This window comes from Tabrizicola sp., from assembly GCF_034366665.1.
Classification (GTDB): domain Bacteria; phylum Pseudomonadota; class Alphaproteobacteria; order Rhodobacterales; family Rhodobacteraceae; genus Tabrizicola.
Window position 1 is genome coordinate 1 of the sequence record NZ_JAXMMF010000057.1, and the last position, 48181, is coordinate 48181.

The following is a 48181-nucleotide window of genomic DNA, read 5'->3' on the forward strand; positions in this document are numbered from 1 at the left end:
CCCCCCCCCCCCCCCCCCCCCCCCCCCCCACGACGAGGTTTAGCCGGGAACCAGCGCCAGCGCCCGGATTGGTGAGCCGGTCCCGGCCTTGATCTTCAGCGGCGTGGCAATCAGGATTGCCCCCCTGGGTGGCAACTGGTCCAGGTTGCACAGGCTGGCGAGGCCAAAGCAGTTGTCCCGGTGCAGGAAGTTGTGCGCCGGGAAAGGCGGGCTGAACTTGCCGGCCATCCCGGCATCGGTGCCGATGCACTGGGTGCCCCAGCCGACGATCCCCTTGCCCAGAAGGTAGTCGATGCAATCGGTCGAGGGCCCGGGCGAATGCGCGCCGTCTTCATAAGGATCGGGGTCTTCGTTCAGAAACAGCGCTTCGTCGTGGGATCGCTGGTCCCAGTCGGTGCGCATCAGGACCCATTCGCCTGGACCGATAGCCCCATGCTGTGCTTCCCAAGCCTTCACATGGGCGGCGGTCAGCAGGAAATCGGGGTCGGCAGCGGCCTCGGCGGAACAGTCGATGACGTTGGCGGGCGCGATCAGGCGCTGGACGGACAGGGTATCGGTAAAGCCGTCGGCATGGTCCTTGCCCGACAGCCAATGGTGCGGCGCGTCGAAATGCGTGCCGGAGTGTTCGCCAAGCTCCAGCCAGTTCCAGGCCCAGAACGGTCCGTCCTTGTCGTATTCGCTGATCCGGTGGATGGCGACCTTGGGGGTGTTGCGGGCCAGGTCCTCGGGCAGGCGCAGGATCGGCGTCTCGGGGCCAAGTTGCGCGGTCAGGTCGACGACCCTGACCCCGCCCCCGGCAAGACCCGAGGCCAGCGCACCCAGCACCTCGCCCGCGCCGGCGTCGGCCTCGCCCTGCCCTGCAAAGCGGCGGCGGCGGCGGGTCAGCACCTCTTCCACCATGTCAAAGACGGCGTCCACCGCGCGCTCTTCGGTCACGAAGCCGGGGGACATGCGCAGGATCGGGCCGCGGGCGTCGACCGAATAGCCCTCGACCCCCAGCGCACCGACGCAGGCCGCAGCCTCGGCCTTGTCGGGCATCCGGATCATCACGGCCCCGCCCCGCCTGTCGGGATCGCGGGGGGAATGCAGGGCCAGGTTCAGCCGGTCTGCGCGCTGGATCACCCGGTCGACAAGGCGGCGGTTGTGGGCGGCGACGTCGCGGAGGTCCTGCTTGGCAAACCACTCCATCGCCGGAAGGGACGCAATGGCCGCCACCGAGCCAGGCGTACCGGTGTCAAAGCGGCGGACATCGGGGGCGTATTCAAAACGGTCAAGATCCCAGGAGAAGGGGTTGTTCTGGCTGAACCAGCCCCGGCCTTCGGGCGTCAGGGTCGGGATCAGGTCCTTGTCGGCATAGAGGATGCCCGCGCCCGGCGTCCCGCACAGCCACTTCAGGCTGGTCGAGACGACGAAATCGACGCGCGGGTTCGTCGCGTCAAAGGGCATGAGGCCCGCACCTTGCGTGATGTCGGCAACCATCAGGCTGCCCATCGCACGGCCGTGGGCGACAAGGGCCGGGTAGTCCATCTTGGACGAGCCGATTGAGGTGACCCAGGTCAAAAGGGCAAGGCCCACATCCGGACCCCAGTGGGCCAGGTAATCCTGCGTTTCCACCCAGGCGCGGCCTTCGCTGAGGGGCACCGTGGTCAGGGTGAACCCCAGCTTCGGCGCCAGACCCGCAAGCAGGAAATGCAGCGATGGGAAGCAATCGGCGGCGACCAGCACGCGCTTGCCCTTCAGCATCCCCTCGGGCAACGCGCGAAGGATCTTCTGCAGCCCCTCGGTCACGTTGTCGACCGTGGTCAGGCTGCCCTTCGGCACGTTGATCAGGCGACGCCAGCGGTCGATGAAATCCTGCCGCTTGCGCAGGACATAGCCCCACTGCTTGTCGTTCGGGGCAGCCCAGACTTCCGAAAACTCGGCCATTGCGCGGGCCATGTCCTCTTCCTTGCCGGGATAGATGCCGATGGAATGATAGAGGAAATATCCCCCCGTCGTGCTGTTGCTGACCAAGTGATCCCGTCCCTTCCCGCCGCTGGGGCAGAGGCACGATAGGGGAATTCCCACCCTGCCTCAAGTTGTTTCAAGCTTGAACAATCGCAAGGGTACAAGGGTCAGCGCGACGGACGGCTGATCATCCTCGATGCCCAGTCGACCTTGGACATCAGCTCGAAAACCTCGCCCGCAAGGACATCGACCGTGCCGTCGGGATGGACCGTGAACGCCGTCCGCAGCCCGGCGGCCCGGCACAGCGCCACCCCCCCCGCACAGTCCCAAAGCCCGCCGACACGCGGCTCGACATAGCCCTTCAGCCTGCCCGTGGCGACCAGCATCAGCGACAGCGCGCAGGACCCGAAGAGGCGGGGGGCGAAATCTGCAGCCTCGATGGCAGCCTCGACGACGTGGCGGTCGGCGGCGGGCCAGCGCGGATTGCGGCCGATGCCGATGCAGGGCGGATCCGTCGCGCGTGAGCCGGGGGCAAGGCCGGTCTCCACCAGCGGGCCGGTCGCCGTGCCCACGGCCATCAGGCGCAGCGCCGGGGCAAGGATGCCGCCTGCGACCGGCTGGCCCTCGTCCATCAGCCCCAGCGATATCGTCCAGAACGGCAGTCCCGACAGAAAGTTCGCGGTCCCGTCGATGGGATCGACTGCCCAAAAGCGGCCCGTGGCGGTTCCGCCCAGCTCCTCTCCAAGGATGCCGTCGCCTGGGAAATGCTGCGCCAGAAGCTTGCGGAGCGTCGTCTCGACCGCACGGTCGGCGTCCGAGACAAGGTCGCCGGGGGCCTTCGCCTGCACGGCGCGCTGATCGAGGCTGTCGAAGAAACCCAGGGCTTGGGCTCCGGCCTCGGCAAGAATGGCAGAGAGAGTGTCGAGCATCGCCCAAGCCTATCCGTGGCTTGCGGCGGCTGCAAATCCCCGTCGGTGAGCTCGTCGATTGACTTCGTCACTCCTCGCGGGATGCACCGACGAGGAGACGAAGTCGAACGAGGAGGGTGGGTCGCGATCCGGACTGCCGAAAGCTTGTGCATCTGACCGACCCGATGGCCTTGCCGGGGCGGGTACTGCTTGTGCCGAATCGGGAATGAGTTTTACCTCTTGGTAAAAATCACCATCACCAACGGGATAGGACAAGGAATGACCACGGGAACCTTCACGGTATCGCGGCGCGGGCTGCTTCTGGGCGGGGCTGCGGCACTGGTTGCGGCGAACCTGCCGCGCGCGGCCTGGGCGCAAGAGCCGATCAAGATGGCGGGCATCTACACGGTGCCGGTCGAACAGCAGTGGGTCAGCCGCATCCACATCGCCGCCGAAGCGCTGAAGGCCGCCGGAACGGTGGACTACACCTACACCGAGAACGTCGCGAACACCGACTATCCCCGCGTGATGCGCGAATACTGCGAGGCGGGCGTCAAGCTGATCGTGGGCGAGATCTTCGGGGCCGAAGCCGAGGCGCGCGAGGTCTGCGCCGAATACCCGGACGTGGCCTTCCTGATGGGCTCCAGCTTCATGCCCGATGCGGCGGCGAACCCGAACCTTGCGGTCTTCGACAACTACATCCAGGACGCAGCCTATCTGTCCGGCATCGTCGCGGGCGGCATGACCCAGGGCAATATCGGCATGGTCGGCGGCTTCCCGATCCCCGAGGTCAACCGGCTGATGCATGCCTTCATGGCCGGCGTGCGCGAGGTGAAGCCGGAGGCCAAGTTCCAGGTCAGCTTCATCGGGTCCTGGTTTGACCCGCCCAAGGCCAAGGAAACCGCCTTTGCGATGATCGATGGCGGCGCGGATCTGCTTTACGCCGAACGCTTCGGGGTCAGCGATGCCGCGAAGGAACGGGGTGTGCTGGCCATCGGCAACGTGATCGACACGCAGGCGGACTATCCCGAAACCGTGGTCACTTCGGCGCTGTGGCACTTTGAACCCACGCTGAACGCAGCCGTCGCGGCGATCCAGGTCGGCACCTTCAAGGCCGACAACTACGGCATCTACTCCTACATGAACGTCGGCGGCTGCTCGCTGGCCCCGTTGGGCACCTTCGAGGGCAAGGTTCCAGCCGAGGTCATGGCGCTGGTGGCCGAAAAGCAGGCAGCGATCATGGACGGCAGCTTTACCGTAACCATCGACGACACCGAGCCCGCGTCGTCGTGACCCTCGGGAAGGCCGAGGCGGAGGTTGTTCTCCGCCTCGATGGCATCACCAAGCGCTTCGGGGCGCTGACGGCGAACGACGCGGTGTCGCTGACCCTGCGGCGCGGCGAAGTCGTGGCCCTGCTTGGGGAAAACGGCGCGGGCAAGACCACGCTGATGAACATCCTCTTCGGTCACTACGTGGCCGATGACGGGTCGGTCGAGGTCTTCGGAACGCCACTTCCCCCCGGCAATCCGCGCGCGGCCTTGGCCGCTGGTGTCGGCATGGTTCACCAGCATTTCACCCTTGCGGGCAACCTGACGGTGCTGGACAACATCCGCCTCGGGACTGAGGCGCTTTGGTCCCGCTCTCATACCGGAGCGCGGGAAAAGGTCGAACGGCTGTCGCGCGACTTCGGGCTTGCGGTGCATCCCGATGCCAAGGTGGGCCGCCTGTCCGTGGGCGAACGGCAGCGGGTCGAGATCCTGAAGGCGCTTTACCGTGACGCCCGCATCCTGATCCTGGACGAGCCGACGGCGGTGCTGACCCCACAGGAAGCCGAGGCGCTGTTCGCCACCTTGCGAAAGGCCACGGCGCTGGGGCTGTCGGTGATCTTCATCAGCCACAAGCTGCACGAGGTGATGGCCATCGCCGACCGTTGCGTCGTCCTGCGGCACGGCCGCGTGGTGGGCGAAGTCGACACGCATACGACCGACAAGGGCGCGCTTGCGGCGCTGATGGTCGGGGGGGAACTCTCGCTGCCCCGGGCCGAGGCACGGGCTCCGGGCGCGGTGCTGATGCGGCTGGATGCGGTCGGCACGCCGGACCGGGGCGCGATGCCGGGTCTGAAATCGGTCACGCTGGACTTGCGGGCGGGGCAGATCACTGGACTTGCGGGCGTATCCGGCAACGGACAAGCCGCGCTGGCCGAGATTGTCGGCGGGCTGGCTTTGCCGGTCGCGGGGCGGGTCATCCTGAAGGACACGGCCGTCGCCCGCTGGTCGCCGGGCGAGGCGCTGGCGCAAGGGGTGGCGCGCATCCCCGAGGACCGGCACCATCAGGGCAGTATCGCCGATTTCAGCCTGACCGAGAATGCCGTGCTGGAGGGCTATCGAACGCGGTTTTCCAGGCGCGGCTGGATGAACTGGCGCGCGGCGCGGACCTTTGCAGAAGGCATCATCAAGGGCTACGACGTGCGCTGCCCGGGGCCCGACACGCGCATCCGGCTTCTGTCCGGGGGCAACATGCAGAAGCTGATCCTGGGGCGGGCGATGGCTTCTGGCCCCCAGATCATACTTGCGAACCAACCCGTGCGGGGTTTGGACGTGGGCGCGATTGCCTATGTGCAAAGCCAGCTGATCGCGGCGCGCGATCGGGGGGCGGCGGTGCTGCTGATTTCCGAGGACCTTGACGAAATCATGGGCTTGTCGGACGTCATTCATGTGATGTCTCAAGGTCGCCTCTCGCCCGGCTTTGCACGGGGGACGATGACGGCAGCGGACCTTGGCCTCTGGATGGCCGGCCAGAAGTTCGAGGACGCGGATGCGGCTTGAACCCATTGCCAACCCCTCGCCCGCGCGCCGTCTGGGCCTGCCCGCGCTGGCGCTGGTCGCGACCTTGGGCGTGGCGATGTTGCTGGCACTGGTCGCCGGGGCGAACCCGTTCGCCGTGCTGGGCCAGATTGCCACGGGCGCGCTGGGATCAAAGCTTGCGATCCTCGAGACGCTGAACCGCGCCACGCCGCTGATCTTCACCGGGCTGGCCGTCGCCGTCGCCTTCCGGGCAAAGCTGTGGAACATCGGGGCCGAAGCGCAGCTTTATGCCGGGGCCATCATGGCCGTGGTGCTGGGGACGGGGGCCTTGGCAAGCCCGCTGGTCCTGCCCGTCTCGGCTTTGGCCGCAATGCTGGCAGGGGCGGCGCTGCTGCTGGGGCCGGTGCTTCTGAAAACGCGGCTCGGGGTAGACGAGGTGGTCACCACGCTCCTTCTGAACTTCATCATGCTGCTGTTCGTCAGCTACCTTCTGGAAGGCCCGATGAAAGACCCGATGGGCATGGGTTGGCCGAAATCCACCCCCCTGACCCCCGAGGCCCGCCTGCCCCGCATCGTCGAAGGCTTGCGGCTCCACTGGGGCTTTGCCCTGGCGATCATCGCCGCGGTCATCGTCTGGGTGATCCAGACCCGGACGACGCTGGGCTTCGAAATCCGGGCCGTCGGCCAGAACCGCGAGGCCGCGCGCTTTGCCGGGATGCCGGTGAATTCGGTGCTTGTGAAGACCGCGCTCTTGTCCGGGGGGCTGGCCGCGCTGGCGGGGTGGTCCGAGGTGGCGGGGCTGAAGGGCCACCTGTCGTCGGACCTGTCGCCCGGCTTCGGCTACACGGGCATCATCGTGGCGATGCTGGCGCTTTTGCATCCTTTGGGAGTCGTCGTCACGGCGATCTTCGTGGCGGGCATCTTCGTCGGGTCCGACGCGATGAGCCGGGCGGCGGGGGTGCCGACCTACATCGCCGACATGCTTCTGGCGACCGCCCTTCTGTTCATGGTGCTGGCGATCCTTCTGACCAAGGTGCGGGTGGTGCGGGGATGAACGAGATCGTCGATATCCTGCTGTCGGCCAGCTTCTGGGCCGCGGTGATCCGCATCGCCTCGCCCTTGATCCTGGCGACGATGGGGGAACTCATCTGCGAACGCGCCGGGGTGCTGAACCTGGGGATCGAGGGGATCATGGTCATCGGCGCCTTCACCGGCTGGATGGCGGTCTATCAGGGGATGCCCTTGTGGGGCGGGGTCGCGGTGGCGATGGCGGCGGGGATGCTGTTCGGGCTTCTCCATTCCACGCTGACGGTGCCCTTCGGGCTGTCGCAGCACGTCGTGGGGCTTGGGGTGACCCTCTTCGCCACCGCATCGGCCTCGTTCGCCTATCGACTGATGCTGCCCGAGGTCACCAGCCCGCCCAAGATCGACCCTTTCCAGCCGCTGGATATCCCGGTCCTGAGCGACCTGCCCTGGCTGGGCGAGGCGATCTTCCAGCAAACCGCGCTGACCTGGGCGGCCTTTGCCGTTGTGGGTCTGGTGGCCTGGACACTGTATCGCACGCCTCTGGGCCTGGCGGTCCGCGCGGTGGGCGAAAACCCGGCGGCGGTCGAGGCGCAGGGGATGTCGGTCACGGGCCTGCGGATGGGCGCGGTGATCGTGGGATCAGGGCTGATGGCCGTAGGGGGCGCGTTCCTGACGCTGTCGGCCTTCTCCAGCTTCTTCTTCGAGATGGTGAACGGGCGTGGCTGGATCTGTGTGGCGCTGGTCGTTTTCGGGGCCTGGAGGCCGGGCAAGGCCGTCCTGGGCGCGATCCTGTTTGCCGCCTTCGACGCGTTGCAGATCCGGTTGCAGCAGACGGAACTGGGGGCGGTCCTGCCCTATCAGCTGTTCCTTGCCCTGCCCTTCCTGTTGTCGATCCTGGCCCTTATCCTGATGTCGCGCCGGGCCGAGGTGCCAGCGGCGCTGATGGTGCCCTACAACAAGGGGGAACGCTGATGTTCGATCTTCTGGTCAAGGGCGGCACGCTGCCTGACGGAACGGTGGCCGATATCGGCATCACCGGCGACCGGATTGCCGCCCTCGGCAGGCTGGAGACCGGGGCTGCCCGCGTCATTGACGCGACCGGGGACCTTGTCTCGCCCCCCTTCGTCGACCCGCATTTCCACATGGACGCAACGCTCAGCTACGGCCTGCCACGCGTGAACGCGAGCGGCACGCTGCTGGAAGGGATCAGCCTTTGGGGCGAACTGCGTGATCTTGCGACGGTCGAGGAAATGGTCGACCGCGCGGTGACCTATTGCGACTGGGCGGTCAGCATGGGGCTTCTGGCAATCCGCACCCATGTCGACACCACGCCCGACCACCTGCGTACCGTCGAGGCGATGCTGGAGGTCAAGCGGCGGGTGGCACCCTACCTGGACCTGCAGCTGGTGGCCTTCCCGCAGGACGGGCTTTACCGGACCAAGACGGGCCGCCAGAATGTGCTGCGGGCGCTGGACATGGGCGTCGACGTCGTCGGCGGCATCCCGCATTTCGAACGCACGATGGAGGAAGGCGCCGAGTCCCTGCGTGATCTGGCCCGCATGGCCGCCGAGCGCGGGTTGATGTGGGACGTCCATTGCGACGAGACCGACGATCCGCTTAGTCGCCATGTGGAAACAATGGCGCGCGAGGTGACGCGGCACGGTCTCGGCGGGCGCGCGGCGGGCAGTCACCTGACCAGCATGCATTCGATGGACAACTACTATGTCTCGAAACTGCTGCCGCTGATCGCCGAAAGCGGCATGACCGCCATCCCCAACCCCCTGATAAACATCACGCTTCAGGGCCGCCACGACACCTACCCCAAGCGGCGCGGCCTGACGCGCGTCAAGGAGATGCAGGCCCTGGGCATCCCGGTGGGCTGGGGGCAGGACTGTGTCCTGGACCCTTGGTATTCGCTGGGGACGGCCGACATGCTGGATGTGGCCTTCATGGGTCTGCATGTCGCCCAGATGACGCATCCTGCGGAAATGACACGCTGTTTCACGATGGTCACGGAAACCAATGCCCAGATCCTGGGGCTGTCGGACTATGGTCTGCGCCCCGGTTGCCTTGCCAGCCTGGTCGTGCTGGACGCGGGCAACCCGATCGAGGCGCTGCGCCTGCGGCCGGACCGCCTTGCGGTTGTGTCGAAAGGCAAGGTCGTGGCCCGGCGCCAGCGCAATGATGCACGGCTTGCCCTGGCAGGCCGCCCCGACAGTGTCCGCCGCAGGCTGCCGCCAAAAGCCTGACCTCTGCCCGAATCGTCGCGCCACCAGCGCCAATCCCGCCATTTCGACCGGGATTTTCCAATGTGCCGCAGGATCGGGCGGAGGCGCTGTGGCGGCGGGCAGGAAGCCCCCTCCCGCAGGGGTTGTGGCAGGCCATCCTTCAAATCTCCTCTTGATCGCCCCATTTTCGCCCCGTTCCACAACCATCACGGAACCAGACGATTGGTGCGCTTGTGTGGACGATGCCCCCTGCCCCGCAGGACCGGCCGCCCGAGCGTGCTGACAGGCGTTGGCAAAAGCCGAATTGACGTCGCACCAGTTTGGGAAAGGTGAACGACATGGCGCAGCAGAAGGTGGCCGATCCCGTGGAAGAGGCGGACGACCTCATCGACGAACTGCAGCCCGGCGCAAAGCTTCTCAAGGGCCAGTACACGATCACGCGCTACCTGAACTCGGGCGGCTTTGGCATCACCTATCTGGCCAAGGACAGCCTGGACCGCGATGTCGTGATCAAGGAATGCTTCCCTTCTTCGGTCTGCCGGCGGTCGAAAGTCGTCGTCGCCGCCCGATCGCGGGCGCACAGTGCGGAACTGCGGTCCATCGTGCAGCTTTTCGTGCGTGAGGCGCGGAACCTGGCGAAGATCGTCCATCCGAACATCGTCGCCGTCCACCAGGTCTTCGAGGACAATGGCACCGCCTACATGGCGATCGACTTCATCGACGGGCTGGACCTGCAGCAGATCATCGACGGCGAAGGCGAGATGCTGCAGCCGGACCATATCGTGCGGATCACCGACAAGCTGCTGGCGGCGGTCGGGTTCATCCATGACAACGACATGCTGCACCGCGATATCTCGCCGGACAACGTGCTGATCAACAAGGCCGGTGAGCCGATCCTGATCGACTTTGGCGCGGCGCGGGAACATGCGTCCAAGACCACCCGCGCCATGTCGGCGCTGCGCGTGGTCAAGGACGGCTACTCGCCGCAGGAATTCTACATCGCGGGGTCCGAGCAGGGCCCGTGGAGCGACCTTTATGCGCTGGGTGCCACGATATATCACCTGATCTCGGGCGAGGCTCCGGTGAACGGACAGGCGCGGCTTGCGGCGCTGGCCGAGGAACGGCCCGACCCCTACATTCCGCTGACCGGCCGCTTTGCGGGCTATCCGGCGGGCTATCTGGAAGCGATCGACAGCGCGATGAGCGCACTGCCGAAGCAGCGGGTGCAGACGGCGGCGAACTGGTTGGCGATGTATCACAAGGTGCCCGGTGCGCCGGGTGCTGCCGCCTCGGTCGATGATGCGGTGCAACAGCTGGTCCGCGAATTCCAAAGCGGTGAGGTCGAGGATGCAGCCTTGCCCGCCAAGGCGATGTCGCGGCCCGTGGAAGCGGCCCCAGCCCCCTCCACAGCCCACTCCCCGGCCGCGCGCGGGCGCAGCCCGGTGCAACTGGTGGCCGGTATCGCGGTGGCGCTTGTCGTCGTCGCAGGCGGCTATGTGATGTTGGGCAAGTCCGACGCTCCCAAAGGCGACACGGCGGCGGCTGCGGGATCGGCCCAGACGCCCGAAGCTGCCACCCCCAAGCCTGCCCTGCCCGAGACAACTGCAGCCGCGCTGGTCGCCCCCGGTACGTCTGGGCCAGCGGCCACTGACTCTGAACCCGTTTCGGCAGAGACCGCCACTGCCACGGTCACAAGCGAGCCTGCCGCCGAGGCGCAACCCGCCGATCTGGCCGAATCCGACTCTGCCCCCGCAGCCGCGCCCGAAACGCCCTCCGAAACGCCCGCCGCAACACCCCCGGAAACGACGGCGACCGAGGTCGTGGAAGCTGCCGAGCCGACGGTACCTGCAAGCGAAACCGCAAGCGCAGCCGATCCCGCAGCCGATCCTGTCGAGCCGGTGGTCGAGGCCAGCGCCTCGCCTGCGGCCGAGCCGGTCGCCGCCGCAGAGACCCAGGCCGCACCTGCCGACGCCGCCGGACCGACCCCCGCCGCGGCTCAGGTCGCGTTCGCGGTCTGGGATGTCGAGCTGCCCTTCACCGCGGATGACCGCGTGATCGGCGGGCAGCCCCTGACCATCGTCCAGCGGCTCTCGCCGGGCCTGGACCGCGCTTCGGCCGGCGCCTGGTTGCAGCAGGGCCTGCTGATCTATTCGGTCAACGGCAAGCCCACGCCCACCGCCAAAGTCCTGACCACGGCCATCCTGAACGCCATGCAGGTCGACCCCGATGGCAAGGCCCGTGTCGTGGTCGAATACGCCGGGTCCGACCTGCAGCGCAAGATTGACCTTCTGACCGTCGACGCCGTCCGGATCGTGACCCTGGCAAACGGCGTCAGCGCGCGCACCTCGGTGGTGGATGGCGCCTGGACGACCGAGGTCACCGCCGTGGCCCGGCCCGAGACGAATACGCTGAAACCTGGTGACACGATCTTCCGCGACAAGACCACCACGACACCGCTGGATGAGGCGACGTCGCTGGAAAAGATCCTTGGCGCGCTGGTTGACCAAGGCGTGACGGCGACCGAATTCTCGATCATCCGCGACGGCAAGGTCGCCTCGGCGACGATGCAGCTGGCCCAGGACGGGGGCCAGTGATGGGGTCGCGGGCCGCTCTGCAGGACCCAGTCGTGCCGGCGCCGCATCTCTCCGGGCAGATCGTGACACCGCATGCGGCTGCCGTCAGGCCGCTTGATCCCCTGATCGCCGCGCTGTCGCAGGCGGCCAGGCGGTCCGGCCCGGCAAAGCCGCCCGACCAAAAGCCGGACACCACGGACTGACCTTTCCTGCCCCGGGGGCCCGACCTGGGACCGGTGAATGAAGCTGAACAGAAATCGACCCCGGTCCCTGTGCCCGGGCGGCACCCCGCCCATCCGCACTGACCGGCCAAAGGAGCAGAGAGAGAGAGATGGCATTTGCGCGGACCTTCACCTTCGGCTGCACGGCGGTCCTGCTGACCAGCGCGGCCGCTCTGGCGCAGGAAGCCTGCTCGACCTACACGGTCAACACCGGGGACAACCTTCGCTTCATTGCCCGGGCGGCCTATGGTGACGCGGACCTTTACCGCGTGATCTACCAGGCGAATGTCTCCACCATCGGCGAAAAGGCGGACCTGATCGAGATCGGCACCAAGCTGGTCATCCCCTGCGATCCCAACGATCCGACGGCTCCCTTGGCGTCCGCCGCCGAGTCAGCCGTGGCCGAGCCAGCCACCGCCACCCCCGCAGCCTCCGCAGCCTCCGCAGCCTCCGCGACGCCCGAGGCCGAGATCACCCCCGTCGCCGCCACGCCCGACCCGGCACCTGCCGCCAAGCCGATCTCGTTCGTCACCGGCAACGGCTACGCTCCCTTTGCCGACGAGACGTTGCCCGGCGGCGGGATGATGACGCAGCTGGCCGAGATGGCGGTGTTCCGCGCCGATCCGAACATCCCCTACACGCTGACCTTCATCAACGACTGGCAGGCCCATATCGATGCGCTGCTGCCCTCGGGTGCCTATGATCTGAGCTTTCCCTGGATCCGCCCCGATTGCGAAGCGCCCGAAACGCTTTCGCCCGGCGACCAGACGCGCTGCGCCGACTTTGTCTTCTCTGGCCCGTTCTACGAGATCGTCGATGGCTTTTTCGCCCTGCGCGACAGCGGTCTTGGGGCCGTCACCAGCTATGCCGACTACGAAGGCAAGCGGATCTGCCGCCCCGAGGGATATACCACGGGCGTGCTGGACGCGACCGGGCTGACCGCCTCGACCGTGACGCTGGTCCGTCTGCCGCTGGCCGCTGACTGCTTCAAGGCGCTGGCGGCGGGCGAGGTTGACCTTGTCTCGATCGACGCCGAAGTGGGCGATGCGGCCGCGGCCCGGCTGGGGCTGACCGCCCGGGTCGAGCAGAACCCGCACCTGGCGACGCTGCTCAGCCTGCATGTGATCGCCCACAAGTCGAACGCCCGCGCGGTGGACATGATCGGACAGCTCGATACCGGCCTGATCGAGATGTACCAGTCCGGCGAATGGTACGAGATCGTCTCGACGTCCCTTGCCCAGCATGATCGCCCGCAGGAGTAGGGTTTCCATGCTGGCAACAAAGCCGCAGCGACCCTCTGCGCTGCCGGGCGCATTCCGTGCCGTGATTTCCAGGTGCCTCAACCGCTTTGCAGCCGGTTCGGCGGTGCTGTCCCGGGATCTGGCGGCGTCGCCGGCCCGGAAATTCATTGACCACGGCTTCGCCACATTCGTGCCATCACTACAACCATATGGTGCGAGACCTTTGGTATTGTTTCGGTATCTGCTGGTTTCTTGCAGCGTATATGGCCTTCAGAAGGATACTCGCCCCATGAGAACCGCAAAGCACGTACAGAGGCTGACCGTCCTGACGGCGACCATGATCGCATTGCCCGTCATCGCCTCGGCCCAGGAAGCTTGCACCACCTACACTGTCAAGGATGGCGACACATTGGGCTCCATCGCCCAGACCGCCTATGGCACCTTCGACTACCAGATGATCTTCAACGCCAACCGCGACGCCCTGGCGGCGAACCCGGCCAACCTGCCCGCCGGTTTGCAGCTGATCCTGCCTTGCGAGGATGGCCGCCTTTCCCCCGATCAGGAACTCAGCAGCGTCATCGAGACCGAGACGCAAGAGCAGGAAGCCAATCGCGTGCGGTCGAACGTCTACGAGCCGCCGCTGAAGTTCGTCACCTCGAACAACTGGATGCCGTTCACCGATGAATCGCTGACCGGCGGCGGGATCTTCACCCGGATGGCCACCACCGCCATGCAGCGCGGCGGCAACGACCGCGGCTACGAGGTGTCCTATGTCGACGACTGGATGTCGCACATCGATGTCCTGCTGCCGTCGGGCGCCTTCGACGTCTCGATCGCCTGGGAGGCGCCGGACTGCTCGAAGCTGGACATGCTGGGCGAATTCTCGGCCCGGATGTGTACCGAGTTCGACTTCTCGCTGCCGATCTACGAAGCGGCCTATACCTTCAACACCCTGCCCGACAGCAAATATGCCAACGCCCGGTCCTTCGAAGAATATTCCGGCGCGCGCATCTGCCGGCCCGAAGCCTGGCCGCTGGGCGACCTGGAAGTCCAGGGCCTCGTGCCGCCCGTGGTCGAGTTCGTCCAGCCGAAGAACCCGCTCGATTGCGCCGACCTTCTGATGAAGGGTGAGGTCGACATTTACTCGATCGAGACCGAGACCTCGGTCGCGAACTTCACCGAGCTGGGGGTGACCGACAAAGTCGCGACCAATCCGGCGCTGGCGACCTTCATCTCGTACCACTTCCTGACCTCGAAGAGCAATCCGCGCGGCCGGGTCTACATCGCCATGCTGAACCGCGGCATCACCGAGATGCGGGAATCCGGCGAATGGTACGACATCGTGGCCACGGGCCTGGACGAGCATAACAAGCTGAAGCAGCAGTAACCCCCACTGACGCATCGCTTGCAGAAAGCCCCGCGCCGCCCCCGGCGCGGGGCTTTCGCTTGTGCAGTCATTCAAGGCTTGGAACATCCGTTCCGTATGCTATGCTGCGGCCATGAGCAGCCGGTGAAGCGACCATGCCCAGAGGTGAAGCCCCGCCCGAACCCCGGGTCCCGCCCCAGACGGTCGAGGAGTTCCGCGACCGGCTTCATGCGCTGAATGGCCAGTTGCCGCGCCGCTTGCAGCAATGTGCCGACCATGTAGCGACGCACCTGGACCGCATCGCGCTGTCCACGGTCGCGCAGGTGGCCCAGGGGGCGGGCGTGCCACCCTCGGCGGTGATGCGCTTTTGCCAGATCATGGGTTTCACCGGATATGCCGAAATGCAGCGCCTGTTCCGCCAGGCCCTGTCCGTTGCGACCCCTGACTACGCAACGCGGCTGGCGAACCTGAAGGCGGGCGGGGCCGGCCAGCCCGCGACGCTGGTCGCCGAATTCGTGGAAGCGGGGCGCCAGTCGATCGAGGCCTTGGCGCGCGATCTGAACGAAACCGCATTAAATCAGGCTGTTGCGACCCTATCCCAGGCACGAACGATCCATCTTGCGGGCTTCCGGCGGTCGTTTCCAGTCGCGTCCTATCTTGCCTATGTCTTCGACAAGCTGGGGGTGCCGGCCGTCCTGCACGACGGGGTTGCGGGGCTTGGGCACCGGTCCACCCTGCAGCCGGGCGACGCCCTGCTGGCGATCACCTTTGCGCCCTATTCCGAGGAGACGCTCGCCCTCGTCTCGCAGGCGCGGGATCGCGGGTTGCCGGTCGTGGCGCTGACCGACCCGCCCGCAAGCCAGCTGGCCGGGGTCGCCGACACGATCCTGACCGTCACAGAAATCGACTTTGGCGCGTTTCGCTCGCTGTCGGCAGTGATTGCCCTGGCGCTTGCGCTGGCCGTCGCCGTTGCGGCCCGGCGTGAAACTTAGCTCTTCCCCGACTCGGATAAATGGAATATCCGTTCCATCGCTGGCACCATGAGTCGCCCGCGCAGACCGGAGCCTTGCGATGTCCCCCAAGCCCCTTGACGTGATCACCATCGGCCGCTCGTCGGTCGACCTGTACGGCGCGCAGGTCGGCGGGCGGCTGGAGGACATGGGCTCGTTCCAGAAATACATCGGGGGTTCCCCCACCAACATGGCCGCCGGGACGGCGCGGCTGGGGCTGAAGTCCGCATTGATCACCCGGGTCGGCAACGAACACATGGGCCGCTTCATCCGCGAGGAGCTGGCCAAGGAAGGCGTCGACGTGCGCGGGGTCAAGACAGACCCGGAGCGTCTGACGGCACTCGTCCTTCTGGGCATCCGCGACGACAAGCAGTTCCCGCTGATCTTCTACCGCGAAAACTGCGCCGACATGGCGCTGTGCGAAGACGATATCGACGAGGACTTCATCGCTGCGGCCCGGTCCGTCGTCGCGACCGGCACCCACCTGTCCCACCCGCGGACCGAGGCGGCCGTGCTCAAGGCGCTGCGCTTTGCCCGCAAGCACGGGCTGCAGACCGCGCTGGACATCGACTACCGCCCGAACCTCTGGGGCCTTGCGGGGCATGGTGACGGCGAAAGCCGGTTCATCGAATCCGCCAATGTCACCGCCAAGCTGCAATCGACGCTGCATTTCTTCGATCTGATCGTCGGCACCGAGGAAGAGTTCCACATCGCCGGCGGCACCACCGACACCATCGCCGCCTTGCGCGCCGTGCGGGCCGTGTCGAAGGCCACCCTCGTCTGCAAGCGCGGGCCGATGGGGGCGGTCGCCTTCACCGGCGCGGTCCCGGATTCGTTGGACGACGGGGAATCCGGCCCCGGCTTCCCGATCGAGGTCTTCAACGTCCTTGGCGCGGGCGACGGGTTCATGTCGGGCCTCCTGAAAGGTTGGCTGGACGGCGAGCCCTGGCCCATCGCACTGAAATACGCCAATGCCTGCGGGGCCTTCGCCGTGAGCCGCCACGGCTGCACCCCGGCCTATCCATCCTGGGAGGAGCTGCAGTTCTTCCTGAACCGTGGGGTCGTTGAAAAGGCGCTGCGCAAGGACCCGGCGCTGGAGCAGGTCCACTGGGCGACCAACCGCCACAAGGACTGGTCGACGATGCGCGTCTTTGCCTTCGACCACCGGATGCAGCTGGAACAGATGGAGGGTGCCACGCCCGCAAAGATCGGCGCGTTCAAGGAGTTGTGTTTGCAGGCCGCGCTGCAGGTTGCCAATGGCCAGCCCGGCTATGGCATCCTGTGCGACAGCCGCCTTGGCCGGGATGCGCTGTTCCAGGCGGCCGGCACCGGCCTCTGGATCGGGCGCCCCGTCGAATGGCCCGGCTCGCGCCCACTGACGCTTGAGCCCGAGCTTGGCCCGGACTTCGGCGGGTTGCAGGAATGGCCGCTGGAACACGTGGTCAAGGTCCTGTGCTTCACCCACCCCGACGACGACGCTGCGACCAAGGCCGCGCAAGAGGACACCGTCCGCCGCCTGTTCCATGCCTGCCGCCGCAACCGGCTCGAGATGCTGTTGGAGATCATCCCGTCGAAGGTCGGCCCCGTCACCGACGACACCAGCGCACAGATCATCCAGCGGTTCTATGACCTTGGCGTCTACCCCGATTGGTGGAAGCTGGAACCCTTCACCACCGACGCTGCCTGGGCCAATGCCTGCGCTGCGATCACGGCGAATGACCCCCATGTGCGCGGTGTCGTCGTCCTGGGCCTGGACGCCTCGGAAGCCGACCTTGCGGCCTCGCTGGCCCTTGCGGCAAAGCAGCCCTTGGTGAAAGGCTTTGCCATCGGTCGCACGATCTTTGGCGATGCCGCGCGTGGCTGGCTGCAAGGCCAGATGACCGACGCCGAAGCCGTCGCCCAGATGTCCGACCGCTATGCCCGCCTTGCCACACTATGGGACAAGGTGCGCGAAGGAGCAAAAGCATGACCACGATTCGCCTGACTGCCGCACAAGCCATGATCCGCTGGCTGTCCCTGCAATCCTCCGAGGACGGTGGTCGTTTCATCGAAGGCGTCTGGGCGATCTTCGGCCACGGCAACGTCGCTGGCCTGGGTGAGGCGCTGCATGCCCACAAGGACACCCTGCCCACCTGGCGCGGCCAAAACGAACAGACGATGGCCCATGCCGCCATCGCCTATGCCAAGGCGAACCACCGCCGGAAGGCGATGGCCGTGACCTCCTCCATCGGCCCCGGGGCTACGAACATGGTGACGGCGGCAGCGCTGGCGCATGTGAACCGCCTGCCGGTGTTGTTCATCCCAGGCGACGTCTTCGCCAACCGCGCGCCCGACCCGGTGCTGCAACAGATCGAGGATTTCGACGACGCCACGGTCAGCGCCAACGACTGCTTCCGCCCCGTCGTCCGCTACTTCGACCGGATCAGCCGCCCCGAGCATATCCTGACCGCCCTGCCCCGCGCCCTTCGCGTGATGACCGACCCCGCGAACTGCGGCCCGGTCTGTCTGGCCTTCTGCCAGGACACCCAGGCCGAGGCCTACGACTACCCGGTGGAGTTCTTCGAACCGCGCACCTGGTACATCCGCCGCCCCGAACCCGACCAGCGCGAGTTGGAGGCCGCCGTCGCTTGCATCCGCGCCGCGAAGACCCCGCTGATCGTTGCGGGGGGCGGCGTGCTTTATTCCGGCGCGGAACAGGTGCTTCTGAACTTCGCCAAGACCCACAGTATCCCGCTGGTCGAAACACAGGCCGGGAAAGGTGCGGTGGATTGGGAGGAACCCCTCCACTTCGGCTCGCCCGGCGTCACCGGCACCGGCTGCGGCAATGAACTGGCCGCGAGGGCCGACCTCGTCATTGGCGTGGGCACTAGGTTCCAGGACTTTACCACCGGGTCGTGGACGGTGTTCTCCGCCCCCGGCCGCAAGCTGCTGTCGATCAACATCCACGGCTACGACGCCCACAAACGCGCGGCACAGCCGCTTGTCTCAGATGCGAAGGTCGCGCTGGAAAAGATCAGCGCCGCCCTTGGCAAACACCGTTTCGCCGATCCCGACTTCTCTGCCCGGACCAAGTGGTTCCAGACCACCGACGCCCTTTTCGCCGCCCCCAAGACGAACGAACTCCCGACCGACGCGCAGGTGATCGGCGCCGTGGACAGGAACGCGGGTAAGCAAAGCCTCATCATGTGCGCCGCTGGCACCATGCCCGGCGCGCTGCATGTCCTCTGGCGGGCGGCGCAGGGCGGCTATCACATGGAGTACGGTTTCTCCTGCATGGGGTATGAGATCGCGGGGGCGATGGGGATCAAGATGGCCCTCCCCCAGCGAGACGTGATCTGCATGATCGGTGACGGCAGCTACATGATGGCGAACAGCGAACTCGCGACCGCTGTGATGATGGGCATCCCCTTCACCGTGGTCCTGACCGACAACCGCGGCTACGGCTGCATCAACCGGCTGCAGGTGGCTACGGGGGGCGCGCCGTTCAATAACCTTCTCCGCGACAGCTATCATGTGAACGAGGCGAACCTTGATTTCGTCGCCCATGCGCGGGCCATGGGGGCGAACGCGGTCAAGGTGGCCAGCATTGAGGACCTCGAAGCCGAGATGCAGAAGGCGAAGACCGCGACCATCCCCACGGTGATCGTGATCGACACCGATCCGATGCCCGGCACCGGCGCGGGTGGCACCTGGTGGGACGTCGCTGTCCCCGAGGTCTCGGACCGCGCCGAAGTGACCGAGGCGCGCAAGGCATACGAAGCGGGCACCAAGGCCCAATGGCTTCTCAACTGAGGAACGAAGAATGAGCGTGAAGATCGGGATTTCCCCCATCAGCTGGCAGAACGACGACCTGCCGGACCTGACCGCCGCCTACACGATGGAGCAGGCGTTAAGCGAGGCGCGCGAGATCGGCTATACCGGCGTGGAACGCGGCCGCCGGATGCCGTCGGACACCGATGGCCTGGGCCGCTACCTGACCGCAAGCGGACTTTTCCTTTGTGGTGGTTGGTGTTCCGGCAATCTCCTCACAAATGACGTGAAGACCGAAATCGAGGCCGTGCGCCAGCAGGTCGAACAGTTTGCCGCCCTGAAGGCCCCTTGCATCGTCTATGCGGAATGTTCCAACACCGTGCAGGGCAACATTGCGGTGCCGGTGAACAACCGACCCAAGTTCTCCGCCGCCGACGTGCGGGCCTATGGCGCGAAGCTGTCAGAGCTGGCGAAGTGGATGGCGGACCAGGGCGTGACCTTGGCCTATCATCACCACATGGGATCGTTCATCGAATCCGAGGACGACGTGAACGCGCTGATGGAGGGCTCCACCCCCGATGTGAAGCTGCTGTTCGACACCGGGCATCTGTTGTTCGGCGGGGCGGACGTGATGCGGGTCCTGAACACCTGGGCGGATCGCGTCCACCATGTCCATTTCAAGGACATCCGGCCCGACGTCGTGGCGGATGTGCGCGCGAACAACCGCAGCTTCCTGGACGCCGTGATCGCCGGGGCCTTCACCGTGCCGGGCGACGGCTGCATCGATTTCCAGGCCGTGGCCGACAAGCTGAAGGCGATGGACTACAATGGCTGGATCGTGGTCGAGGCCGAGCAGGACCCGGCCAAGGCGCCTCCGTATGAGTATTCGAAGCTCGGCTACGAACACATCCTGCAGGTCTGCGCCAAGGCGGGCCTGACCATCGACAACTCGCGCCCCTGAGGTAACCCCATGCCCGTCCTCCTCCGCCACCCGACCGGCACCCGCGGCAAGGTGCATGACATCACCCCGGAAACCGCGGGCTGGGGCTATGTCGGCTTCACGCTCTACCGGCTGGAACCGGGCGACGTGGCCGAGGAGATGACCGGCGCGACCGAGGTGATCCTGGTGATCGTCGAAGGCAAGGCGATGGTTCAGGCCGCGGGCCAGGACTGGGGCGAGATGGGCGCGCGGATGGATGTCTTCGAGAAGACGCCGCCGCATTGCCTGTACGTCCCGAACAGGAGCCAGTGGAAAGCCACCGCCACCACCGCCTGCACCATCGGGGTCTGCAAGGCCCCCGGCAAGGGGAACCACCCGGCCCGCCGTCTGGGGCCGGAGGGGATCACTCTGACCCCGCGCGGGAAGGGGACCAACACCCGCCACGTCAACAACATCGCTATGGAGGCGCTGGACGTGGCCGACAGCCTGCTCGTGACCGAGGTCTTCACCCCGGCCGGGCATTGGTCGTCCTACCCCAGCCACCGGCATGACGAGGACGACTTCCCGAACATGACCTACCTGGAAGAGACCTACTATCACCGGCTGAACCCCGGCCAGGGCTTCGGCATCCAGCGGGTCTATACCGAGGATGGGACGCTGGACGAGACGATGGCGGTGAAGTCCCACGATGTCGTTCTGGTCCCCAAAGGCCACCACCCCTGCGGGGCGCCCTACGGGTATGAGATGTATTATCTGAACGTGATGGCCGGGCCGATCCGGAAGTGGCGGTTCAAGAACGATCCCGACCACGACTGGATCGCCAGGCGCGACGCTTGAACTGCCCCCCGCTTGGACAGCGAAGCGGGGCACAGTCTTTCAAAGGGTTGGTTGTGGCTGGTCAGGAAGGCTTAAGCCTGTTCCGCATACAAGACCTTGGCCGCCGCCCGGTGCCGCGCTAGCCTGAACGGGTAACGGTGCGGGGGTGTGCCATGACGAGACTTTGGTTTTCTTCGACTCTCCTGCCGGCACTTGCCCTCGCCCTCTCCGCCGGGGCCGAGGACCTGCCCCCGTTGAAGCGCAGCGATGTGATCTTCCAGAACTCGCGTTCCGCCCAGTCGCTGGCGATCCTGCTGGCCACGGACAGCCCCTTTACCCATGTTGGCATCGTGGACTTCGACGACGACGGCAACCCGGTGGTGCTGGAGGCCGTGCGAACCACCCGCGCCACGCCTCTGCAGGACTGGGTGGACCAGGGCGAAGGCGGCGACGTGGCGATCTACCGGATGCAGGACCTTACCGACGATCAGGCGCAGGCCGTGACCAAGGCCGCCCGCAGCCATTTCGGCAAGGGCTATGACCCCTACTTCTACCGCTCGGAAGAGACGCTCTATTGCAGCGAACTGGTCCACATTGCCTTCCGCGACGGCATCGGCGCAGAGCTTGGCCGGGTTCAGACCCTGGGCGCGTTGAACCTGGACAGCGCCGCAGTGCGCGTGCTGATCGAGGAGCGCTGGCAGACCCATCCCGCCTGCGCGGACGGTCAGGCGGAAGACGCAGACGCCTGCCTTGCCCTGATCCGGGACGAGCCGCTGGTCACCCCGCAGGCGGTGGCCGAGGACGGGCGGCTGAAAGAGGTCTACTCAAGCTTCGGGGACTGAGTCCGGGGCTGCTCCTCGTTCGACTTCGTCTCCTCCTCGCGGGCGGCCCGACCAGCGAGGAGTGACGAAGTCATCGACGAGCGGCCCGGCTTTCCGCAGCCTTTGCCTTGAAGCGCCCCCCCGCCTCGTCTAATCAGGGGAAAGCCCGAAGGAACCTCCGAACATGCGCATCCTGATCACCAACGACGACGGCATCAACGCGCCGGGGCTTGAGGTTCTGACCCAGATCGCCACCGAGATCGCCGGGCCGAAGGGCGAGGTCTGGACCGTCGCCCCGGCCTTCGAACAATCGGGTGTCGGGCATTGCATCAGCTACACCCACCCGATGATGATCGCGGAACTGGGGCAACGCCGCTTCGCCGCCGAAGGCTCGCCTGCCGACTGCGTGCTGGCGGCGATTTACGACGTGCTGGATGGCGCCAAGCCCGACCTGGTGCTGTCGGGCGTCAACCGGGGCAACAACGCGGCCGAGAACGTGCTTTATTCCGGCACCATCGGCGGCGCGATGGAAGCCGCACTGCAGGGCGTCCCGGCCATCGCGCTGTCGCAGTTCTTTGGCCCGGACAATGCCAAGCTGGTCGATCCGTTCGAAAGCGCGCGGGTGCATGGCGCGGGCGTCGTCCGCGCGCTTCTGGACAAGGGCATCTGGACCACGGGCGATTACCGCAGCTTCTACAACGTCAACTTCCCGCCCCTGCCCGCCGCCACCACGAAGGGCATGATGGTGGCCGCCCAGGGCTTTCGCCGCGACACCGCGTTCAGCGTCGAGCCGCATATGTCGCCCTCGGGCCGGAAGTTCCTGTGGATCAAGGGCGGGCACCAGCACACGCCCACCCTGCCCGGCAGCGACGCGGCGGTGAACCTGGACGGCTACATCTCGATCACGCCCATGCGGGCCGACCTGACGGCGCATGACCTTCTGGCCGATCTGCAGACGAGCCTGGCATGACCGAAGGACCGGAGGACATTCCCGCCTCCGAGCTTGCCGAACGCAAGATGCGCTTTCTCTTTGCCCTCCGCTCGCGCGGTGTGACCGATGCCCGCGTCCTGACCGCGATGGAGAAGATCGACCGCGGACTTTTTGTCCGCAACGTCTTTGCCGACCGCGCCTATGAGGACATGCCCCTGCCCATCGCCTGCGGCCAGACGATCAGCCAGCCCTCCGTGGTGGGCCTGATGACCCAGGCGCTGCAGGTCAGCCCGCGCGACACGGTGCTGGAGGTGGGCACCGGATCGGGCTACCAGGCCGCGATCCTGTCGCAGCTGGCGCGGCGGGTCTACACGGTCGACCGCTACCGACGCCTTGTCCGGGAAGCGGGCGAGCTGTTCCGCCAGCTTGATCTGGTGAACATCACACCGATCACGGCCGACGGGTCGCACGGGCTGCCAGACCAGGCCCCCTTCGACCGGATCATCGTGACGGCGGCGGCAGAGGACCCTCCCGGCCCGCTTCTGCAGCAGCTGAAACCGGGCGGGATCATGGTTGTTCCGGTGGGCCAATCCGACGCCGTGCAGGCGCTGATCAAGGTCACGCGGACCCAAAGCGGTTTTGATTACGAAGAACTTCGCCCAGTGCGCTTTGTCCCACTGGTCGAAGGGCTCGGGTCCGAGTAGACTGCGGCCCCAGAAACCGGGTCAACCCGGACAGGCGATCATCAGGCGGGACCACATGGCAAAGACGGGCAGACTTCGCGCAACCCTGGTCATGGGCGCAAGCGCGCTGGCGCTGGCGGGATGCATGGACACCGGGAACCTTGACTGGGACCTGCGGTCCGGGCGTGGCGACACTTCGGAAGCGGCGCGCGCCGCGACAGCGGCGGCCCCCTTGCCGGATGGCAACGGAATCATCTCTTACCCCGACTACCAGATGGCCACCGCCCGGCGCGGCGAAACTGTTGCCAGCATGGCCGGCCGCCTGGGCATGAACCCGGAAGAGCTGGCGCGCAGCAACGCCCTGCGCCCGACCGACCCCCTGCGTGAGGGCGAGATGCTTTTGCTGCCGAAGCGGGTCGCAGCCGCGCCGCAGCCGGCGGTCATCGGCGGATCGGCCCTGCCGTCGGGCGGGGGTGTGGACATCACCTCGAATGCCACCACCGCGCTGGACGAGGCCGGGCCGACGCCGGTTGCCAGCTCTCCCGCCGCGTCGAAGCCGGTGTCGGGCCAGCCCCTGACCCACCGCGTCGCCCGGGGCGAGACGGCGTTCACCATCGCGCGGACCTACAACGTCTCGGCCAAGGCCCTGGCTGACTGGAACCAGCTGGGCGCGGACATGGCCGTGCGCGAGGGTCAGACGCTGATCATCCCGATCGCCACTGCCGCGGCGCCGAACCCCGAACCCGTGCCGACCCCGCCTGGGGCCGGATCGCCGACGCCCGAGCCGCCCTCGGCCAAGAAGCCGCTGCCGGACGAGGCGACGGAGGCTGCCGCCACAAAGCCGAAGGCCACGCCGCCCTCGCCCGACCTTGGGGCGGAAAAGACCACGTCGTCCAAGATGACGATGCCGGTTTCGGGCAAGATCATCCGCGGCTATGACGCCAAGAAGAACCAGGGCATCGACATTGCTGCCGCAGCGGGCAGTTCGGTGAAGGCGGCGGATGCGGGCACAGTGACGGTGATTTCCGCGGACACCACCGGCAAGGGCATCGTCATCATTCGCCATGCCGGGGACCTGTTGACGGTCTATGTCGGCGTGAACGGGATGGTGGTGAAGAAGGGCGACAAGGTAAAGCGGGGCCAGGAGATCGGCAAGGTCGCGCCCGGCGATCCGGCCTTCGTGCACTTCGAGGTGCGCAACACCTCGAAGCAAAGCTTTGATCCGATGGGATACCTGCAGTAGCGGGCGTCTCGTCGATCGATTGAACGCCGTTCTCGGGCACGGTCACCCGCCGAGGAGGAGACGAAGGCAAACGACGAGGGGCCGGTGTCAGTCGTTGATCCGACCCACCAGCACCTTGTCGATGCGCCGGCCGTCAAGGTCGATCACCTCGAACCGGTAGCCTTCGGCGGTGACCGTGGCGCCAAGGTCGGGGATCTGGCCCATCTGGTGCAGGACCAGCCCCGCCACGGTATCATATTCCCCCGCAAGGTCGCGCGGCAGGCCAAGGCGGTCGCAAAACTCGTCGACCGGCATCCAGCCCGCAACCAGGAAGCTGCCGTCGGCGCGTTCGACCATCGCGGGCTCATCCGCTTCGGACGAGGCAACGGCACCGGTGATGGCCTCAAGCACGTCGCCGGTGGTCAGGATGCCCTCGAAGTGGCCGTATTCGTCGTAGACCAGCGCGAAGTGGTGTTCCGTCTTTTGCAGGATTTCCAGCACATCCAGTGCCTCGGTCCGGTCCGAGACGACCGGGACCTCATGCACCAGCGCCTTGATCGACACGGTCTCGCGGCGGGAGACGACCTGGAACGCCTCGGTCAAAAGGACGATGCCCACGACCTCACCCTCGGCATTGGCGACGGGCATACGGGGGCGAGCGATCTTGCGGATCGCGGCCACGGCCTCGGAACCGGTGGCGTCCAGCGGCAGCATCTCGACCTCGTGCCGCGGGGTCATCAGCGCGCGGGCGGTTCGGTCCGACAGGCGCATGACGCCGGTGATCATCTCGCGCTCTTCGGTTTCCAGCACGCCGCCTTCATGGGCTTCGGCCAGAAGGACGTGGACCTCTTCCTCGGTCACCCGGTTTTCGCTGGTCCCGCGCTGACCCAGCAGCCAGAGCAGAAGCTTGCCCGACTTGTCCAGAAACCAGACCAGCGGCGCGCCGATCACCGACAGGAAGGTCATCGCCGGGGCCATGCGGATGGCGACCGCCTCGGGGTCGCGCAGCGCGATCTGCTTGGGCACCAGTTCGCCCACGATCAGGCTGACATAGGTGATCGCCACGACCACGCCGCCGACACCCAGCGTCGCGGCCCAGTCGGCCGGCACACCCTGCGCCACCAACCAGACCTGCAGCCGCAGGCCCAGCGTCGCCCCGGACAAGGCCCCTGACAGGACGCCGACCGCGGTGATGCCGATCTGCACCGTCGACAGGAACCGCCCGGGATGCTCGGCCAGACGCAGCGCCATCCGCGCACCGCGGCTTTTCGCTTCCAGCGTCTTCAGCCGCCCTGGCCGCGCGCTGACTATGGCAAGTTCCGACATCGCAAGGACGCCGTTCAGAATGATGAGGGCCAGAATGACCAGAAGTTCTGTAAGCATGGTCCTATCGGGGTAAGGCCGGACGCCGCCTTAAGCAAGGACCAAGGCAGATCACAGGCGGAGGCGCACCCCTTCGCGCGCCGCAAGGTCGCAGAAGAACTGCCAGGCCACCCGGCCCGACCGCCCACCCCGCGTCGCCTGCCATTCGATGGCCTCGGCATGCAGGCGGTCTTCCGGCACCTGCACCCCATGCGCCGCGCAATAGCCGCGGATCATCTCCAGGTAATCGTCCTGGCTGCAGGGATGGAAGCCAAGCCAAAGCCCGAAGCGGTCCGAAAGCGAGACCTTCTCCTCCACAGCCTCGCCCGGGTTGATCGCGGTCGAGCGTTCGTTCTCGATCATGTCGCGGGGCATCAGGTGGCGGCGGTTGGAGGTGGCGTAGAACAGCACATTCTCGGGCCGTCCTTCGATCCCGCCATCCAGAACCGCTTTCAGCGACTTGTAGTGCTGGTCGTCATGGCTGAACGACAGGTCGTCGCAGAAAAGCAGGAACTGATAGGGTGCCGCGCGCAGATGCGACAGCAGGCGCTGGACCGATGGCAGGTCCTCGCGGGAAAGTTCCACGATCTTCAGGTCATGGCCTTCGGCCCGGACCTGGGCGTGGACCGCCTTCACAAGGCTTGATTTCCCCATCCCCCGTGCGCCCCACAAAAGAGCGTTGTTTGCAGGCAGCCCGGCCGCAAAGTGTCGGGTGTTCTCCAGAAGCGTGTCGCGGGAGCGGTTCACCCCGACCAGCAGCGACAGGTCCACCCGGCTGACATGGGCCACCGGTTCAAGCCGGTCGGGCGCGGTGTGCCAGACGAACGCCTCGGCGGTGAAATCCGGGGCGGGCATCGGCGCCGGGGCAAGTCGCTCCAGCGCCGCCGCGATCCGGTCAAGAGGATCGGTCACGCCTTGGGCTCCGGCAGGTCCTCGGCTTTATCTTCGGTTTCATCGTCCCAAAGGCCCTCGGCCCGCAGTTCTGCCTCGCGACGCTTCTCGATCCGGCGGATCAGGAAGATCGACAGTTCGTAAAGCGGGTAGACTGCGAAGAAGAGGATCATCTGGCTCATCACGTCGGGCGGGGTCACCACCGCCGCGACCAGCAGGATGATCACGATCGCATAGCGCCGCATGTTGGCCAGCCCGGCCGACGTCGCCAATCCCGCCTTGCCCATCAGCGTCAGCAGGACCGGCAGCTGGAAGCACAGCCCGAACGCCATGATCAGCTTGAGACTGATGTCCAGAGTCTCGTTCACCTTGCCCTGGAAGACGATCTCGATCCCCTCGCTTGGTGCAGCGGGCACGATGGCCTCGGCCCCTGTGCCCGAGGAAATGCCCGGCAGAAGCGCGGTCACGACCGAAAAGGCATCTGCGAACCCCAGGAAGAAGGTCATCGCAATGGGCGTGACCACGTAATGCGCAAAGGCCGCTCCGATGAAGAACAGGACCGGCGAGGCGATCAGGAACGGCAGGAAGGCCTGCTTTTCGCTGCGGTAAAGGCCCGGCGCCACAAAGCGCCACAGCTGGTAGGCGATGACCGGGAAGCTGACCATCAGACCGGCCACGACCGAGATATGGACGAGGGTGAAGAAGTATTCCTGCGGCGCGGTGTATTGCATCACCGGGTTCGGATTGCCAAGGTCGCGCATCGCCTTCTCGATCGGCTTCAACATGAAGTCCAGAATCGGCTCGGCCACGACGAAGCACAGGATCATGCCGACGAGGAAGGCTCCAACAGCCCATATGATCCGGTTGCGCAGCTCGATCAGGTGCTCGACCAGGGGGGCCGAGCTGTCCTCGATGTCATCCTTGGCGGTCATTCTGCGTCCCCGGCCGGGCTGTCCGGCTTCTTGCGGCGGCGGCCCGGTGCCCGAGGCGTCGCCATGGCGGCCTCGGGCTGGGACAGCGACCGCAGCTTGGCTGAGGCTTCGTCCAGCACCGCCTTGCGCGCCGCCTTCTGTTCGTAAAGCGCCGCTGTGGCAGGGCCGACTGGCGCGGCCGTCATTGCCGCAGGTGCGGGCGCAGCCGCCGCTTCAGCGGTTGGCGCTGCCGCAACAGCCGGAGTGACCGCGGCGGGCATCGGCGGCGGGGTCAGAGGCTTGGTGGGCACCGCGGGGTTCTTCATCGGGTCCCATTTTTCGAACTTGTCGGCAGCGGATTTCACCGCCTCAAGCCCCATCGCCTTGGGCGAGGTCACCTTCCTCAGCTCTTCCGCCACGTCCTTGACGCCCGAGTCCTTCGCGGCCTGCTCCATCGCGCGGCTGAATTCGCGTCCCATCGAGCGGATCTTCGCGGTAAAGCGTCCCAGCTCGCGGAACATGCCGGGCAGATCCTTGGGGCCGATCACGATCAGCGCGACAAGGCCCACGATCAGTAGCTCGGACCAGCTGAGTTCCATCTTGCGTTACCTTGACCGATCCCGAGGATCAGACCTTTTCCTTGTCGGCCGGGGTGACGTCCTTGGCTTCGGCGGCCTTCTGGGCCTCGATCTCGGCATTGCCGTCGCCGACGCCCTTCTTGAAGGCGGTGATGCCCTTGCCGACTTCGCCCATCAGGCTGGACACCTTGCCCTTGCCGAACAGCACAAGAACCACGACCGCGATCAGCAGAAGTCCCGGCAGACCGATGTTGTTGAACATGGAAAAAACCTCCGTTTGCGGCCCCCGGTCGGGACCATGTCTTGTCTCTGGACCCTGATTACGCCCCTCGCGCCGTCGCTTCCAAGACCCAAGCGGCTTGCGCAAAGCAGTCAACTGACAGTATTTTGTCAGTAAGGTGGGCAATATTGCCCACCCTACGCCTGGAAACCCCATGAAACGCGATGCCCGGCTGTACGACATCGTCCAATCCCTGCGCGACGGGCGGCTGCACACGGCCTCGGAACTGGCCGCGCGACTCGGGGTCTCGACCCGCACGATCTGGCGCGACATGGAGATGCTGGCCGCGACCGGGCTGCCGGTCGAGGGCGAACGGGGGCTGGGCTACATCCTGCGCTCGCCCCTGATGCTGCCGCCGACAATGCTGACGCCCGAAGAGCTGGAGGCGCTGGTCGAGGGGCTGCGTCACGTGGGCCAGGAGGGGAACCCGCGGGCCAAGGCGGCGCGGAGCCTGCTCTACAAGGTGGCGACCCTCCTGCCGCAATCGGGGATCGAGACAGAGGGGTAAGCTGGGGACCCAAAATCCTTAAGGAAGGATTTTGACAAATTTCTTACTCAAGAAATTTAGCCCGGCCCGACTGTTGCTGACAGACCCTTGTCAGTTGCCCCCTGCCATTCCCCTCGCATCGCAACCCAAGGAGTTCCCGATGCGTGTGATCGAATATGTGACCTTCACCCTTGTTCCCGGCACGACCGAAGCTGCCTTTCTGGCCGCCGCCCACGGCACCGCAGCGCTGATCCGTCACCAGCCCGGCTTTGTCTCGCGTCGTCTGTCATGGGGGCCGGACGGCCACTGGACCGACGCGGTGACCTGGGAGACGCTGGCTCAGGCCGAGGCCGCCGCTCAGGCCGTGATGGCCGACCCCGTCTTCGCGCCCTTCATGGCCTTGATCGATGGGCCGTCGGCCCGGTTGCGGCACGAGCGGCTTGCCTTGACGCTGGACTGATCCCTGGCTCACCCTGCCCCCATGCGCCGCACCGACCGCCTGTTCGAGCTGATCCAGATCCTGCGTGACGGGCGGCTCCACACCGCCCGCGACATGGCGGCGCGGCTGGAGGTGTCGACCCGCACGCTCTTGCGCGATATGGCGACGCTGATCGCGTCCGGCCTGCCGGTCGAGGGCGAGCGCGGGGTGGGCTACATCCTGCGGGAACCTGTGACCCTGCCGCCCCTGACACTGACACCCGACGAAGTGCAGGCCCTGACGCTGGGCCTCCAACTGGTGACGCGGGGGGCCGACCCGTCGCTGACCCGGGCGGCGGACAGCCTGCTTGGGAAGGTCAGCGCCGTCCTGCCGGCGCGACTTTTGCAGGGGATGGGCGAGGAAACCTGGGTCTTCCCCGGGGCCGAAGCCCTGGCTGCCGCCCGACACCTGCCCGCCCTGCGCCGGGCGATCAGGCTGCGGGAGCGGATGGTCATCAGCTATGTCGACGGTGAGGGCGCTGCCTCGGACCGGCCGGTGCGGCCGTTGGTGCTGGAGTTTTGGGGCCGGGTCTGGACCCTTGCCGCCTGGTGCGAGACGCGGGACGATTTCCGCAGCTTCCGCGTCGACCGGATCGACAGAATGATGCCAACCGGCGAGACGTTCCCGGAAGAACCGGGCCGCACCGTCGCCGACTGGCGGCGACTTGCTTCGGGCTAGACGCCGAACACGAAACACCGGTCGCGCCGGATCATCAGCCACAGGACTGTCCCGGGCTTGGGCAGGAACACCCCCGGGACGCTTGCCGTCAGCTTGGCGCCCTCAAAGTCCATCGCAAAGTCGACCAGGCTTTCGCGGCCAAGATAGCGGCTGCGCAGGACCGTGCCACGCGCCGGGACCCCGTCCTCGGGCGTCGGGTTCGGGCCGCGCCCACCCCGGTCAAAGTCGATGCGCAGGTGCTGCGGGCGGATCACGATGTCAACCTCACCGCCATCGGCATGGCCGGGCGTCAGGAAGGCGCCGAAAGGCGTGTCGGTCAAGGCGCCCCGAGACACGCCGCGGATCACGTTGATATCGCTGAAGAAGGCCGCAGCCGCCTTGTCGACGGGGGCGTTGTAGACGTTGTAGGGCGCGCCCTTCTGCACCACGCGGCCCGCCCGCATCAGGGCGATCTCGTCGGCCATGCGCATCGCCTCGTCAGGCTCGTGCGTGACCAGCAGGACCGCCGCGCCCTCTTCCTTCAGAAGCTCCAGCGTGCGGTCGCGGATGCCGTCGCGCAACCGGTTGTCGAGACCCGAGAACGGCTCGTCCATCAGCATGACCTTGGGCTTTGGCGCCAGTGCCCGCGCCAGGGCCACGCGTTGCTGCTCGCCGCCCGAAAGCTCATGCGGGTGCTTGGGGCCAAAGCCGGAGAGATCCACCTTTTCCAGAAGTTCGCCAACCCGCCGCGCCTTTTCCGTCCGGTCGACCCGCAGGCCGAAACCGACGTTCTCGGCCACCGTGAGATGCGGAAACAGCGCGAAATCCTGGAACATCAACCCGACCGACCGCCGCTCGGGCGGGACATGCACGCCGGGTCCGGCCACGACCTGGCCGTCCAGCACCACCTCGCCCGCGTCGGCGCGTTCCACCCCCGCGATCATCCGCAGCGTCGTCGACTTGCCGCAGCCCGAGGGCCCCAGAAGGCACGTCACCTGCCCCGCCGCCACAGCCAGCGACACGTCATCCACCACCCGCCGCCCCCCGAAAGAGCGGACCAGGTGGCGAACCTCAAGCCGTGGGGGAGTGCTGTCGGGCATGCTGTCCAAGAGATTTGCTCAGGTTTTCTCTAGCAGCGCCCTGCCGTCGCCACAACCGCCTGCCCCGCGACGGATGACCGCAAAATTGGCGCAAACTGTCCACGTTTTGCACAGAATGCGGCGCTATGGCGAAACTGTTCGTATTCCTGGACAGGAAGGTCCGGCCATGCTGTTTCGTCCGCTTGCGCTTTTGTGCGCCATCGCGATCCTTGCCGGGCTGTTCCTGCCCTGGGTTGCCACTCCGCTCGGTGCCAACCTCGCCCCCTGGGACGCGCTTCCCGCCTTCGACCGCGCCACGATCGAGACGTACCTGACCCAGGCCCCGAACGAAGTGCGTCTGTTCCTTCTGTCCTTCGTCCTGGCCGCGCTGTTCGTGCTGGTGGCGCTTGTTGGGCTGGAGAAACGCTGGCTGGCTTTCCTGACTGGCGTCTGCGTCGTGGGCCTTGCCGGGCTTACCGTCTGGCAATCGCGTGAGGCGCTGGGGCTGGTCCCGCCGCAATGGACGATGGAGGAGGCCAACCGCCTGTTCCTTCTGGCAAATGACGTGCTGGGCACGGGCGGCTGGGCCTGGGTTGGCGGCGGGGCGCTGCTGCTGCTTCTGGGCGTCTTCGACCCCGGTCGGGCCAAGCCTCGCCCCGCTACAGCGTCGCGTTGGTAGCACCGCCGTCCAGCAGGACGTTCTGTCCGACGATAAAGCCCGCGTGCTGCGAACACAGGAACGCACAGGCCGCACCGAATTCCGACGGTGTACCGTAGCGGCCTGCCGGGATGGTGGCGGCGCGCTCGCTGATCGCCTCTTCCATGCTGATCCCCTTGGCCTTGACCACCGCCCCATCCAGCGCGATGGCCCGGTCGGTCGCATGGATGCCGGGCAGAAGGTTGTTGATCGTGACTCCCTTGCTCGCCACCTGCCGCGAGGTGCCAGCCACGAACCCGGTCAATCCCGCGCGGGCCGAGTTCGACAGCCCCAGGACCGCCACGGGTGATTTGACCGAAACGCTGGTGATGTTGACCACCCGGCCCCAGCCCTTGGCCATCATTCCCGGCAGCACCGCCTGCATCAGCGCGATGGGGGTCAGCATGTTGGCGTCCAGCGCCTTGATGAAATCCTCGCGCGCCCAGTCGGACCACATGCCGGGGGGCGGGCCGCCCGCGTTCGTCACCAGGATGTCGAACGGCCCCTGCGCCAGCACGGCGGCACGCCCCGCTTCGGTGGTGATGTCGGCGGCGACGGTCGTCACGTTGACCTGATACCGGGCGCGCAGGTCATGCGCTGCGGCCTCCAGCGCCTCGGCACCGCGGGCATTCATCACCAGATCGACGCCCGCGTCCGCCAGCGCCTCGGCGCAGCCCCGGCCCAAGCCCTTGGACGAGGCACAGACCAGCGCCCGCTTTCCCGCAATCCCCAGATCCATGTGCAACCCCTCCTGCTTTGCGGCAAAGCCTAGCAGCCACACCCGCAAGGGCAAGACACCCCGTCTGTTGCGGCGAACCCTTCTGCGCGCTATGGGGGGCGTCATGTCGAACCGCGCCCCCCTTCCGCCCGAAATCGCCCGCCGCCGGACCTTTGCGATCATCTCGCACCCCGACGCCGGGAAAACCACGCTGACCGAAAAGTTCCTGCTGTTCGGCGGCGCGATCCAGATGGCAGGCCAGGTCCGCGCAAAGGGCGATGCCAGGCGCACGCGGTCGGACTTCATGAAGCTGGAGCAGGAACGCGGGATTTCCGTTTCCGCCTCGGCCATGTCCTTCGATTTCCGGCAGTATCGCTTCAACCTGGTGGATACCCCCGGCCACAGCGACTTTTCCGAAGACACTTACCGCACCCTGACCGCCGTCGATGCCGCGATCATGGTGATCGACGGGGCGAAGGGCGTGGAAAGCCAGACGCGGAAACTGTTCGAGGTCTGCCGCCTGCGCGACCTGCCGATCCTGACCTTCTGCAACAAGATGGACCGCGAATCCCGCGACGTGTTCGAGATCATCGACGAGATCCAGGAAAACCTGGCCATCGACGTGACGCCCGCCTCCTGGCCCATCGGCGTCGGGCGCGATTTCGTCGGCGCCTATGACCTTCTGCACGACAAGCTTGAGATCATGGACCGCGCCGACCGCAACAAGGTGGCGGAATCGATCAAGATTTCAGGCGTCGATGACCCGAAACTGGCCGAACACATCCCGGCGGACCTTTTGGCCAAGTTCCATGAAGAGCTTGAGATGGCGCGGGAACTGCTGCCCGCTTTTGACCGCGCGGCATTCCTCAACGGCTCGATGACGCCGATCTGGTTCGGCTCGGCGATCAACTCGTTCGGGGTGAAGGAACTGATGGACGGCATCGGCGAATACGGGCCCGAGCCCGAGCCGCAAAAGGCCGCCGAGCGTCAGGTCGACCCGTCGGAACCCGCCGTCACCGGCTTTGTCTTCAAGGTCCAGGCCAATATGGACCCCAAGCACCGCGACCGGGTGGCCTTCGTCCGCCTTGCCTCGGGCCATTTCGAGCGCGGGATGAAGCTGCACCACGTGCGCACGAAAAAGCCGATGTCGATCACCAACCCCGTGCTGTTCCTTGCCGCCGACCGCGAACTGGCCGAGGAAGCCTGGGCCGGCGATATCATCGGCATCCCGAACCACGGGCAACTGCGGATCGGTGACGCATTGACCGAAGGCGAGAGCCTGCGGTTCACCGGCATCCCCAGCTTCGCGCCCGAGCTTTTGCAGTCCATCCGCGCGATGGACCCGATGAAGGCCAAGCACCTGGAAAAGGCCCTGACCCAGTTCGCCGAAGAAGGCGCCGCCAAGGTCTTCAAGCCGATGATCGGCTCTGGCTACATCGTGGGCGTCGTGGGGGCCTTGCAGTTCGACGTGCTGGCAAGCCGGATCGAGCAGGAATACAGCCTGCCCGTCCGGTTCGAGGGGTCGAACTTCCAAAGCGCCCGCTGGATTTCCGGCGACAAGGCCGAGATGGAGAAGCTGGTCAACGTCAACAAGGGCCACATCGCGCATGACAGCGACGGCGACCTTGTGTTCCTGACCCGCCTGCAATGGGACATCGACCGCGTGGTCCGCGACTATCCGGGCGTCAAGCTGACCGCGACCAAGGAAATGATGGTCTGAGGTCGGCTTGACCCTTTGCGGCCCGCGCCCTAGCCTTTCGCCCGGCAGGACGACCGCGAGACAACGTCAAAGGATACGACAGTGACACCGGCCGACAGCTCCTCCCCCGCGCCAGAGGACGACCCCGACGCCGCCCTGCCCGTGCTGACCTATCCTGATGCCCCGGATGGCGTCATCGACCGGTGGAACGGACGCCGTGGCCCGGTCGAATACGGCAAGGGCGAAGCACTGCCACCGCTGGATGTCGATCTGCAGGCGCTGGCCCACCGGATTGTCCCCGAAGGCGAAGTCCAGGCCGACGGCCCGATCTCGCATTACAAGCGCAAGCTTTGGCAGTTGCGCCGCGAGCTGGAGGGGAAGTCCGAACTTGCCGTCCTGAATGCCAACCTGATCGTGCATTTGCGGCGCGCCACGTTTCCTGACCACGCCCCGGCCCTGTTTCGGCGGCTCTGGGCCGAACAGGGCAATGTGCTGATGCAGGAACTGTCGACGCGCTGGCTGATCTCTTCCGTCATCACCTTCGGCGACTTCGGCGAGACCGAGGCGCAGCGCCGAATCGGTCTGTCGCTGAATGTGCTGTTCTCGCTGATGAAGCTTTATGAATTCGAGCGGATGGGGTCCGGCCTTGGCCCGGATGAGCTTTTCCGGCAGAAGCGCAAGCGAGGCAGCCGCCTGCCGCTTGGGATGCTGGACTTCGGGCTGGACGGCGGCGGGCTGGATTACAATCTTCTAGCCCCCATCTGGCAGGCCGCACTGGACGACCTGGTGGTCGGCCCGCTGGCCTGTCTGCTATTGGACCGGCTGAACGCCGACGACTCCACCCTTTTTCGTCGCCTGCAGCGGATGCGCGACGGGCGCCGCGCCTATCTTGAAAAGCTGGAAGCCCGCGCGCGGGCCGAGGCCGAGGCGGCAGAAGCCGCAGAGGCCGCCCAAACGGCTGCCCAAACGGCTGCCCAGACTGCTGCCCAGACTGCTGCACCGGACGACCCCGACGGCACGCCAGTCTAGCCCCTCATGGGGGCCGACTTGACCCGAGGGACAATTTCCTTTATGCGCGGGACACGCGGCCAATCGGGCCGAGACGCCGGGGCGCCCGGAAACTAGCGTCCCATCATTCATGCGGTCCGATACCGCATCCATAGGACGCTAATGACCAAATTTTCCGACCTCGCGCTGGACCCGCGCGTGCTGCAGGCCGTCACTGAAGCCGGCTATGAGACCCCCACTCCGATCCAGGCCCAGGCCATCCCGGAAGCGCTGAAAGGCCGCGACGTGCTGGGCATTGCTCAGACCGGCACCGGCAAGACGGCCAGCTTCACGCTGCCGATGATCACGCTTCTGGGTCAGGGCCGCGCCCGCGCCCGGATGCCGCGCAGCCTGGTGCTGGCGCCGACGCGCGAACTGGCCGCCCAGGTGGCCGAGAACTTCGACATCTACGCCAAGCACACCAAGCTGACGAAGGCCCTTCTGATCGGCGGCGTGGCGTTCGGCGAACAGGACAAGCTGATCGACCGGGGCGTCGACGTGCTGATCGCGACGCCTGGCCGGTTGCTCGACCATTTCGAACGCGGCAAGCTTCTGTTGACCGGCGTGCAGATCATGGTGGTCGACGAGGCCGACCGGATGCTCGACATGGGCTTCATCCCGGATATCGAGCGGATCTTCCAACTGACCCCGCCGAAGCGCCAGACGATGTTCTACAGCGCTACGATGGCGCCGGAGATCGAGCGGATCACCAAGACCTTCCTGAAGGACCCCGCCAAGATCGAGGTGGCCCGTCAGGCCACGGCCTCGCTGACGATCACGCAGTCCTTGATCGAAGTGAAGCCCGTCCGCAAGGACCGCAGCTTCGGCGACAAGCGCGCCATCCTGCGCGCACTGATCCGTGCCGAGGGTGAGGCCTGCACCAACGCGATCATCTTCTGCAACCGGAAGATGGACGTGGACGTGGTGGCCAAGTCCTTGAAATCGCACGGGTTCAATGCCTCTCCGATCCACGGCGACCTGGAACAGTCGATGCGGATGAAGACGCTGGACGCCTTCCGCGATGGGTCCCTGCACCTCCTCGTCGCCTCGGACGTCGCGGCGCGTGGTCTGGACATTCCGGCCGTCAGCCACGTGTTCAACTTCGACGTGCCCTCGCACCCCGAAGATTACGTCCACCGCATCGGCCGCACGGGCCGCGCCGGGCGTCTGGGCAAGGCGCTGACCATCTCGGTGCCGTCGGACGAAAAGTACCTCAAGGCCATCGAAAGCCTGATCAAGACCGAAATCCCGCGCGGCGAGCTGCCGGAAGGGTTCGAACCGGACACCCGCGAAGGCAAGCCCGACCGCCCGCGCGAAGAGCGCAAGGGCCGCGAACGGGGTGGCCGCAGCCGTGAGCGCGATCGCCCGGTGAAAGCCCATGACGAGACTGCGGCGATGGAGCCGCTGGTTGCGACCCCGAAGCCCGAACCCGTCGAAGCCGCCCCGCGCGAAGAACCGCGCCGCGAGGACCGACGCGAGCCACGCGTCGAGCGTCGCCGCGAAGACCGTGGCGAACGTCGGGACGAGCGTGTCGAGACGCGCGGTGAAAACCGGGGTGAAAGCCGGGGCGAAGGTCGGGGCGAAGCCAGGGCTGAAGGCCGCAGCGACAGCCGGCCCGAGGGCCGCAGCGAACGGCGTGACGACCGCCGCGAACCGCGCGAAGAGCGTCGGGATGACCGTCGCGACTATCGCCGCGACCGCGACCTTGGGCCGTCGGTCATCGGCATGGGCGACCATGTGCCGGACTTCATCCTGCGCAGCTTCGCGCTGAAACCGTCGAAGACGGAAGAACTGGAAGATGCCACAGGCTCCGAGGGCTGATCCAGCCGCCGGACATTGAAAAAGGCCCCGTCCAGGACGGGGCCTTTTTCCATTGAAAGCAAGCCCTACTCGGCGACGAGGCGGCTGATCACCACGTTGACCTCGGGCTTCTTGCCGATTTCTTCCATCGAAACCTGACGCACGACGCGGCGGATCTCTTCCTCCAGCTTGACGTCGTCGGCCAGCACCTTGCGGCCAAGGCGCCCCATCACCTGGTCCAGGTCGGCCTCCATCGTCTCGGCCAGCGGGCGGTCGCCGCGTCCGGTCTTGGGGACGCCCATCAGCTCGACCCAAGGCTCGCCCATCGGGCTGTTTGTCTCGTCCAGGATCAGCGTCACGGTGACATGGCCGTTCAGCGCCATGCGGATACGGTCGCGGATCACGCCGTCCATCGCGCCGACCATCGCGGTGCCGTCCAGGTAGATGCGGCCGGTTTCGACATATTCCGCCACTTCGGGGACATCGCCGGACAGGTCCACCATCGTGCCGTTCACCGCCACCGCCGCCGCGATGCCGCTTTCGGTGGCAATGCGGACGTGCTCAGCCAGATGCCGGTGTTCACCGTGCATTGGGATCAGCATGTCGGGCAGGATCAGCCGGTGGACATGTTCCAGATCGGGGCGGTTCGCGTGGCCCGAGACGTGGTACTTGCCATTATGGTCATCCAGCACGTTGACGCCCTGTTCCGAGAAGGCGTTCCACACCCGGATCACGTCGCGTTCGTTGCCGGGGATGGTGCGGGACGAGAAAAGGAAGGTATCGCCCTCTTTCATCTCCAGCCCCAGATACTTGCCCCGGCTCAGCTGGGCGCTGGCGGCGCGGCGTTCGCCCTGGCTGCCAGTGACCAGCAGCATCAGGTTGCGGCGCGGCACGTCCAGCGCCTCTTCGGGCGTGACGGTCTTGGGGAAACCCGACAGGACCCCGGCCTCCTCGGATGCCGCCAGCATCCGTTTCATCGACCGGCCCAGGACGCAGATCGTCCGGTCGGCGGCGCGGGCGGCCTCGGCCAGGGTCTTCAGACGCGCGACGTTGGACCCGAAGGTGGTCGCGACGACCATGCCCGTGCAACTGCGGATCAGTTCGGTCAGGGGTTCGGCCAGCGTCGCCTCGGACCGGCCCTGATGGGTCGAGAAGACGTTGGTCGAATCGCAGGTCATCACCTTGACCGGACGTTCGGCGACGATGTCGGTGAAGCGGGCATCATCCCAACCCTCGCCCACCACCGGCGTGTGGTCGATCTTGAAGTCGGCGGAATGGAAGATCCGGCCGGCTGGCGTGTCGATCACCAGGGCCGAGCTTTCCGGGATCGAATGCGAGACGGGAACGAACTGCACCTTGAAGGGGCCGACTTCCACCGTGGCGGGACGCGGCTCGACCGTGATGATCTGGTCGACGGGCAGGCCCGCTTCCTCGAATTTCAGCCGCCCGATCGTCGCGGTGAAGCGGCGGGCGTAGACCTTCTTGCCCAGCTCGGGCCACAGGGGTGCGAGGGCACCGATGTGGTCCTCATGCGCGTGGGTGATGAAGATCGCCTCCAGCCGGTCCAGCTTGTCGTGCAGCCAGCTGACGTCGGGCAGGATCAGGTCGACGCCGGGCGAGCCGTCCATGTCGGGGAAGGTCACCCCGACATCGACCAGGATCAGCCGTTCCTTGCCCTTCGGCCCGTAGCCGTAGACGTAACAGTTCATGCCGATTTCGCCGGCACCGCCGAGGGGAAGATAGATCAGGCGGTTCGCGCTCATGGGTGTTCCTTGTTCAGGTCGTGGATCAGGACGAGGCCGTGCATGGTCAGATCGTCCTCGATCGCATGAAATAGCTCGGTTCCTTGCGCGAAAAGGGAGGCAAGGCCGCCCGTCGCGATGACTTTCATCGGTCGGTCCCGCTCGCGCCGCACTTCGCGCACGATGACCTCGACCAGGCCGATGTAGCCCCAATACACGCCGGACTGCATGCAGGCCACCGTATTCGTGCCGATGGCTTTCAGGGGCTTGGCCACATCGACGTGAGGCAGGGCGGCGGCGGCCATGTGGAGTGCTTCGAGGCTGAGGTTCACGCCGGGCGCGATGACCCCGCCGATATAGGCGCCGTCGCTGTCGACGACGTCGAAGGTGGTGGCGGTGCCGAAGTCGACGACGATCAGGTCGCCGCCATGCCGGTCAAACCCCGCCACCGTGTTGACCAGGCGGTCGGGGCCGACCGTGGTGCCCTGGTCGACCCTTGGGGCCACGGGGAGCTTGCAGTCGGGCTTGCCCACGACCAGCGGGCGGCAGCCGAAGTAGCGGTCGCAAAGGACGCGGAGGTTGAAGACCACGCGGGGAACGGTCGAGGAGATGATCGCCTCGGTCACTGTTGCGGTGGTGCTGGTCAGGGTCATCAGGCTGGAGAGCCAGACGAAGTATTCATCCGCCGTCCGCTTGTGGTCCGTGGCGATGCGCCAGGTGGCGATGAAGCGCGACCCGTCCCAGATCGAGAAGACGGTGTTGGTATTGCCGCAGTCGATGGCGAGAAGCATGGGCGGGTGTCTCGGGGTTCAAGGGCGGACCGGGGGTTTCACACCCCCGGACCCCCGTGGGATACTTGGGCCAGCATGAAAGCCTGGAGCGTCAGAAGAACACCTCGGCGGCCGGGATGGCAAGGGTTCCGGCTTGGGTGCGGAGGATCAGGTTGCCGGTGGCGTCGATGGTCTGGAACGTGCCCTCGCGTGTCTCAATCCCGGTGCGGGCGCGGATCGTCTCACCCAGGCGGGCGGCGTGCGACAGCCAGGCGGCGCGCAGGGGCGCGAAGCCTTCGGTTTGGAAGGTCGCTTCCCAGTGGTCATAGGCCGGGGCGAGGGCGTCGAGGAAGGTGTTGGGCGTGATCTTGAGGCCGGTTTCCTGGAGAAGGGACACGGGCGGGACGGCTCCGGCCTCGACCTGGGAGGGGTCGGGCGCGGCGATCAGGTTGACGCCGATGCCGATGCAAAGCGTTGCGTCGGGGGTGTTCAGGCCCTGGGATTCCAGAAGGATCCCCGCGATCTTGCCGCCGTTGCAAAGGACGTCGTTCGGCCATTTCAGCGCGAAGCTTTGCGGGAGGTTGGTCAGTTGGACGAAGGCATCGCGCAGGGCGAGGGCGGCGGCGAAGGAGCGCAGCGCCACCGTCTCGGCCGGTTCCTGCGGTTTCAGGACGAGGGTGCCGTGGAAGTTGCCTTCCGGGCTCGACCACGGCCTTGCGCGGCGGCCCCGGCCCGCGGTCTGGACCCCGGCGACGATCCAGGTGGGACCGGACAAGGTGGAGGCCCGCCGGAAGCCCTCGGCGTTGGTGCTGTCGATCTCGGGCAGGGTGATGCGCCCTGCCCCTTCGCCCTTAACGGACAAGCGCTTCGGCGGCCAGCGCCGCGGGGGCTTCAATCCCGAAGAGATTGACGATTCCCAGCAGCATGATCGCGGCAACAGCCACCAGCATCCCCCATTGCACCGGGGCCATGCGGCTATCCACGGGCTCTTGCTCGGCGCCGAAGTACATGAAGTAGACGAGGCGCAGGTAGTAGAAGGCCCCGATCACGCTTGCGACAGCCCCGGCTACGGCCAGCCAGACCCAGCCCGCGTCGACGGCGGCTTTCAGGACGTAGAACTTGCCGAAGAACCCGACCATCGGCGGGACACCGGCGAGGGAGAAGAGGAGGACCAGCATCGCCAGCGCCTTCAGGGGTTCCTTCTTCGCGAACTGGTTCAGACCCGCGATGTCCGAAACGGGGCGCCCGTCCCGCTCCATCGACAGGATGAAGGCGAAGGTGCCGACGTTCATCGTGACGTAGATCGCCATATAGACCATCGTCGCCTGCACGCCATACGCCGTGCCGACGCAAAGGCCGATCAGCGCATAGCCCATGTGGGCGATCGAGGAATAGGCCATCAGGCGTTTGATGTCGCGCTGACCGATCGCAGCCACGGCACCAAGGAACATCGAGGCCACGGCAAGCGCCGCCAGCACCTGGCCCCACTGGCCAGGGATGCCGCCGAACGCGTCATGCACCAGGCGCGCGATCAGGGCCATCGCGGCGACCTTGGGGGCCGTGGCGAAGAACGCCGTCACGGGCGTGGGCGAGCCTTCGTAGACGTCCGGCGTCCACATGTGGAAGGGCGCGGCGCTGACTTTGAAAGCCAGGCCCGCCAGCATGAACACCAGGCCGAACAAAAGCCCCAGCGGCACGCCGTCCTGCACCGTCGACAGGATCCCCGCGAACTGGGTCGTCCCGGCGTAGCCATAGACCAGCGACGCGCCGTAAAGGAGAAGACCCGAGGACAGCGCGCCAAGGACGAAGTATTTCAGGCCCGCTTCCGAGGATTTGGCACTGTCCCGGCGGATAGAGGCGATCACGTAAAGCGCCAGCGATTGCAGTTCGAGGCCCATGTAGAGGGTGATCAGGTCGGCAGAGGACACCATGACCATCATCCCCACCACGGACAGCGTGATCAGGATCGGGTATTCGAACCGTAGCAAGTCGCGGCGGGTCATGTAGTCCTGGCTCATCACCAGGACGGCGGCGGCGGACAAGAGGATCGTCACCTTGGCAAAGCGCGCGAAGGGGTCGTCGACGAAAAGGCCGTTGAAGACCAGACGCTCCCCCGCCCCGCCCGCGCCGATGTAAAGCGCCAGCGCCACGAAAAGGCCCGCCGTCGCCCAGACCAGCGTCGCGGCCAGCTTGTCCTTGGTGGTGTAAACCGCGACCATCAGCGCCAGCATGGCGTAGCCGGCAAGCACGATCTCGGGCAGGAGGGTCTGGAAATCGGCGGAAGTCATTCCGAATGTCCTTCGTTCAGGGCCAGGTCCGCGGCCTCGGTGGGCAGCGCAGCCTGGTAGTCGGTGACAAGGGCCGTGACAGAGGGCCCGATGATGTCGGTCACAAGGCTGGGGTAGACGCCCAGGATCAGGGTCATCGCGATCAGCGGCGCGAAGATCGCCTTTTCCCGGCGGTCCATGTCGGTGATCGAGCGAAGCGCTTCCTTGATCAGATCGCCAAAGACAACCCGTCGGTAGAGCCAGAGCGCATAGGCGGCGGACAGGATCACGCCCGTCGCGGCGACGGCGGCGACCCAGGTGTTGACCTGGAAGACCCCCATCAGCGTCAGGAACTCGCCCACGAAGCCGCTGGTGCCGGGCAGGCCGACGTTGGCCATGGTGAAGAACATGAAGACCAGCGCATAGGCGGGCATCCGGTTCACGAGGCCGCCATAGGCGTCGATCTCGCGCGTGTGTATCCGGTCGTAGATCACGCCGACGCACAGGAACAAGGCGCCCGAGATGAAGCCGTGGCTGATCATCTGGAAGATCGCCCCGTCGACGCCCTGCTGGTTCGCGGCGAAGATCCCCATCGTCACAAAGCCCATGTGGGCGACGGACGAATAGGCGATCAGTTTCTTCATGTCGGTCTGCGCCAGAGCAACAAGGCTGGTGTAGACGATGGCAATCGCCGACATCCACAGGACCAGGGGCGCCATCACGTCCGAGCCGACCGGAAACATCGGCAGACTGAAGCGCAGGAAGCCGTAGCCGCCCATCTTCAGCAGGATCGCGGCCAGCACGACGGACCCCGCGGTCGGTGCCTGCACGTGGGCGTCGGGCAGCCAGGTGTGGACCGGCCACATCGGCATCTTCACCGCGAAAGACGCGAAGAAGGCCAGGAACAGCATCGTCTGAAGGCCACCGACGACCTGGAACCCCAGAAGGGTGAACGTCTCATGCCCGAAGTCATGCGCCAGCAGCTTGACGATGTCCGTGGTCCCGGCATCGAGATACATCGCGATCATCGCGACCAGCATCAGGACCGACCCGAGGAAGGTATACAGGAAGAACTTGAACGCGGCATAGATGCGGTCCTTGCCGCCCCAGATGCCGATGATCAGGAACATCGGGATCAGCCCGGCCTCGAAGAAGAGGTAGAACAGGACCAGATCCAGCGCGCAGAAGACGCCAAGCATCAGCGTTTCCAGCACCAGGAAGGCGATCATGTATTCCTTGACGCGGGTTTCGACGCCCCAGCACGACCAGATGGTGATCGGCATGAGCGCGGTGGTCAGCATCACGAACAGGATCGAGATCCCGTCGACGCCCATCTTGTAGGTGAGGCCCAGGATCCAGGTCCGTTCTTCCACGAACTGGAAGCCCACGTCCGACGGATCGAACCGGAACAGGATGAAAAGCGAGATGACGAAGGTCGCCGAGGTGGTGAAGAGCGCAAGCCACTTCGCCCCCTGCCGCGCCGCCGCGTCGTCCCCCCGCATGAACAAGGCAAGGATGACCGCCGCGACCAGCGGCAGGAAGGTGATGATCGAGAGAAGCTGGTTTTCCATTCTGCGCGCCCCTTACTTCGCGCCGCCGAAAAGCGTCATCCAGGTGACAAGGGCAACAATCCCCAGCACCATCGCGAAGGCGTAGTGAAACAGGTAGCCGGACTGCGCGCGGCCTGCGAGGCGGGTGAAGAAGGGGATGATCCCCAGCGCCACCCCGTTCAGCGAGCCGTCGATCACGTCACCATCGCCGCGCTTCCAAAGGAAGCCCCCCAGCCACTTGGCGAGGCGGACGAAGATGACGTCGTAAAGCTCGTCGAAGTACCACTTGTTCAGAAGGAACAGGTAAAGCGGGCGCTGCTGGGCCGCCAGACGGCGCGGCAGGCTCGGGTCCTTGATGTAGAAAAGCCAGGCCATCGCGAAACCGATCAGCATGGCCACGAAGGGCGAGACCTTGACCCAGGTCGGCACCAGGTGCGCGGCGTTGATGATCGTGGTCGGGGCATGTTCCGACTTGGCGGCCTTGTCGGCATCAAGGCGGGTGTCGACCACGGCCTGCTCTTCAGGCGTGAAGGGCAGCATCACGAGCGCACCCTTGGGGGCCACGCCAACGGCATGACCTTCGGCATCGCCGGGGCTGGCTTCGGGTTCCGCCAGTGTGGCTTCGGTGGCGACGACAGTGCCTTCGGCCGGAGCGGCCTCGGTCGCGGTCGGTTCGGCTTCGGTCGTTGCCGGGGTGGCCTCGGCCGCAGCTGTCTCGGTCGCCGCAGTCTCGGGGGCCGCAGCCTCGGTCCCATGCTCGGCCGCGGCGGTGTCGCCATGCGCCTCGCCGTGGGCGACCTGTTCCATCCCGAACCAGTCGCGGACGGCGGTCTCTTCGCCGAAGAAGACCTTGTACCACAGCATGCCCGAGAAGATCGCGCCCAGGGCGAGGACCCCCAGCGGGATCAGCATGACCAGCGGGCTTTCATGCGGCTCGTGGTGGCCGTGGCCTTGGTCGTCAGCCGCATGCACCGCGCCGTGGTGGTCATCATGGCCATGCGCCGCCCCATGCGCCCGGCTTTCCCCGAAGAAGGTCAGGAACATCAGCCGCCAGGAATAGAAGCTGTGAAGCAGGCGGCGACCACGAGCAGCCAGAAGGCAAAGCCCGACCCGACCCAGGCGCTCTCAATCACCGCGTCCTTCGACAGGAAGCCGGCAAAGCCGTAATGCGTCAGCGGAATGCCCACGCCGGTGATCGCTAGCGTGCCGATCAGCATGGCGGCAAAGGTGTAGGGGATCTTCTTCCTCAGGCCGCCATAGTTCCGCATGTCCTGTTCGTGGTGCGTGGCGTGGATCACGGACCCAGCGCCCAGGAACAGCATCGCCTTGAAGAAGGCGTGGGTGAAAAGGTGGAACATCGCCACCGAATAGACGCCCACGCCTGCGGCCACGAACATGTATCCCAGCTGCGACATCGTCGAATAGGCGATCACGCGCTTGATGTCGTTCTGCACCAGGCCAATGGTTGCCGCGACGAAGGCCGTGCAGGCCCCAAGGATGGTGATGAAGGCCAGCGCTTGCGGCGCGTATTCATAGACCGGCGACATCCGGCAGACGAGGAACACCCCCGCCGTCACCATCGTTGCGGCATGGATCAGGGCGGAGACGGGCGTCGGCCCCTCCATCGCGTCGGGGAGCCATGTGTGCAGGAAAAGCTGCGCCGATTTCCCCATCGCGCCGATGAAGAGAAGGACGCCGATCAGGTTCGCCGCGTTCCATTCCCCCCAGAGGAAGGTCAGGTTCGTCTCGGCCAGCGCCGGGGCGGCAGCAAAGACGTCGTCGAAGCGGATGGAATCCGTCAGGTAGAACAGCGCGAAGATCCCCAGCGCAAAGCCGAAGTCGCCGACACGGTTGACGATGAAGGCCTTCATCGCGGCCGCGTTGGCCGATGCCTTGCGGTAGTAGAACCCGATCAGGAGATAGGACGCGACGCCCACGCCTTCCCAGCCGAAGAACATCTGGACCAGGTTGTCACTGGTCACCAGCATCAGCATCGAGAAGGTGAAGAACGACAGGTAGGCGAAGAAGCGGGCCTTGTAATGCTCGCCCTCGTGCCAGTTGTCATCATGCGCCATGTAGCCGAAGGAATAGAGGTGGACGAGCGCCGAGACCGAGTTCACCACGACCAGCATGATCGCGGTCAGCCGGTCCAGCCGGATCGCCCATTCCGACCCCATCGTGCCGGATTCGATCCAGCGCATCAGGACGATGCGCTGCGTCTCGCCGTCGAAGGTCAGGAAGATCTGCCAGGACAGGGCCGCGGCAAGGAAGATCAGCGCGGTGGCGATGACCTGCCCCGCCTTCTCACCAATCAAGCGCCAGCCAAAGCCGCAGATCAGGGCCCCGATCAGGGGAGCGAAGAGGATGATCGTTGCCATTTACTCGGTCCTGCCTTGGGTGGCGCCGCAACGGTCTGATCCGCAGCGGGTCGATGGGAATTCTGTGACTGGGGCAACCCCAGCGGTGTGGCATGTCTCGCAGATCAGGTCGACCATCCGGCCCTTGAGGGCGGTGATCCGCATCCCGAACACGTTCTTCTCTCCGATCTGCATCGGATCAGCCCTTCATCACGTTGACGTCTTCCACCTCGATGGTGCCGCGGTTGCGGAAGAAGACGACAAGGATGGCCAGACCAATGGCAGCCTCGGCGGCAGCGACGGTCAGGACGAACATGGTGAAGACCTGCCCCACGAGGTCGCCCGAGAAGCTGGAGAAGGCGACGAGGTTGATGTTGACGGCCAGAAGCATCAGTTCGATCGACATCAGGATGACGATCACGTTCTTCCGGTTCAGGAAGATCCCGAAGATCCCGATGACGAACAGCGCCGCCGCCACCGTCAGGTAATGTTCAAGTCCCACCATCTTCTCGTTCCCTCAAGGGCTCTTGTGGCCCGTATTCAGTAGCTTGCGACCGTATCGGTCCGGTTTTCGAAAGGCGTCATGCCCTTGGGTTTCAGGTCCGGGAAATAGACGCTGCAACCGCAGGTCTCTTCCGTCTCTCGCAGCTGAAGCTGCTTGCCGTAGACGGCGCGCATGGCGGCGGCAAGATCACCGCGGCTGACCGGCTTTCCGACCTTGACCTTGGACCGCAGAAACTCGGTTGCGCCAAGGGCGGCCGCAACTTCGCTGGGGCCATTCCGCGTAGCGATGGCGTGAAACGCACCACTGGCGCAATGCGTGACGCGGACGCCGTAGAAGCCGTTCAGCGCCGCAACGGGGGCAGGCTGGTCACGGTAGACACCCTCCGGGCTGTCGTCGGGCTGCGAGTCGACCTGATAGAATTCGACGGTCACGCCGCTGGTGTTGGTGTCCGGGTCCAGGGGGGAAAGCTCATAGGTGTTCATCCCCGCTTCCATGCCGACGCAGGGCGGCAGGGGCGTCAGCGCCTGCGCCGCCGGTGCGGTCAGCATGGAAAGAAGGATCACCCCGCGGATCATCGGATCAGAGCCCCTGCCCCGGCTTGACGTCCTTCAGCTCCATCGCCTTGGCCGGATCGCGCCACATCTGTTGCAGCACGTTCTGGCGCTTTACGTCCTTGCGGTGCCGCAAGGTCAGCAGGATCGCCCCGATCATCGCGACCAGAAGGATCAGGCCCGACAGCTGGAACAGCAGGAAGTAACGGTCGTAGAGGATCATCCCCAGCGCGCGGGTGTTCTCCATCTCGGTCGGAGCGGGTGCCACGGCCTGACGCAGGCCCTCGGCCCCGTCAGCCGCCGTCCAGACGCCGACGCCGATGCCGACCTGCATCAGAAGGACCACGCCAATCAGAAGGCCCAGCGGCATGTAGCGTGCCAGTTCCCCCTTCAGCGCGGCGAAGTCGATGTCGAGCATCATCACCACGAAGAGGAACAGCACCGCCACTGCGCCGACGTAGACGATGACCAGCAGCATCGCCACGAACTCGGCCCCAAGCATCACGAAAAGGCCCGAGGTCGACAGGAACGCCAGGATCAGCCACAGCACCGAATGGACCGGGTTGCGGCTGAGGGTGACCATCAGGCCCGAGGCGACCGTACTTACGGCGAACATGTAGAAGGCGAAACTGAAGACGGTCATGCGTCTTTCTCCTCGGTCTCTTGGAAGACGGACTGGGCGATTTCCAGCGCCTTCTGCATGGCGGGCACACCGCCGAACATCGACATCTGCCAGATCACTTCCGCGACCTCGCGCTTGGTGGCCCCGGCGGCCAATCCGTTCTTGATCGTCATCCGCAGTTGCGGCTCACCCACCGGACCAAGGACCGTCAGCGCCGCGATGGTCACCAGAAACCGGGTGCGTGCGTCCAGACCTTCGGGGTTGAAGGTCTTGCCGAACCACATCTCCAAGAGTTCCTTGGGCATCGCCGGAAAGAACTTCTCAAACGCCTTCGCGTCGACGTTTTCCATGCCGGGCATGAATGATTGGGCCATCTTCTGGCCCTGCTCCATCATCGCGGCGAACATCTTGGCGAATTCGTCACTCATGGGGTCACCGGTACGGAGCGTCGATTTCAAGGTTACGGGCGATCTCGGCTTCCCAGCGGGCGCCGTTCTCCAGAAGCCGGTCCTTGTTGTAGAACAGCTCTTCCCGCGTCTCGGTCGAGAATTCGAAGTTCGGGCCTTCGACGATGGCGTCCACGGGGCAAGCCTCCTGGCAGAAGCCGCAGTAGATGCACTTGGTCATGTCGATGTCGTAGCGCGTG

At 65.9% G+C, this 48181-nt stretch carries 44 protein-coding genes and 1 pseudogene; 25 read left to right on the plus strand and 20 right to left on the minus strand.

Features of this window, described 5'->3' with window-relative positions; translation table 11 throughout:
* Positions 1–39: 39 nt before the first annotated feature.
* Positions 40–2013 carry an aminotransferase class V-fold PLP-dependent enzyme gene (locus tag U1E69_RS07600; RefSeq protein WP_322243752.1) on the minus strand — a complete coding sequence of 658 codons (1974 nt, stop codon included), beginning with the start codon at positions 2011–2013 and terminating at the stop codon, positions 40–42.
* A gap of 101 nt (positions 2014–2114) precedes the next feature.
* The gene (locus tag U1E69_RS07605; protein WP_322243753.1) at positions 2115–2876 is read right to left on the minus strand and encodes an inositol monophosphatase family protein; all 762 of its coding nucleotides are present in this window, start codon (positions 2874–2876) and stop codon (positions 2115–2117) included.
* A gap of 258 nt (positions 2877–3134) precedes the next feature.
* Between U1E69_RS07605 and U1E69_RS07610 the strand changes: the two genes are divergently transcribed.
* From U1E69_RS07610 to U1E69_RS07695, 18 genes are all read left to right on the plus strand, one after another.
* On the plus strand, positions 3135–4148 hold the full coding sequence (locus tag U1E69_RS07610) for a BMP family protein (protein WP_322243754.1): 1014 nt from the start codon (positions 3135–3137) through the stop codon (positions 4146–4148).
* Positions 4145–5680: an ABC transporter ATP-binding protein gene (locus U1E69_RS07615; RefSeq protein WP_322243755.1), complete on the plus strand. Its 1536-nt coding sequence runs from the start codon at positions 4145–4147 to the stop codon at positions 5678–5680. The genes U1E69_RS07610 and U1E69_RS07615 overlap by 4 nt, the downstream gene beginning before the upstream one ends.
* Complete coding sequence (locus U1E69_RS07620; protein WP_322243756.1) at positions 5670–6713, plus strand: ABC transporter permease; 1044 nt, start codon at positions 5670–5672, stop codon at positions 6711–6713. The genes U1E69_RS07615 and U1E69_RS07620 overlap by 11 nt, the downstream gene beginning before the upstream one ends.
* Positions 6710–7657 carry an ABC transporter permease gene (locus U1E69_RS07625; RefSeq protein WP_322243757.1) on the plus strand — a complete coding sequence of 316 codons (948 nt, stop codon included), beginning with the start codon at positions 6710–6712 and terminating at the stop codon, positions 7655–7657. The genes U1E69_RS07620 and U1E69_RS07625 overlap by 4 nt, the downstream gene beginning before the upstream one ends.
* Positions 7657–8934 (plus strand): amidohydrolase family protein, encoded by a 1278-nt coding sequence (locus U1E69_RS07630; RefSeq protein WP_322243758.1) that lies wholly within the window; start codon positions 7657–7659, stop codon positions 8932–8934. Before U1E69_RS07625 ends, U1E69_RS07630 begins: the two co-directional genes overlap by 1 nt.
* A 317-nt stretch (positions 8935–9251) precedes the next feature.
* Complete coding sequence (locus U1E69_RS07635) at positions 9252–11507, plus strand: protein kinase domain-containing protein (RefSeq protein WP_322243759.1); 2256 nt, start codon at positions 9252–9254, stop codon at positions 11505–11507.
* Between the two features lie 32 nt (positions 11508–11539).
* Positions 11540–11689: a hypothetical protein gene (locus tag U1E69_RS07640; RefSeq protein ID WP_322243760.1), complete on the plus strand. Its 150-nt coding sequence runs from the start codon at positions 11540–11542 to the stop codon at positions 11687–11689.
* Positions 11690–11817: 128 nt separating this feature from the next.
* On the plus strand, positions 11818–12969 hold the full coding sequence (locus U1E69_RS07645) for a transporter substrate-binding domain-containing protein (RefSeq protein ID WP_322243761.1): 1152 nt from the start codon (positions 11818–11820) through the stop codon (positions 12967–12969).
* 268 nt (positions 12970–13237) lie between these two features.
* Entirely contained in the window at positions 13238–14335 is a 1098-nt protein-coding gene (locus tag U1E69_RS07650) for a LysM peptidoglycan-binding domain-containing protein (protein ID WP_322243762.1), read from the plus strand.
* A gap of 134 nt (positions 14336–14469) precedes the next feature.
* Positions 14470–15306 (plus strand): MurR/RpiR family transcriptional regulator, encoded by an 837-nt coding sequence (locus tag U1E69_RS07655; protein WP_322243763.1) that lies wholly within the window; start codon positions 14470–14472, stop codon positions 15304–15306.
* A 79-nt stretch (positions 15307–15385) separates the two neighbouring features.
* Entirely contained in the window at positions 15386–17293 is a 1908-nt protein-coding gene (locus U1E69_RS07660; RefSeq protein ID WP_322243764.1) for a bifunctional 5-dehydro-2-deoxygluconokinase/5-dehydro-2-deoxyphosphogluconate aldolase, read from the plus strand.
* Positions 17290–19116: a 3D-(3,5/4)-trihydroxycyclohexane-1,2-dione acylhydrolase (decyclizing) gene (gene iolD, locus U1E69_RS07665; RefSeq protein ID WP_322243765.1), complete on the plus strand. Its 1827-nt coding sequence runs from the start codon at positions 17290–17292 to the stop codon at positions 19114–19116. Before U1E69_RS07660 ends, iolD begins: the two co-directional genes overlap by 4 nt.
* 10 nt (positions 19117–19126) lie before the next feature.
* A complete protein-coding gene (gene iolE, locus U1E69_RS07670; RefSeq protein WP_322243766.1) occupies positions 19127–20035 on the plus strand; it encodes a myo-inosose-2 dehydratase in 909 nt (302 codons plus the stop codon).
* 9 nt (positions 20036–20044) lie between these two features.
* Positions 20045–20851, plus strand: coding sequence for a 5-deoxy-glucuronate isomerase (gene iolB / locus U1E69_RS07675; RefSeq protein WP_322243767.1), 807 nt, complete (start codon positions 20045–20047; stop codon positions 20849–20851).
* A 152-nt stretch (positions 20852–21003) separates the two neighbouring features.
* Complete coding sequence (locus U1E69_RS07680; protein WP_322243768.1) at positions 21004–21672, plus strand: YiiX/YebB-like N1pC/P60 family cysteine hydrolase; 669 nt, start codon at positions 21004–21006, stop codon at positions 21670–21672.
* A 163-nt stretch (positions 21673–21835) separates the two neighbouring features.
* Positions 21836–22621, plus strand: coding sequence for a 5'/3'-nucleotidase SurE (gene surE, locus U1E69_RS07685; protein ID WP_322243769.1), 786 nt, complete (start codon positions 21836–21838; stop codon positions 22619–22621).
* The gene (locus U1E69_RS07690) at positions 22618–23286 is read left to right on the plus strand and encodes a protein-L-isoaspartate(D-aspartate) O-methyltransferase (protein WP_322243770.1); all 669 of its coding nucleotides are present in this window, start codon (positions 22618–22620) and stop codon (positions 23284–23286) included. Before surE ends, U1E69_RS07690 begins: the two co-directional genes overlap by 4 nt.
* A 91-nt stretch (positions 23287–23377) precedes the next feature.
* Positions 23378–24508, plus strand: coding sequence for a M23 family metallopeptidase (locus U1E69_RS07695; RefSeq protein WP_322243771.1), 1131 nt, complete (start codon positions 23378–23380; stop codon positions 24506–24508).
* A gap of 87 nt (positions 24509–24595) precedes the next feature.
* On the opposite strand, the gene U1E69_RS07700 is transcribed toward U1E69_RS07695, so the two are convergent.
* The 5 genes from U1E69_RS07700 to U1E69_RS07720 are packed head-to-tail and all read right to left on the minus strand — an operon-like array spanning position 24596 to position 28491.
* Positions 24596–25870: a hemolysin family protein gene (locus U1E69_RS07700; RefSeq protein WP_322243772.1), complete on the minus strand. Its 1275-nt coding sequence runs from the start codon at positions 25868–25870 to the stop codon at positions 24596–24598.
* 51 nt (positions 25871–25921) lie between these two features.
* Positions 25922–26761 carry an ATP-binding protein gene (locus U1E69_RS07705; RefSeq protein WP_322243773.1) on the minus strand — a complete coding sequence of 280 codons (840 nt, stop codon included), beginning with the start codon at positions 26759–26761 and terminating at the stop codon, positions 25922–25924.
* A complete protein-coding gene (gene tatC, locus U1E69_RS07710; protein WP_322243774.1) occupies positions 26758–27672 on the minus strand; it encodes a twin-arginine translocase subunit TatC in 915 nt (304 codons plus the stop codon). Before tatC ends, U1E69_RS07705 begins: the two co-directional genes overlap by 4 nt.
* Entirely contained in the window at positions 27669–28250 is a 582-nt protein-coding gene (gene tatB / locus U1E69_RS07715) for a Sec-independent protein translocase protein TatB (RefSeq protein ID WP_322243775.1), read from the minus strand. Before tatB ends, tatC begins: the two co-directional genes overlap by 4 nt.
* Before the next feature lie 28 nt (positions 28251–28278).
* A complete protein-coding gene (locus tag U1E69_RS07720; RefSeq protein ID WP_322243776.1) occupies positions 28279–28491 on the minus strand; it encodes a twin-arginine translocase TatA/TatE family subunit in 213 nt (70 codons plus the stop codon).
* Positions 28492–28663: 172 nt separating this feature from the next.
* On the opposite strand from U1E69_RS07720, the gene U1E69_RS07725 reads away from it, so the two are divergent.
* The 3 genes from U1E69_RS07725 to U1E69_RS07735 all read left to right on the plus strand — a co-directional run bounded on the left by U1E69_RS07725 (position 28664) and on the right by U1E69_RS07735 (position 30152).
* Positions 28664–29017 carry a helix-turn-helix transcriptional regulator gene (locus U1E69_RS07725; RefSeq protein ID WP_322243777.1) on the plus strand — a complete coding sequence of 118 codons (354 nt, stop codon included), beginning with the start codon at positions 28664–28666 and terminating at the stop codon, positions 29015–29017.
* A gap of 139 nt (positions 29018–29156) precedes the next feature.
* Entirely contained in the window at positions 29157–29456 is a 300-nt protein-coding gene (locus U1E69_RS07730) for a hypothetical protein (protein WP_322243778.1), read from the plus strand.
* Positions 29457–29477: 21 nt separating this feature from the next.
* Positions 29478–30152, plus strand: a complete 675-nt coding sequence (locus U1E69_RS07735) for a YafY family protein (RefSeq protein WP_322243779.1) — start codon at positions 29478–29480, stop codon at positions 30150–30152.
* Here the strand turns inward: U1E69_RS07735 and U1E69_RS07740 are convergent.
* Positions 30149–31231 carry an ABC transporter ATP-binding protein gene (locus U1E69_RS07740; RefSeq protein ID WP_322243780.1) on the minus strand — a complete coding sequence of 361 codons (1083 nt, stop codon included), beginning with the start codon at positions 31229–31231 and terminating at the stop codon, positions 30149–30151. The genes U1E69_RS07735 and U1E69_RS07740 overlap by 4 nt on opposite strands.
* Positions 31232–31397: 166 nt before the next feature.
* On the opposite strand from U1E69_RS07740, the gene U1E69_RS07745 reads away from it, so the two are divergent.
* Positions 31398–31889 carry a hypothetical protein gene (locus tag U1E69_RS07745; RefSeq protein ID WP_322243781.1) on the plus strand — a complete coding sequence of 164 codons (492 nt, stop codon included), beginning with the start codon at positions 31398–31400 and terminating at the stop codon, positions 31887–31889.
* Here the strand turns inward: U1E69_RS07745 and U1E69_RS07750 are convergent.
* Entirely contained in the window at positions 31870–32646 is a 777-nt protein-coding gene (locus U1E69_RS07750) for an SDR family oxidoreductase (protein ID WP_322243782.1), read from the minus strand. The genes U1E69_RS07745 and U1E69_RS07750 overlap by 20 nt on opposite strands.
* Before the next feature lie 103 nt (positions 32647–32749).
* Between U1E69_RS07750 and U1E69_RS07755 the strand changes: the two genes are divergently transcribed.
* The 3 genes from U1E69_RS07755 to U1E69_RS07765 all read left to right on the plus strand — a co-directional run bounded on the left by U1E69_RS07755 (position 32750) and on the right by U1E69_RS07765 (position 37192).
* Positions 32750–34345 (plus strand): peptide chain release factor 3, encoded by a 1596-nt coding sequence (locus U1E69_RS07755; RefSeq protein ID WP_416200265.1) that lies wholly within the window; start codon positions 32750–32752, stop codon positions 34343–34345.
* Positions 34346–34426: 81 nt separating this feature from the next.
* Positions 34427–35353, plus strand: a complete 927-nt coding sequence (locus U1E69_RS07760; RefSeq protein ID WP_322243783.1) for a hypothetical protein — start codon at positions 34427–34429, stop codon at positions 35351–35353.
* 141 nt (positions 35354–35494) lie between these two features.
* Positions 35495–37192, plus strand: coding sequence for a DEAD/DEAH box helicase (locus U1E69_RS07765; RefSeq protein ID WP_322243784.1), 1698 nt, complete (start codon positions 35495–35497; stop codon positions 37190–37192).
* A 65-nt stretch (positions 37193–37257) separates the two neighbouring features.
* On the opposite strand, the gene U1E69_RS07770 is transcribed toward U1E69_RS07765, so the two are convergent.
* From U1E69_RS07770 to U1E69_RS07820, 11 genes and pseudogenes are all read right to left on the minus strand, one after another.
* Positions 37258–38934 (minus strand): ribonuclease J, encoded by a 1677-nt coding sequence (locus U1E69_RS07770; protein WP_322243785.1) that lies wholly within the window; start codon positions 38932–38934, stop codon positions 37258–37260.
* Positions 38931–39704 (minus strand): type III pantothenate kinase, encoded by a 774-nt coding sequence (locus tag U1E69_RS07775; RefSeq protein WP_322243786.1) that lies wholly within the window; start codon positions 39702–39704, stop codon positions 38931–38933. The genes U1E69_RS07770 and U1E69_RS07775 overlap by 4 nt, the downstream gene beginning before the upstream one ends.
* Positions 39705–39795: 91 nt before the next feature.
* Entirely contained in the window at positions 39796–40545 is a 750-nt protein-coding gene (locus U1E69_RS07780; RefSeq protein ID WP_322243787.1) for a biotin--[acetyl-CoA-carboxylase] ligase, read from the minus strand.
* The gene (gene nuoN / locus U1E69_RS07785; RefSeq protein ID WP_322243788.1) at positions 40535–41971 is read right to left on the minus strand and encodes an NADH-quinone oxidoreductase subunit NuoN; all 1437 of its coding nucleotides are present in this window, start codon (positions 41969–41971) and stop codon (positions 40535–40537) included. The genes U1E69_RS07780 and nuoN overlap by 11 nt, the downstream gene beginning before the upstream one ends.
* The gene (locus tag U1E69_RS07790; RefSeq protein WP_322243789.1) at positions 41968–43521 is read right to left on the minus strand and encodes an NADH-quinone oxidoreductase subunit M; all 1554 of its coding nucleotides are present in this window, start codon (positions 43519–43521) and stop codon (positions 41968–41970) included. The genes nuoN and U1E69_RS07790 overlap by 4 nt, the downstream gene beginning before the upstream one ends.
* Positions 43522–43533: 12 nt before the next feature.
* Positions 43534–45878 (minus strand): annotated as a pseudogene (nuoL, locus tag U1E69_RS07795) (NADH-quinone oxidoreductase subunit L).
* A 178-nt stretch (positions 45879–46056) separates the two neighbouring features.
* The gene (gene nuoK / locus U1E69_RS07800) at positions 46057–46362 is read right to left on the minus strand and encodes an NADH-quinone oxidoreductase subunit NuoK (RefSeq protein ID WP_103258174.1); all 306 of its coding nucleotides are present in this window, start codon (positions 46360–46362) and stop codon (positions 46057–46059) included.
* 35 nt (positions 46363–46397) lie between these two features.
* Positions 46398–46937, minus strand: coding sequence for a hypothetical protein (locus U1E69_RS07805; protein ID WP_322243790.1), 540 nt, complete (start codon positions 46935–46937; stop codon positions 46398–46400).
* Between the two features lie 4 nt (positions 46938–46941).
* Positions 46942–47556 carry an NADH-quinone oxidoreductase subunit J gene (locus U1E69_RS07810; RefSeq protein WP_322243791.1) on the minus strand — a complete coding sequence of 205 codons (615 nt, stop codon included), beginning with the start codon at positions 47554–47556 and terminating at the stop codon, positions 46942–46944.
* Positions 47553–47963 carry a carboxymuconolactone decarboxylase family protein gene (locus U1E69_RS07815; RefSeq protein WP_322243792.1) on the minus strand — a complete coding sequence of 137 codons (411 nt, stop codon included), beginning with the start codon at positions 47961–47963 and terminating at the stop codon, positions 47553–47555. Before U1E69_RS07815 ends, U1E69_RS07810 begins: the two co-directional genes overlap by 4 nt.
* Before the next feature lie 4 nt (positions 47964–47967).
* The coding region (locus tag U1E69_RS07820) for a 4Fe-4S binding protein (RefSeq protein ID WP_322243793.1) at positions 47968–48181 on the minus strand (214 nt) is incomplete at its 5' end.

Excerpts from the sequence above, each read along its gene's own strand:
- U1E69_RS07605 (WP_322243753.1), bottom strand. The coding sequence starts at position 2,876 with ATGCTCGACACTCTCTCTGCCATTCTTGCCGAGGCCGGAGCCCAAGCC.
- U1E69_RS07610 (WP_322243754.1), top strand. The coding sequence starts at position 3,135 with ATGACCACGGGAACCTTCACGGTATCGCGGCGCGGGCTGCTTCTGGGC.
- U1E69_RS07620 (WP_322243756.1), top strand. The coding sequence starts at position 5,670 with ATGCGGCTTGAACCCATTGCCAACCCCTCGCCCGCGCGCCGTCTGGGC.
- U1E69_RS07625 (WP_322243757.1), top strand. The coding sequence starts at position 6,710 with ATGAACGAGATCGTCGATATCCTGCTGTCGGCCAGCTTCTGGGCCGCG.
- U1E69_RS07630 (WP_322243758.1), top strand. The coding sequence starts at position 7,657 with ATGTTCGATCTTCTGGTCAAGGGCGGCACGCTGCCTGACGGAACGGTG.
- U1E69_RS07635 (WP_322243759.1), top strand. The coding sequence starts at position 9,252 with ATGGCGCAGCAGAAGGTGGCCGATCCCGTGGAAGAGGCGGACGACCTC.
- U1E69_RS07645 (WP_322243761.1), top strand. The coding sequence starts at position 11,818 with ATGGCATTTGCGCGGACCTTCACCTTCGGCTGCACGGCGGTCCTGCTG.
- U1E69_RS07650 (WP_322243762.1), top strand. The coding sequence starts at position 13,238 with ATGAGAACCGCAAAGCACGTACAGAGGCTGACCGTCCTGACGGCGACC.
- U1E69_RS07655 (WP_322243763.1), top strand. The coding sequence starts at position 14,470 with ATGCCCAGAGGTGAAGCCCCGCCCGAACCCCGGGTCCCGCCCCAGACG.
- U1E69_RS07660 (WP_322243764.1), top strand. The coding sequence starts at position 15,386 with ATGTCCCCCAAGCCCCTTGACGTGATCACCATCGGCCGCTCGTCGGTC.
- iolD (WP_322243765.1), top strand. The coding sequence starts at position 17,290 with ATGACCACGATTCGCCTGACTGCCGCACAAGCCATGATCCGCTGGCTG.
- iolE (WP_322243766.1), top strand. The coding sequence starts at position 19,127 with ATGAGCGTGAAGATCGGGATTTCCCCCATCAGCTGGCAGAACGACGAC.
- iolB (WP_322243767.1), top strand. The coding sequence starts at position 20,045 with ATGCCCGTCCTCCTCCGCCACCCGACCGGCACCCGCGGCAAGGTGCAT.
- U1E69_RS07680 (WP_322243768.1), top strand. The coding sequence starts at position 21,004 with ATGACGAGACTTTGGTTTTCTTCGACTCTCCTGCCGGCACTTGCCCTC.
- surE (WP_322243769.1), top strand. The coding sequence starts at position 21,836 with ATGCGCATCCTGATCACCAACGACGACGGCATCAACGCGCCGGGGCTT.
- U1E69_RS07690 (WP_322243770.1), top strand. The coding sequence starts at position 22,618 with ATGACCGAAGGACCGGAGGACATTCCCGCCTCCGAGCTTGCCGAACGC.
- U1E69_RS07695 (WP_322243771.1), top strand. The coding sequence starts at position 23,378 with ATGGGCGCAAGCGCGCTGGCGCTGGCGGGATGCATGGACACCGGGAAC.
- U1E69_RS07700 (WP_322243772.1), bottom strand. The coding sequence starts at position 25,870 with ATGCTTACAGAACTTCTGGTCATTCTGGCCCTCATCATTCTGAACGGC.
- tatC (WP_322243774.1), bottom strand. The coding sequence starts at position 27,672 with ATGACCGCCAAGGATGACATCGAGGACAGCTCGGCCCCCCTGGTCGAG.
- tatB (WP_322243775.1), bottom strand. The coding sequence starts at position 28,250 with ATGGAACTCAGCTGGTCCGAGCTACTGATCGTGGGCCTTGTCGCGCTG.
- U1E69_RS07720 (WP_322243776.1), bottom strand. The coding sequence starts at position 28,491 with ATGTTCAACAACATCGGTCTGCCGGGACTTCTGCTGATCGCGGTCGTG.
- U1E69_RS07725 (WP_322243777.1), top strand. The coding sequence starts at position 28,664 with ATGAAACGCGATGCCCGGCTGTACGACATCGTCCAATCCCTGCGCGAC.
- U1E69_RS07730 (WP_322243778.1), top strand. The coding sequence starts at position 29,157 with ATGCGTGTGATCGAATATGTGACCTTCACCCTTGTTCCCGGCACGACC.
- U1E69_RS07735 (WP_322243779.1), top strand. The coding sequence starts at position 29,478 with ATGCGCCGCACCGACCGCCTGTTCGAGCTGATCCAGATCCTGCGTGAC.
- U1E69_RS07740 (WP_322243780.1), bottom strand. The coding sequence starts at position 31,231 with ATGCCCGACAGCACTCCCCCACGGCTTGAGGTTCGCCACCTGGTCCGC.
- U1E69_RS07745 (WP_322243781.1), top strand. The coding sequence starts at position 31,398 with ATGCTGTTTCGTCCGCTTGCGCTTTTGTGCGCCATCGCGATCCTTGCC.
- U1E69_RS07750 (WP_322243782.1), bottom strand. The coding sequence starts at position 32,646 with ATGGATCTGGGGATTGCGGGAAAGCGGGCGCTGGTCTGTGCCTCGTCC.
- U1E69_RS07755 (WP_416200265.1), top strand. The coding sequence starts at position 32,750 with ATGTCGAACCGCGCCCCCCTTCCGCCCGAAATCGCCCGCCGCCGGACC.
- U1E69_RS07765 (WP_322243784.1), top strand. The coding sequence starts at position 35,495 with ATGACCAAATTTTCCGACCTCGCGCTGGACCCGCGCGTGCTGCAGGCC.
- U1E69_RS07770 (WP_322243785.1), bottom strand. The coding sequence starts at position 38,934 with ATGAGCGCGAACCGCCTGATCTATCTTCCCCTCGGCGGTGCCGGCGAA.
- U1E69_RS07775 (WP_322243786.1), bottom strand. The coding sequence starts at position 39,704 with ATGCTTCTCGCCATCGACTGCGGCAATACCAACACCGTCTTCTCGATC.
- nuoN (WP_322243788.1), bottom strand. The coding sequence starts at position 41,971 with ATGACTTCCGCCGATTTCCAGACCCTCCTGCCCGAGATCGTGCTTGCC.
- U1E69_RS07790 (WP_322243789.1), bottom strand. The coding sequence starts at position 43,521 with ATGGAAAACCAGCTTCTCTCGATCATCACCTTCCTGCCGCTGGTCGCG.
- nuoK (WP_103258174.1), bottom strand. The coding sequence starts at position 46,362 with ATGGTGGGACTTGAACATTACCTGACGGTGGCGGCGGCGCTGTTCGTC.
- U1E69_RS07805 (WP_322243790.1), bottom strand. The coding sequence starts at position 46,937 with ATGATCCGCGGGGTGATCCTTCTTTCCATGCTGACCGCACCGGCGGCG.
- U1E69_RS07810 (WP_322243791.1), bottom strand. The coding sequence starts at position 47,556 with ATGACCGTCTTCAGTTTCGCCTTCTACATGTTCGCCGTAAGTACGGTC.
- U1E69_RS07815 (WP_322243792.1), bottom strand. The coding sequence starts at position 47,963 with ATGAGTGACGAATTCGCCAAGATGTTCGCCGCGATGATGGAGCAGGGC.